The sequence below is a fragment of the Sulfuricurvum sp. genome, from assembly GCF_049587615.1.
GTDB lineage: Bacteria > Campylobacterota > Campylobacteria > Campylobacterales > Sulfurimonadaceae > Sulfuricurvum.
Window position 1 is genome coordinate 113272 of the sequence record NZ_JBAVEF010000016.1, and the last position, 56858, is coordinate 170129.

Annotated in this window: 61 protein-coding genes (2 of these 61 only partly in view); 39 read left to right on the top strand and 22 right to left on the bottom strand. The window is 46.3% G+C overall.

The features are described from left to right. The 6 genes from WB308_RS03110 to WB308_RS03135 form a co-directional block, all read right to left on the bottom strand. On the bottom strand, positions 1-57 hold the start of the coding sequence (locus WB308_RS03110) for a hypothetical protein (protein ID WP_424188891.1). The gene continues 129 nt to the left of window position 1, outside the view; only the first 57 of its 186 coding nucleotides appear in the window; its start codon is at positions 55-57; its stop codon lies beyond the left edge, outside the window. 147 nt (positions 58-204) lie between these two features. Beyond that, positions 205-423 carry a cold-shock protein gene (locus WB308_RS03115; RefSeq protein WP_295051972.1) on the bottom strand — a complete coding sequence of 73 codons (219 nt, stop codon included), beginning with the start codon at positions 421-423 and terminating at the stop codon, positions 205-207. A gap of 200 nt (positions 424-623) precedes the next feature. After that, the gene (locus WB308_RS03120) at positions 624-2267 is read right to left on the bottom strand and encodes a DNA polymerase III subunit gamma/tau (protein WP_424188893.1); all 1644 of its coding nucleotides are present in this window, start codon (positions 2265-2267) and stop codon (positions 624-626) included. Between the two features lie 111 nt (positions 2268-2378). After that, the gene (gene murI, locus WB308_RS03125) at positions 2379-3125 is read right to left on the bottom strand and encodes a glutamate racemase (protein ID WP_424188895.1); all 747 of its coding nucleotides are present in this window, start codon (positions 3123-3125) and stop codon (positions 2379-2381) included. 1 nt (position 3126) lies between these two features. Then, positions 3127-4452 carry a transcription termination factor Rho gene (gene rho, locus WB308_RS03130; protein ID WP_424188897.1) on the bottom strand — a complete coding sequence of 442 codons (1326 nt, stop codon included), beginning with the start codon at positions 4450-4452 and terminating at the stop codon, positions 3127-3129. Positions 4453-4593: 141 nt separating this feature from the next. After that, a complete protein-coding gene (locus WB308_RS03135; protein WP_424188899.1) occupies positions 4594-5052 on the bottom strand; it encodes a hypothetical protein in 459 nt (152 codons plus the stop codon). A 112-nt stretch (positions 5053-5164) separates the two neighbouring features. Between WB308_RS03135 and WB308_RS03140 the strand changes: the two genes are divergently transcribed. Next, complete coding sequence (locus WB308_RS03140; protein ID WP_424188901.1) at positions 5165-5971, top strand: formylglycine-generating enzyme family protein; 807 nt, start codon at positions 5165-5167, stop codon at positions 5969-5971. On the opposite strand, the gene WB308_RS03145 is transcribed toward WB308_RS03140, so the two are convergent. Beyond that, positions 5949-6362 carry a YchJ family protein gene (locus WB308_RS03145; protein ID WP_424188903.1) on the bottom strand — a complete coding sequence of 138 codons (414 nt, stop codon included), beginning with the start codon at positions 6360-6362 and terminating at the stop codon, positions 5949-5951. The genes WB308_RS03140 and WB308_RS03145 overlap by 23 nt on opposite strands. A gap of 61 nt (positions 6363-6423) precedes the next feature. Here WB308_RS03145 and WB308_RS03150 point away from each other — a divergent pair, with 61 nt between their 5' ends. Then, positions 6424-7731 carry a DNA recombination protein RmuC gene (locus WB308_RS03150; protein WP_424188905.1) on the top strand — a complete coding sequence of 436 codons (1308 nt, stop codon included), beginning with the start codon at positions 6424-6426 and terminating at the stop codon, positions 7729-7731. Here WB308_RS03150 and WB308_RS03155 read toward each other — a convergent pair. After that, entirely contained in the window at positions 7712-8260 is a 549-nt protein-coding gene (locus WB308_RS03155; RefSeq protein ID WP_424188907.1) for a CDP-alcohol phosphatidyltransferase family protein, read from the bottom strand. The two genes, WB308_RS03150 and WB308_RS03155, sit on opposite strands and share 20 nt — an antisense overlap. A 186-nt stretch (positions 8261-8446) precedes the next feature. Between WB308_RS03155 and WB308_RS03160 the strand changes: the two genes are divergently transcribed. The 14 genes from WB308_RS03160 (at position 8447) to WB308_RS03225 (ending at position 23285) form a co-directional block, all read left to right on the top strand. Beyond that, positions 8447-9646 carry an OprD family outer membrane porin gene (locus WB308_RS03160; RefSeq protein ID WP_424188909.1) on the top strand — a complete coding sequence of 400 codons (1200 nt, stop codon included), beginning with the start codon at positions 8447-8449 and terminating at the stop codon, positions 9644-9646. 14 nt (positions 9647-9660) lie between these two features. Further along, positions 9661-9906 carry a FeoA family protein gene (locus WB308_RS03165; RefSeq protein WP_424188911.1) on the top strand — a complete coding sequence of 82 codons (246 nt, stop codon included), beginning with the start codon at positions 9661-9663 and terminating at the stop codon, positions 9904-9906. After that, complete coding sequence (gene feoB, locus WB308_RS03170; protein WP_424188913.1) at positions 9896-12007, top strand: ferrous iron transport protein B; 2112 nt, start codon at positions 9896-9898, stop codon at positions 12005-12007. Before WB308_RS03165 ends, feoB begins: the two co-directional genes overlap by 11 nt. 34 nt (positions 12008-12041) lie before the next feature. Continuing rightward, a complete protein-coding gene (locus WB308_RS03175) occupies positions 12042-12704 on the top strand; it encodes a response regulator transcription factor (RefSeq protein WP_424188915.1) in 663 nt (220 codons plus the stop codon). 139 nt (positions 12705-12843) lie between these two features. After that, positions 12844-14151, top strand: coding sequence for an ArsS family sensor histidine kinase (locus WB308_RS03180; RefSeq protein WP_424188917.1), 1308 nt, complete (start codon positions 12844-12846; stop codon positions 14149-14151). Next, on the top strand, positions 14148-14915 hold the full coding sequence (gene surE / locus WB308_RS03185) for a 5'/3'-nucleotidase SurE (RefSeq protein WP_424188919.1): 768 nt from the start codon (positions 14148-14150) through the stop codon (positions 14913-14915). Before WB308_RS03180 ends, surE begins: the two co-directional genes overlap by 4 nt. Beyond that, a complete protein-coding gene (locus WB308_RS03190; RefSeq protein WP_424188921.1) occupies positions 14912-15553 on the top strand; it encodes a tRNA threonylcarbamoyladenosine dehydratase in 642 nt (213 codons plus the stop codon). Before surE ends, WB308_RS03190 begins: the two co-directional genes overlap by 4 nt. Positions 15554-15748: 195 nt before the next feature. After that, entirely contained in the window at positions 15749-16246 is a 498-nt protein-coding gene (gene greA / locus WB308_RS03195; protein ID WP_424188923.1) for a transcription elongation factor GreA, read from the top strand. Further along, positions 16233-17246: an N-acetyl-gamma-glutamyl-phosphate reductase gene (gene argC / locus WB308_RS03200; RefSeq protein ID WP_424188925.1), complete on the top strand. Its 1014-nt coding sequence runs from the start codon at positions 16233-16235 to the stop codon at positions 17244-17246. Before greA ends, argC begins: the two co-directional genes overlap by 14 nt. Then, complete coding sequence (locus WB308_RS03205) at positions 17236-17991, top strand: UDP-2,3-diacylglucosamine diphosphatase (protein ID WP_424188927.1); 756 nt, start codon at positions 17236-17238, stop codon at positions 17989-17991. Before argC ends, WB308_RS03205 begins: the two co-directional genes overlap by 11 nt. Then, positions 17975-18919, top strand: coding sequence for a chemotaxis protein (locus tag WB308_RS03210; protein ID WP_424188929.1), 945 nt, complete (start codon positions 17975-17977; stop codon positions 18917-18919). The genes WB308_RS03205 and WB308_RS03210 overlap by 17 nt, the downstream gene beginning before the upstream one ends. A 10-nt stretch (positions 18920-18929) precedes the next feature. After that, a complete protein-coding gene (locus WB308_RS03215; protein ID WP_424188931.1) occupies positions 18930-21455 on the top strand; it encodes a chemotaxis protein CheW in 2526 nt (841 codons plus the stop codon). A gap of 1 nt (position 21456) precedes the next feature. Further along, a complete protein-coding gene (locus tag WB308_RS03220) occupies positions 21457-21951 on the top strand; it encodes a chemotaxis protein CheW (RefSeq protein ID WP_424188933.1) in 495 nt (164 codons plus the stop codon). A 29-nt stretch (positions 21952-21980) separates the two neighbouring features. Next, a complete protein-coding gene (locus WB308_RS03225; protein WP_424188935.1) occupies positions 21981-23285 on the top strand; it encodes an aminopeptidase P N-terminal domain-containing protein in 1305 nt (434 codons plus the stop codon). Positions 23286-23374: 89 nt separating this feature from the next. On the opposite strand, the gene WB308_RS03230 is transcribed toward WB308_RS03225, so the two are convergent. Further along, positions 23375-23800, bottom strand: coding sequence for a hypothetical protein (locus WB308_RS03230; protein WP_424188937.1), 426 nt, complete (start codon positions 23798-23800; stop codon positions 23375-23377). A 2-nt stretch (positions 23801-23802) separates the two neighbouring features. Further along, positions 23803-24288, bottom strand: a complete 486-nt coding sequence (locus tag WB308_RS03235; protein ID WP_424188939.1) for a hypothetical protein — start codon at positions 24286-24288, stop codon at positions 23803-23805. 73 nt (positions 24289-24361) lie between these two features. Between WB308_RS03235 and WB308_RS03240 the strand changes: the two genes are divergently transcribed. The 5 genes from WB308_RS03240 to WB308_RS03260 all read left to right on the top strand — a co-directional run bounded on the left by WB308_RS03240 (position 24362) and on the right by WB308_RS03260 (position 31708). Continuing rightward, on the top strand, positions 24362-25060 hold the full coding sequence (locus WB308_RS03240; RefSeq protein ID WP_424188941.1) for a DUF445 domain-containing protein: 699 nt from the start codon (positions 24362-24364) through the stop codon (positions 25058-25060). Between the two features lie 148 nt (positions 25061-25208). After that, on the top strand, positions 25209-27788 hold the full coding sequence (locus tag WB308_RS03245) for an ATP-dependent Clp protease ATP-binding subunit (RefSeq protein ID WP_424188943.1): 2580 nt from the start codon (positions 25209-25211) through the stop codon (positions 27786-27788). A 29-nt stretch (positions 27789-27817) separates the two neighbouring features. After that, the gene (locus WB308_RS03250) at positions 27818-28729 is read left to right on the top strand and encodes a phosphate/phosphite/phosphonate ABC transporter substrate-binding protein (protein ID WP_424188945.1); all 912 of its coding nucleotides are present in this window, start codon (positions 27818-27820) and stop codon (positions 28727-28729) included. Then, the gene (locus WB308_RS03255; RefSeq protein WP_424188947.1) at positions 28726-31347 is read left to right on the top strand and encodes an EAL domain-containing protein; all 2622 of its coding nucleotides are present in this window, start codon (positions 28726-28728) and stop codon (positions 31345-31347) included. Before WB308_RS03250 ends, WB308_RS03255 begins: the two co-directional genes overlap by 4 nt. A gap of 7 nt (positions 31348-31354) precedes the next feature. Then, the gene (locus tag WB308_RS03260) at positions 31355-31708 is read left to right on the top strand and encodes a hypothetical protein (RefSeq protein ID WP_424188949.1); all 354 of its coding nucleotides are present in this window, start codon (positions 31355-31357) and stop codon (positions 31706-31708) included. Here the strand turns inward: WB308_RS03260 and WB308_RS03265 are convergent. Continuing rightward, positions 31705-32229, bottom strand: a complete 525-nt coding sequence (locus WB308_RS03265) for a hypothetical protein (RefSeq protein ID WP_424188951.1) — start codon at positions 32227-32229, stop codon at positions 31705-31707. The two genes, WB308_RS03260 and WB308_RS03265, sit on opposite strands and share 4 nt — an antisense overlap. A 140-nt stretch (positions 32230-32369) precedes the next feature. Between WB308_RS03265 and rpmH the strand changes: the two genes are divergently transcribed. The 7 genes from rpmH to ruvX are packed head-to-tail and all read left to right on the top strand — an operon-like array spanning position 32370 to position 37287. Next, on the top strand, positions 32370-32504 hold the full coding sequence (gene rpmH / locus WB308_RS03270; protein WP_013459438.1) for a 50S ribosomal protein L34: 135 nt from the start codon (positions 32370-32372) through the stop codon (positions 32502-32504). A gap of 11 nt (positions 32505-32515) precedes the next feature. Next, positions 32516-32860, top strand: a complete 345-nt coding sequence (gene rnpA / locus WB308_RS03275; RefSeq protein ID WP_424188953.1) for a ribonuclease P protein component — start codon at positions 32516-32518, stop codon at positions 32858-32860. Continuing rightward, a complete protein-coding gene (gene yidD, locus WB308_RS03280; protein ID WP_424188955.1) occupies positions 32838-33170 on the top strand; it encodes a membrane protein insertion efficiency factor YidD in 333 nt (110 codons plus the stop codon). Before rnpA ends, yidD begins: the two co-directional genes overlap by 23 nt. Then, positions 33164-34759 carry a membrane protein insertase YidC gene (gene yidC, locus WB308_RS03285; RefSeq protein ID WP_424188957.1) on the top strand — a complete coding sequence of 532 codons (1596 nt, stop codon included), beginning with the start codon at positions 33164-33166 and terminating at the stop codon, positions 34757-34759. The genes yidD and yidC overlap by 7 nt, the downstream gene beginning before the upstream one ends. Beyond that, complete coding sequence (locus tag WB308_RS03290; protein ID WP_424188959.1) at positions 34746-35549, top strand: Jag N-terminal domain-containing protein; 804 nt, start codon at positions 34746-34748, stop codon at positions 35547-35549. Before yidC ends, WB308_RS03290 begins: the two co-directional genes overlap by 14 nt. Further along, positions 35543-36892, top strand: coding sequence for a tRNA uridine-5-carboxymethylaminomethyl(34) synthesis GTPase MnmE (mnmE, locus tag WB308_RS03295; RefSeq protein ID WP_424189033.1), 1350 nt, complete (start codon positions 35543-35545; stop codon positions 36890-36892). The genes WB308_RS03290 and mnmE overlap by 7 nt, the downstream gene beginning before the upstream one ends. Then, entirely contained in the window at positions 36892-37287 is a 396-nt protein-coding gene (gene ruvX / locus WB308_RS03300; RefSeq protein ID WP_424188961.1) for a Holliday junction resolvase RuvX, read from the top strand. The genes mnmE and ruvX overlap by 1 nt, the downstream gene beginning before the upstream one ends. Here ruvX and WB308_RS03305 read toward each other — a convergent pair. Continuing rightward, complete coding sequence (locus WB308_RS03305; RefSeq protein ID WP_424188963.1) at positions 37274-37957, bottom strand: hypothetical protein; 684 nt, start codon at positions 37955-37957, stop codon at positions 37274-37276. The genes ruvX and WB308_RS03305 overlap by 14 nt on opposite strands. Positions 37958-38087: 130 nt before the next feature. Here WB308_RS03305 and ilvC point away from each other — a divergent pair, with 130 nt between their 5' ends. From ilvC to WB308_RS03320, 3 genes are all read left to right on the top strand, one after another. Next, on the top strand, positions 38088-39110 hold the full coding sequence (gene ilvC, locus WB308_RS03310) for a ketol-acid reductoisomerase (protein ID WP_424188965.1): 1023 nt from the start codon (positions 38088-38090) through the stop codon (positions 39108-39110). A gap of 57 nt (positions 39111-39167) precedes the next feature. Next, on the top strand, positions 39168-40193 hold the full coding sequence (locus tag WB308_RS03315) for a divergent polysaccharide deacetylase family protein (protein ID WP_424188967.1): 1026 nt from the start codon (positions 39168-39170) through the stop codon (positions 40191-40193). Positions 40194-40264: 71 nt separating this feature from the next. Beyond that, positions 40265-41041 (top strand): DNA-processing protein DprA, encoded by a 777-nt coding sequence (locus WB308_RS03320; RefSeq protein ID WP_424188969.1) that lies wholly within the window; start codon positions 40265-40267, stop codon positions 41039-41041. Positions 41042-41050: 9 nt separating this feature from the next. On the opposite strand, the gene WB308_RS03325 is transcribed toward WB308_RS03320, so the two are convergent. From WB308_RS03325 to hemW, 6 genes are read right to left on the bottom strand one after another with little or no spacing between them, the layout of a single operon-like run. Further along, positions 41051-41365 (bottom strand): sulfite:cytochrome C oxidoreductase subunit B, encoded by a 315-nt coding sequence (locus WB308_RS03325; RefSeq protein WP_424188971.1) that lies wholly within the window; start codon positions 41363-41365, stop codon positions 41051-41053. 10 nt (positions 41366-41375) lie between these two features. Continuing rightward, complete coding sequence (locus WB308_RS03330) at positions 41376-42596, bottom strand: molybdopterin-dependent oxidoreductase (protein WP_424188973.1); 1221 nt, start codon at positions 42594-42596, stop codon at positions 41376-41378. A gap of 50 nt (positions 42597-42646) precedes the next feature. After that, complete coding sequence (gene queA / locus WB308_RS03335) at positions 42647-43669, bottom strand: tRNA preQ1(34) S-adenosylmethionine ribosyltransferase-isomerase QueA (protein WP_424188975.1); 1023 nt, start codon at positions 43667-43669, stop codon at positions 42647-42649. Continuing rightward, entirely contained in the window at positions 43670-44452 is a 783-nt protein-coding gene (gene tatC / locus WB308_RS03340) for a twin-arginine translocase subunit TatC (protein ID WP_424188977.1), read from the bottom strand. Further along, a complete protein-coding gene (gene tatB, locus WB308_RS03345) occupies positions 44452-44850 on the bottom strand; it encodes a Sec-independent protein translocase protein TatB (protein WP_424188979.1) in 399 nt (132 codons plus the stop codon). The genes tatC and tatB overlap by 1 nt, the downstream gene beginning before the upstream one ends. A gap of 54 nt (positions 44851-44904) precedes the next feature. Beyond that, positions 44905-45966 carry a radical SAM family heme chaperone HemW gene (hemW, locus tag WB308_RS03350; RefSeq protein ID WP_424188981.1) on the bottom strand — a complete coding sequence of 354 codons (1062 nt, stop codon included), beginning with the start codon at positions 45964-45966 and terminating at the stop codon, positions 44905-44907. A 176-nt stretch (positions 45967-46142) separates the two neighbouring features. Between hemW and WB308_RS03355 the strand changes: the two genes are divergently transcribed. From WB308_RS03355 to motB, 8 genes are all read left to right on the top strand, one after another. Beyond that, the gene (locus WB308_RS03355) at positions 46143-46613 is read left to right on the top strand and encodes an RNA pyrophosphohydrolase (protein ID WP_424188983.1); all 471 of its coding nucleotides are present in this window, start codon (positions 46143-46145) and stop codon (positions 46611-46613) included. Next, positions 46613-47824, top strand: coding sequence for an aspartate kinase (locus WB308_RS03360; protein ID WP_424188985.1), 1212 nt, complete (start codon positions 46613-46615; stop codon positions 47822-47824). The genes WB308_RS03355 and WB308_RS03360 overlap by 1 nt, the downstream gene beginning before the upstream one ends. Continuing rightward, a complete protein-coding gene (locus tag WB308_RS03365) occupies positions 47825-48373 on the top strand; it encodes a HobA family DNA replication regulator (protein WP_424188987.1) in 549 nt (182 codons plus the stop codon). Further along, the gene (locus tag WB308_RS03370) at positions 48360-48983 is read left to right on the top strand and encodes a DNA polymerase III subunit delta' (protein WP_424188989.1); all 624 of its coding nucleotides are present in this window, start codon (positions 48360-48362) and stop codon (positions 48981-48983) included. The genes WB308_RS03365 and WB308_RS03370 overlap by 14 nt, the downstream gene beginning before the upstream one ends. Next, on the top strand, positions 48973-50112 hold the full coding sequence (gene folP / locus WB308_RS03375; RefSeq protein ID WP_424188991.1) for a dihydropteroate synthase: 1140 nt from the start codon (positions 48973-48975) through the stop codon (positions 50110-50112). The genes WB308_RS03370 and folP overlap by 11 nt, the downstream gene beginning before the upstream one ends. A 2-nt stretch (positions 50113-50114) precedes the next feature. After that, complete coding sequence (locus WB308_RS03380) at positions 50115-51266, top strand: cation:proton antiporter (protein ID WP_424188993.1); 1152 nt, start codon at positions 50115-50117, stop codon at positions 51264-51266. Between the two features lie 103 nt (positions 51267-51369). Continuing rightward, positions 51370-52143 (top strand): flagellar motor stator protein MotA, encoded by a 774-nt coding sequence (gene motA, locus WB308_RS03385; RefSeq protein WP_424188995.1) that lies wholly within the window; start codon positions 51370-51372, stop codon positions 52141-52143. An 11-nt stretch (positions 52144-52154) separates the two neighbouring features. Next, positions 52155-53006 carry a flagellar motor protein MotB gene (gene motB / locus WB308_RS03390; protein WP_424188997.1) on the top strand — a complete coding sequence of 284 codons (852 nt, stop codon included), beginning with the start codon at positions 52155-52157 and terminating at the stop codon, positions 53004-53006. Positions 53007-53284: 278 nt separating this feature from the next. Here the strand turns inward: motB and WB308_RS03395 are convergent, their stop codons facing one another. The 4 genes from WB308_RS03395 to WB308_RS03410 form a co-directional block, all read right to left on the bottom strand. Continuing rightward, positions 53285-54766 (bottom strand): inorganic phosphate transporter, encoded by a 1482-nt coding sequence (locus WB308_RS03395; RefSeq protein WP_424188999.1) that lies wholly within the window; start codon positions 54764-54766, stop codon positions 53285-53287. Positions 54767-54902: 136 nt separating this feature from the next. Then, positions 54903-55436 carry a peptidylprolyl isomerase gene (locus WB308_RS03400; protein ID WP_424189001.1) on the bottom strand — a complete coding sequence of 178 codons (534 nt, stop codon included), beginning with the start codon at positions 55434-55436 and terminating at the stop codon, positions 54903-54905. After that, positions 55436-55840 carry a peptide-methionine (R)-S-oxide reductase MsrB gene (gene msrB / locus WB308_RS03405; RefSeq protein WP_424189003.1) on the bottom strand — a complete coding sequence of 135 codons (405 nt, stop codon included), beginning with the start codon at positions 55838-55840 and terminating at the stop codon, positions 55436-55438. The genes WB308_RS03400 and msrB overlap by 1 nt, the downstream gene beginning before the upstream one ends. A gap of 17 nt (positions 55841-55857) precedes the next feature. Next, on the bottom strand, positions 55858-56858 hold the 3' portion of the coding sequence (locus WB308_RS03410) for a hypothetical protein (RefSeq protein WP_424189005.1). Its footprint extends 436 nt past the window's final position; only the last 1001 of its 1437 coding nucleotides appear in the window; the start codon falls outside the window, past its right edge — the gene reads right to left on this strand; its stop codon occupies positions 55858-55860.

The window sequence follows — 56858 nt, forward strand, 5'->3', positions numbered from 1 at the left end:
ACTGGTAAGTTTTTTACCCTCTTTTAATGCGCTTAGAACGGCTTCTTTGCTTTCCATAGAGTATTCCTTTTAAATCGGCTCGGAAAAACACCTGCTAGTGTCTTAGTAAAATGATTTTGGAAGAATCTTCCGCATAAATTCGGAAAGCTTTAGAGGATGTAATATCCATTAGAATTGGGCAGAAGAATCTGCCCGGGGAGAGAGTTACAGTGCTGTAACGTTTTCTGCTTGTGGACCTTTGTCACCTTGACCTACTGTGTAAGTCACTTTTTGACCTTCGTCAAGAGAAACACGGCCATAACCAGTGCTGTTGATTTGACGAAAGTGTACGAATACATCTTTTCCGCCGTTATCTTGTTGGATAAATCCAAAACCTTTTTCGCTGTTGAACCATTTAACAGTTCCGTTTAGTACTTCTGCCATAATAAACCCTTTGTGTTGTATATACACTCCGTTTCCGAAGTGGTCGAAAATATAAAGTGGAGTATTCTTATGGTAGATCGTACTGTTAACTAAAGGTCTTCAATAAAAAGCAAACCAAAGATGAAACTCTAAATCATCTTTCAATAGAGAAATTATAGCTGAAAAAAAACTTAATAGCAAGCTTTTATCTAAAGTTTCTCTTAAACCTTAGATTGTACGGTAATTTTGGTCGCTTCGAAAAGTTCAGCGGCTTTTTGGATCATCGGCTCTTTCAGCACATCACTGCCGTCAAACTCTTTGACACTGCTCTCATCGCATTGGCTGACGCAGCTTCCGACGCCGATTTCGGCATCTTCGACCATTGAAGCGGGTTCAGGGAAATTCTCCTCCGGCTGTTGCTGGACCCTCGGAGTTTCTGCTTCGGGAGCTGGAGGAGGGAGGGGCGGTTCTTCGGCAGATTTGGTACACCCTTGCGATTTTATTTGAGTTTCAATCCCGTAAATTTCCCGGACAAACTGCCGGATGATTCCGAAACTGTTTTTGAGGAGTTCTTTATCCTCCCCTTCGGCACAGCTCTCCCAGGTAAGGGTACCGTTCTCAAAAGAGAGAAACGTTACGTTGTTTTTAAAACACCCCCCCAACTCACCATTTCGGTCGCTGATCCGTTCACACAACTGCTCGAACGGGGATTTCTGTGCCGGAGGAGTCGGGGTGACATGGATCGTTGGGCTCTCGCTTACCGTTACCGCGGCAGCGGCCTTAGCCGGAGTAGGGGAGATACGTGATTCAAGCGATTCGATCATTTCATCGATCTCTTTGATTTTGAGCGCTTCGATCATTTTAAAGAGGACGAGGCTTACAACAAATCCGCCGTCGGCGTTGATCGCAAAAAGGGTTTTGGCATCGCTGAGAATTCGGAAAAACCGTTCGATGATCAGCGGGCTGAACCGGTGATCCCCCTCATACAGCCGCTCTTTGAGATAGGCAATCAGTTCATCCACGACCATCTCGGACTCATAGGCCTCGAGTTCTTGGAGCATGTGGGTCAGAGACGCTCGGTCTTTCGCAAAAATCGCGTCAAAAAGACGGCTGATATAATCAGGATCAAGCAGTCCCAGCATATCGGCGACGGTTTTGACATCCAGAAACCCTTTGGAATAGATGATTGCCTGATCCATAAGGGTCAGAGTGTCACGAAGGCTTCCTGAACCGCTGCGAGCTAAAATATCGAGTGCTTCGGCTTGGTACTCGATATTCTCCAGATGAAGGATGTGGCTCAGATGGTGGACAATATTGGGGTGGCTGATCCGTTTAAACCGAAAATGCTGGGTACGGCTTAAAATGGTCGGCGGAAGTTTCAGCGGATCGGTCGTCGCGAGGATGAATTTGACGTATTCGGGCGGCTCTTCGAGGGTTTTAAGGAGGGCATTGTGCGCCTCTTTGGTGAGCATGTGCACTTCGTCGATGATGAAGATTTTAACTTTCGCACTGGCGGGGCGGTATTTGGTGTGTTCGATCAAATCGCGGATATCGTCGATCTTGCGGCTGGAAGCGGCGTCCATTTCGATGATGTCGATATGACGTCCTTCATTCGCCATGACACAATGGCTGCACACATCACACGGGGCAGAGGTGGGACCGTTTTCACAAATCAGCGATTTGGCAAAAATTCGTGCGGTAGAGGTTTTACCCGAACCGCGGAGTCCGGAAAAGAGGTAGGCATGAGAGAGCCGTTTGGAATCCAGAGCGAGGGAAAGAGTCTGGGAGATACTCTCCTGTCCGATGAGCTCTTCAAAACGTCGGGGACGGTATTTTAACGCTAAGACTTCGGAATTATGAGCCATGCTGTCTCCTTTTTTCGGGGATGGATCCCCGGGTCAAGCCCGAGGATGACGATGCCGTCATTCCCACGAAGGCGGGCATTGTGCCCCCTGCGGGTAAATCCAGCTTTAAATTTATAATGATAACCAATCTTTGGCGACACGGCGGAGCCCTTCGGGATTTTCGGAGGCAAAAAATTTGAGACTGGTGTTTTCAAAACGTTTCGTAAAATCGTAGTGACTTTCCAGATATTCGACAATCGCTTCACCCGAGTGGATGAGAGAACTTTTTCCTTCGAAATAGGTATCAATCGCTCGTGCGACGAGGGGGAAGTGGGTACATCCGAGGATAATCGCATCGGGCGTTTTCTCTAAGTTGCCGAAATAGTAGCGAAGGGCGCTTTGGAGTACTTCCCCTTCATACAGCCCCTCTTCGACGATAGGGACGAGAAGGGAGGTCGCGATAGCACTGAGATGGTTATATCCCAGTTCGTGAAGTCCTTTTTCATAGGCTCCCGATTTGACGGTTGCTTTGGTTCCCAGAATGAGGATGTTCGCATCCGTATCGGGAATCGCATTTTTAAGTGCCAGTACTCCCGGATCGACGACGCCGATAACGTCGCAATCGCTCTGTTCTCGCATCTCATCGAGAGCATAAGCACTGACGGTATTGCACGCGGTGATGAGGAGATCGATTTCAAAGTTTTTGAAAAATTCGAGGGCTTCAAGGGAGTAGCGGATGATGGTATTTTGATCTTTGACCCCGTAAGGGACACGGGCGGTATCGCCGAAGTAGATGATCTCTTCGAAGAGTTTGTGCTCCAATAGCGACTTGACGACGCTTAAGCCTCCGACACCGCTATCAAAGACGCCGACTCTCATCTTATTTGCTTGACTCGTTCATGCTGTCAAGAAATTCGATATTGGACTTGCTTTTGAGCATCGTGTTGTAGAGGAAGCGGAGCGCTTCGACTTCGTCTTCTTGCTTATGCAGCATCGAGCGAAGGACAAATACTTTTTGCAATACTTCCGGTCCGAGGAGAAGTTCCTCTTTTCGGGTTCCCGATTTGAGGATATCGATGGCCGGGAAGATACGGCGATCGGAGATTTTACGGCTGAGGACAATCTCGGAGTTACCGGTCCCTTTGAACTCTTCGAAAATGACTTCATCCATACGGCTTCCCGTTTCGACGAGGGCGGTGGCGATGATCGTCAAACTCCCGCCGTTTTCGATGTTACGTGCCGCACCGAAGAACCGTTTCGGTTTGTGCAAGGCATTCGCATCCACCCCACCCGAGAGAACTTTTCCCGAACTCGGTGTTACGGTATTGTACGCACGAGCAAGTCGGGTGATTGAGTCGAGGAGGATCACGACGTCTTTGCCCAGCTCGACGCGGCGTTTTGCCCGCTCGATGACCATTTCGGCCACTTTGACGTGGTTTTTTGCCGGTTCGTCGAAGGTTGAACTGTAGACTTCCCCTTTGACGGAGCGCTCCATATCGGTTACCTCTTCAGGGCGTTCGTCAACCAAAAGAACCATCAACTCGATTTCAGGATGGTTGTTGGTGATACCGTGGGCGATCTCTTTCATCAGCTCCGTTTTACCCGATCTTGGCGGTGCAACGATGAGTCCGCGCTGTCCTTTACCGATAGGGGCGAAAAGATCCATCATCCGGCCGGTGAGTTTGGTCGGCTGGTATTCGAGTTTGATTTGCTCTAACGCGTAAAGGGGCGTGAGGTTTTCAAAGAGGGGACGTTTTTTGGACTCTTCGGGTGGGAGGTAGTTGATCGCTTCGACTTTGAGAAGGGCGTAGTAGCGCTCCTGATCTTTCGGTGCTCGTACTTGACCCGTAACGATATCCCCGTTACGAAGGGCGAAGCGGCGGATCTGGGTGCTGGAGACGTAGGCGTCGTGCATGGAATCGCTGAAGCTTTGGTCGACGGCACGTAGAAAGCCGTAGCCGTCTTGCATGATCTCCAAAATACCGGTAAAGAGGATGAATCCCCCCTGCTGAACCTGTGTTTTCAGGATTTCAAAAATCAAATCCTGGCGTTTGAGTTCGTTCGGATCTTCAATGTTTAATGACGCGGCAATCTCGAGGAGATCTTCGAGTTTTTTGGTACGGAGTGCTTCGATTGTAAAGCCGTCAACCGGGATGTGGGTACGGTTTTTCGAGTTGTTTCGAGGAGTTTTTGCGGTATCGCTCATGCGTAGAATGCCTTAAAGTGTGTGGATTTAATCGGCGAGTTTTAGGTGAGATGTCATTGACAGGTCATTGTTTTGTTCCGACATTATAAACTATAGCGAAGCAGGTTGTCAAGAAAAGCGATTTTTATCGGCGGGGGTGCATTAATAAAATTTGAGATTGAGTTTGAGGGCGACCATACTCCCTTGCGTCATCAAGTCGAGTATGAAATAGGGATGGCGGTAATAAAGCATCGGCAAAAATGCAATCCCGCTGTTCTCTTTGCCCTCGGTACATTCGACGGATTGCAAACCCTCGAAACAATATCCCTTCTGATATCCGACGACTCCATAAATACCGAAAGGCCCGACAACATCATACCGGTACCCCAAAGCAACAATGTCGGTCGTTTTGTAACGTGAGTTGATAAAGTGCAGATATGCGAGGGTATAGCGTTGATCGAGAACCGCTTCCGCGCCGAAGGCATCATGGTTTTCGTTATAACGCTCACCCTCTTCATACGTACCGAAATGATGCGATACCATCCCTAGGGTTGCGTACAAATCAATCTCTTTCCCTTCAATCGAGGAAAGGAGCAAGAGGAAAACGAGAAAGAATTTCATGCGGTAGATTTTATCTGAAAAATTGGAAAAAATTCGGTATTTTTGAAGATGTGAACACTTTTTGCTATGTAGTGTGCAATTGTATCCATAAACATATTTCAAAAGGTTCAGCTTGCTCGATTTTTTTAAAAAGAAAACCGAAGAAACTCCTGTAGCCAAGGTGGCGGTAGAAACTCCCAGAGATTTTACCAATTCGATTGGCATGGAGTTTCTTTATATCGACGGCGGAGAGTTTACGATGGGTCGTAATCCGCAGTATAATGAAGGGGGAGACGTCGAATCACCCGCGCATACCGTTAAAATCGGAGGATTTTGGATCGCTAAATACCCTGTAACACAAGAGCAATATTTCAAACTGACTCGTGTCAATCCTTCGTATTTTAAAAACGATAAGGTAGAAGAGGAGAGTTCACGCCGCCATCCGGTTGAACAGGTAAGCTGGTTTGATGCCAAAGCCTATGTCGAACTCCACAACCGCTATGAGGGAAAAACGCGCTTTTATGCTCTCCCGACCGAAGCACAATGGGAATATGTTACCAAAGCAGGGGGGAATACCCGATTCACCTTCGGGGATTCCGAAGCAATGCTCGATGATTACGCCATTTATGAGTACAGTTCCAACGGACGGACGGCAGTTGTGGAGAGTAAAGCCCCCAACCGGTTGGGTATTTATGGATTGCTGGGGAATGTATGGGAGTGGTGTGAGGACGATTTTTTTGCCAACTACAGCCATGCCCCCACCGACGGAAGTCCTCGCATCGGCGGAGCCGAGGGGGAATCGTTTAAAGTCCGGCGGGGGGGAAGCTATAAAACGGGTTATCTTTGTTTGCGCAGTGCGTTCCGAGGATATTCACGCCCTGATTTTGCTTCGAACGATATCGGATTTCGCCTCGTCATTAACGGGGATCCGCTGAAGTAAAGTCTCCACTTTCATAAAGCCATTTCCCGTTTACTTTTAAAAAGCGGCTTTTTTCACATAACAGGCCGCTGTCCAAAGTCGCTTCAAACGTGACAAACGCTTCCTCTTCTCCGTCGTTAAACGCACGAATTTTTAATCCTAAAAACTGAGTATTTTGAGAGAAATTCAAAATACTTTTTCTCCAACTCTCTTTATCCTTTGTGGAATCGGAATTGTCCGGATGGGTACTCTCCATAATGTACTCTGCCAAGGCAAGGGCAAAAGCGCTGTAGCGCGAACGCATAAGTTTGAGGGCATTGGAGGGGAGGATCCCTTTATGGTATGGCTGGCAGCATTTTTTGTATTTTTCGCCGCTGTGACAGGGGCAGGGGGCATTGGGTGATATTTTCATGCCGTATCTTACAAAATGACATCTTTTTAACCTCTTAGCCGAGCTAAGCTATAATGACATTATGATCTATGAACTTATTACTTTAATCAGCATTAGCGCTGCCGGCGCATTGGCATGGCAATACGGCCGTATACGTCAGGAAAGTGCCTTATGGCAATCCCAAGCCGTTCAGTTTCAAGAAGCACTGAACCAAGAACACGCGTTGCGCGTCGAACTGCAAACGAAAAGCGAGGCACTTCGGAGCGAGTATCATACGTTGGAACGTGATTACGCAGTGCTTCATACGCGACACGAAGAGGCGGCGCGTGCTTATGAGGAGAAGCTTAGACTCCTCGATGAGGCCAAAGAGCAGATGAAAGTCCAGTTTGAACAGCTTGCGGCTCAGATTTTTGAACAAAAAAGCAAAACCTTTGATGAAGCGCATACGAAAGGGCTTGATCTCCTTCTCAAACCGTTTCGCGAACAAATTTCCCAGTTTGCAATGCAGAGCAAGGAACAGTTTATCCACGATGCGAAAGAGCGGCAAAGTATCAAAGATGAGATACTCCGCCTCAAAACCCTCAATGAGCGGCTCAGCCAGGATGCCATCAACCTCACCCAAGCGCTAAAAGGGGAGAATAAAACCCAAGGAAACTGGGGAGAGATTGTGTTGGAACGGATTTTGGAAGAATCCGGTTTGCGTGGGGGGCATGAGTACGACATCCAAAGTACCCTCAGCGACGAAGAGGGAAAAAAATTCCGTCCCGACGTCATCGTCCATCTGCCGCAGAACAAAGACATCATAATCGATTCGAAAGTTTCTCTCGTCGCGTACGATGCCTTTATCCGTGCCGAAAATGACGAAGAACGCTCCCATGCCCTCAAGCAGCATCTCCTCTCCATCCATGCCCATATCAAAGGGTTGAGCAGTAAACGCTACGAACAGCTCAGCGGAGTGCGGACTCTCGATTTCGTGCTGCTGTTTATGCCGATCGAGGGGGCGTTTCTTCTCGCTCTGGAGCAGGACAATACCTTTTTCAAAACGGCGTACGAGCAAAACATCGTCGTCGTATCGCCTTCGACGCTCCTCGTGACCCTTCGCACCATTGAGCACATCTGGCGAAGCGAGTATCAAGAACGCAATGCAAAAGCGATCGCCGAATCGGCCGAAGCACTTTATGAAAAACTTGTGGCGTTTGTCGAGGATATGGAGAAAATCGGCGATCAGCTGAGTAAAACCCAAAAAAGTTATGAGGGGGCGATGAACAAACTCTCTACCGGAAGAGGAAACCTGATCCGCCGTGCGGAGGGGATGCGAAAACTGGGATTAAAGCCGAAAAAAGGGCTGCCTCCGTCGTTGACCGAGGGGATTATGGATGAGGAATTTTAACTTTTGAGTTAAGCAAGGCACCGATCAGAAGCATCAGCGCCAAAACACCTATCCAGCTGATAAAAGGGGCGGATAGATAGGTAAGCCAGAGTAAAATAGCGCCTAAGGGTGTAGGAACACCTGTAAAATATTTTGCCACCTCTCCCGCATCGGCGTTGATGTTAAATTGGATCAGCCGACGAAGCCCGCTAATGACGTAATAAATCGATCCCACAGCCGCCGCAATCAGCGAGGCTCCTTCCAACTGCGAATAGATCGCCTGAAAAATTAAAAATGTCGGTACCAATACAAACGAAAGAAAATCGGCAAAGGAGTCGAGTTGAATTCCAAATTCATTCGAGAGGGCGTATTTGCGGGCAATTTTTCCATCAAAGATATCAAAGGCTCCGCCGATCCATGCCAAGACAATCGCATAAACGAAATTATGCTGGGTAATGAAATAGGTAGCGAGTAAACCGGCGGTAATATTAACCATCGTAAAAAGATTCGCGAGATTGAAATGACTCGTAGATCGCCATAAAAATTGCATGTATGCTCCATCTGTCTAAGAACTAGTATAGTTTTGACATTATAACGAAATTAAAAATAGGGTATCTAATAATGAAAAGAATTATCAATATTAAGCTTTATCTAAGAGAGCTCACATTAAGATTCCTATTAAATAATAATCGATATCAAAATAAAAATCATCTCCGGGTTTTTAAAAGAGGAATACATGAAAAAAAGTGTTGCACTGAGTTTGTCCGTTTACGCTGTGTTGAGTGCAAATGAAATGGATGTAGCCTTTGCGGCAGGAAAAACGGGCGGGAATATCCGTACGGTGTACGTGAATCAAAACAATGCATCGGCAATCGATACCGATACGACAGCCATCGGCGGAATTTTGAAATATGAAACGGCGGCAGGGAAGGATCTTAAACTGGGGATCGGTGCGTATGTCTCACAAAAAATTGGTTTTGCGAGCGGCAGAGGCGATCACCTCAATTACGATCTTCTCAGTGTTGAGAACGGCTCATTCGCCTATATCGGAGAAGCCTATATGGATTACACGGCCTCTGACGTTACTCTGCGTGTAGGGCGTCAGTCAATAGACACACCGTTTGCCGATACGGATGATATCCGTATGGTTCCAAACAGCTTTGAAGCAGGGATGGCAATATACAGCGGTATCGAGAAGACAACGCTGGTCGGGGGATATATAAAACGGTGGGCAGGGTACGATTCGGGGGATGACATCTCTGCCTTCAAAAAACTGGATGCCGATTATGAGACGGGTGCCACAGGGGAAAGTAAGGGGGCTTTTGTTTTGGGTATGATGAATGAGAGTATCGAAAATTTGGCGTTGCAAGGGTGGTTTTATAGCGTCGATCAGGTAGCGGATCTGTATTATGCCGATGGAACCTATGTCATCCCTTTTTCTGAAAGGGCGGAGCTGGAAGTGAGCGCGCAATACGCCCGGTTCGATGAGAAAGCCGACAGCGGAATCGATGGAAACGTCTATGGCGTGAGTGCGCGCTTCAATGCCGGAGCGGTGAGCGTCGGGGCTGCGTACAATCGCGGAAACAATGGTGAGGGGAAAGCGACGACGAACGGATTCGGCGGCGGACCCTATATGACCTCGATGGAAGAGATGACGATAGAGGGGATGAATGATACGAAAGCCTATCAATTGAATGCGCAGATGGATATGGGGGCTGCTGGGATTGAAGGGGGAACCATAAGTGTATTGTTCGGTGATTTTAAAAGTACCCCTTCGGAGTTGAGAGTCAAAGAGGTTGATGTGATCGCAACCTATGCACTGGGTGAAGCGACCCGTGCGGATATCAGTTACGCCATGATCGATGATAGAAACAACAATGGCAGTGCGGATACCGGATACAATCGTTTCTTAGCACGTCTGAGTTATAATTTTTAAATAGGAAGATGAGAATGGAAAGGATTACAATGACGCTTCTCAGCGCCTGCAGCCGCGGGGGGATTGCTACTGTGGTAAAAATTAACGCTACCGGACCGCTTAAACAGCGTCTGATTTCATTTGGATTGATGAAAGGGGCAGAGGTGAAAATGCTCGAATGTTCACCCGCCAAAAGCACCTTTGAGATTAAAATCGGCAACGTCAGTATCGCTCTGCGCCGTGAAGAGGCCGAACTGATCGAGGTATCTGATGTCCGCTAAACCCATCACTGTAGCTCTCGTAGGGCAGCCCAACGTCGGTAAAAGTATGCTGATCAATGCGATCGGCAATGCGCGGCTCCATGTCGGGAATTTCACGGGTGTGACGGTTGAAAAAACGATCGTCACATTCGAACATAAAGGATATGAGTTCAGCGTCGTGGATCTTCCCGGTACGTATGCGTTCACCGACTACTCGATTGAAGAGCGGGTCACGCACGACTTTCTTTGCAATGAATCGTATGATCTTATCATCAACGTTCTCGATTCCACCAATATGGAGAAAAATCTTCAGCTCACCGCCGAACTGATGACCATGAGTAAAAAAATGGTCATTGCCCTCAATATGTCGGATGAGGCGGATCGTGAGGGGATTGAGATTAACGCTCCGTATTTAACCCAATTGATGGGTATCCCGTGTGTTCGCGTTTCAGCGGCGGCTAAAACGGGTTTGGAAGAGCTGATGGAATCGGTGATCAAAGTCCATGAAGCTCCCTATCAGGAACAAAAGCTGATTTTTAGCGAATCGGTCGAAGAGGAAATCGAGGCGATCACCGAGTATCTCAACCGTCATAAATTCAAAGCGTTGATCTCCAACCGCAATATTGCGATCAACTTGCTGCAAAAAGAGAAAAAGACCTATCGCGTCTTGCATGACAACCCGATCTGGACGGAATTGCAGCCGATGCTGATTGAAGCGGATCGGCATATTCTCCTCCATCATGATACCGACGACATGAAAGAGGCGTTTGCCGAAGAGTACCTCTCCTACAACCGGGGAATCATCGCCGAGGCGGTGAAGGTTAAACCAAAAGCGCCTGAGAAAAAAACGACAACGGAGAAGATTGACAGCGTGCTGATCCACCCCGTGTTCGGAATACCGATTTTCCTCTTTTTTATGTGGGGATTGTTTCAGCTCACTTTTGAGATCGGTTCCATTCCGATGGATTGGATTGATGCGTTTTTTATCTGGTTCGGCGAGGTGGTCGGATCAACGATCGGGAATGATGAAATCCGTTCTCTTATTGTGGATGGTGTGATTGCGGGGGTGGGAGCCGTTGTCCTCTTTGTCCCCAATATCGTTATTTTGTTTGTGGGGATTGCGCTCCTTGAAGCGACGGGGTATATGTCGCGGGTCGCGTTTTTGCTGGATGGTTTTTTCCACAAGTTCGGTCTTCACGGACAGTCGTTTATTCCCCTTGTAACGGGATTCGGGTGTTCCATTCCGGCGTATATGTCCGCACGCATCCTTAAAAATGACCGTGACCGGCTGCTCACTCTTTTCGTCATCGGTTTTATGAGCTGCGGGGCGAGATTGCCGGTTTATGTCCTTTTTACGGGAGCTTTTTTCGGTCCCGAAATGGCGGGGAACGTTTTGTTCGGAATTTATATCCTGGGGGCGATGATCGGTTTGGTGGCGGCAAAGGTACTGAAAATGACCGCCTTTAAAGGCTCCGATGAGCCGTTTGTCATGGAAATGCCCAAATACCGGCTCCCTTCGGTGAAGCTTATTTGGCATACGGTGCTGACCAAAACAATGATGTATTTGAAAAAAGCGGGGACATTCATCGCCGCCGCGTCGATGCTCGTATGGTTTTTGAGCGCGTATCCCAAAGACGCTTCACTAAATGCCGTGTATGCGGCGAAAATTGAGGTTGCCGCATCCAAAGAAGAGAGGGTAGTCCTGGAAAACAGACTCGCTGAAGAGCAGCTTTCTCAAAGTTTTCTCGGGCGCATCGGTCATGTTATTGAGCCGGTATTCGAACCGCTGGGATTTGACTGGAAAATGGCGGTGGCGTTGCAGACGGGTCTGGCTGCTAAAGAGGTTGTTGTTTCGACGCTAGGGGTATTGTATTCACTGGGAAGCGATGCAACCGCAGAGGACAAGACGCTGATGGAGGCCATCAGTTCCCAAATTCCGTTGGCTTCGGCGATGGCCTTTATCGTGGTGATTATGACTTATCTGCCGTGTTTGGCGGCTTCGGTTGTCTTTACCCGTGAAGCGGGGGGGATCAAATATTTCGGGTATCTATTCCTCTTTACGACGATAGTCGCCTATACGCTGGCATTTGTCGCGTATCATTTGACATTGTGGCTGAGTTAGGGATTGTTTACCCACACTTCGTTACAATACTACTATGAGTAAAATATTAATGATAGAAGACGATCTCGAGCTTGCCGAGATCCTCACCGAATTTTTAGAACAGTACGATTTCCAGGTCACGACGGAAGATGATCCGTTCAAAGCGCTGAGCATTCTCAAACTTGAAAAATTTGATGCGGTAATTTTGGATTTGACATTGCCGGGAATGGATGGATTGGAGGTGTGCGAGGCGATCCGTGCACGTCAAAACATCCCCATCATTATCTCCTCGGCCCGCTCCGACGTCACCGATAAGATCAATGCTCTGGAATTGGGTGCCGATGATTATCTTCCAAAACCGTATGATCCCAGAGAACTTGAAGCCCGTATCCATTCGGTATTGCGCCGGTATGATGCGGCTTCCGAACTCGCTTCCGAGAGTGCGTGCGATTTTAAACTCAATGAATCCGCAATGCAGATCAGTTATAAAAATCGCCCCTTAGAACTCACGAATGCCGAGTATGGGATTTTGGCGCATATGATTAAAAAACAGGGGATGGTCGTATCGCGTGAGGATTTGATTCACAATGTAAGCGCGATCAACGAAGATTCCTCCAATAAAAGTATTGATGTCATGATGGGCCGCATCCGTAACAAACTCGGTGATAAAGCCCTTATCGAATCGATTCGCGGTATCGGCTACAAGCTGTTAAAATGAGAGTTGTTTTCTGCCCGATTAGGGCTAGCCGTTTTACTTGTTTTGTCCTCGCTGATGCTGCGGAATTCCGCTTCGCTTCATGTGCCATAGCGGCTAGCGTAGAGCAAGGGATTTTATTCCTTGCGCGTTCAAAATAAATATGATCAAAAATAATGCCGTTTTAGCCACCGTTGCCTTCGCCCTCGTCGTTACGGTAACGAGTGTGAGCTATACCTTTTACCAGCTTTATGAAACCAATCGTGCGAAACATATCGACAATATTTTTTCCAAGCACTCTTTGATCAGTCAAATCTACCATACGTATTTAATCAAACAGATATCGCCGCCAATGTTTGAGGCAAATCTGGCTTTGTACGATCTCAACGAAATTATGGAAGAGGAAGCGTACGAAACCATCATTCGTGAGGGGAAAATTCTTAAAACCGACGGTACGACGGACCCGTATAGCTCTCCTTCCGATTTTTCTGAGTTTCCCCGTATCCCTTTGGACTCGCATCCGATCATCACATCGATGATCGAATATCGGGGAAAAATTTTCTTTTGGGTCGAGTCTTCCCGTCACAGCGTATTGCTGGAAGATCAAAGCAGCCAAGCCTATAGCGGTGTCAACCTCCTTTCAGCCTATGGGACGATTATGACAATCTTGATCGTATCGTTTGCGTTGATCATTTATCGTTTACGCCCTTTGCGCCGTTTGAGAAAACAAATTGCCCGTTTCGGAGAAGGGGACATGGGGGTCCGTTTTCGCATTGCAGGATCGGATGAAATTGCGTTGATCGCGAATGAACTGGATACGACCCAAAATAAAATCCGCTCCCTTATCGAATCGCGGACCCTCTTTTTACGCAATATTATGCATGAGCTTAAAACCCCGATTGCCAAAGGGCGTATTGCGGCGACAATGCTCAGTGATGAAAAACAGCAGGTCCGATTTGAGGGGATTTTTGAACGCCTGGAATCGCTGATCGGTGAATTCGCCCTTATCGAAGAGATTACGTCGGGAAACCAGCATCTGGAGAAAAAAGAGTATCGTCTTGTGGATATCATCGACGGTGCCGTTGATTCGGCGATGGTTGATTATGACTCGGTGGTCTGTGATGTCGATACCTCCATCAAAATGGAGGTCGATTACCGCCTCTTTGTGACGGCGGTAAAAAACTTGATCGATAACGCGATTAAATACTCCCCCGACAAAAAAATGGAGATAACGGTAAAAGGAAAGGAAATTTTCTTTATCAACTCCGGTGAACCGCTCAAAAAACCGCTTAGCTACTACATCGAACCCTTTACCAAAGATCATCCGACGAAAGACAGCTTCGGATTAGGGCTCTACATTGTCGATGCAATTTTAAAAGAGCATAATTATGTGTTGGCGTATGAACGCCGAGGGAACCGCAACTGCTTTATCCTTGTCCCCGTAAAACCCTCCAAAAGGAACCATAAATGAAAAAAATCCTCATCAGTAACGACGACGGATACGAATCGCCGGGGCTTTTGGCTCTGATCGAGGCGCTGGAAGGGCTTGCTCAGATTACCGTAGTCGCCCCATCGACCGAGAAATCGGCATGCGGCCATTCGCTGACGCTGACACGGCCGCTTAGTTTTATCAGTGTCGGAGACGATTTTTATAAATTGGACGATGGTACCCCGAGCGATTGTATCTATCTCGCCTTGCATTCGCTTTTCGAAGATTCCAAACCCGATCTCGTCATCAGCGGCATTAACAAAGGGTCGAATATGGGGGAGGATATCACCTACTCCGGTACCGCGGCGGCGGCAATGGAAGGGGTGCTGCAGGGGGTCCCTTCCATCGCGATCTCCCAAGTCATGGATTTTACCGAACCGATGGGCGATTTTGCTCTGGCTAAAAGTGCGATCCGGGCACTGGTTACCAAAATTTTCGACGGAGAATTTCCTTTGAATCATCGTGAGTTTTTAAACGTTAATATTCCGTACGGGGTGGAGGAGTTGCAATGGTGCGTTACGTATGCCGGATACCGTTATTATGCCAATGATGCCCATTTGCATCGCAATCCGCGAGGGATGGAATATTATTGGCTCGGGCTTCACCCTTTGGAGTTTAAGGCGAGAGAACATGGGGCGGGGCTATGTGATTTTGAAGCAATTGCGCAGGGGATGGTCTCGATTACCCCGGTACATCTGGATATGAGTGCCTACCACTCGATGAAAAAACTGCAGGAGTGGCTGTGAGACATACCCGCACCCGACTGGTATTCGGAGAAGCTGCTCATGAAAAACTCCAAAATGCAAAATTGTTGCTCCTTGGTGTCGGCGGAGTCGGGAGTTTCTGTCTCGATTGCCTTTACCGTTCCGGGGTACGTGATATTACGATCGTCGATTTTGACCGCTATGACCTGACCAACCAAAACCGCCAAATGCATTCGGAGATGCACGAAGGGGAGTTGAAAGTCGAAGCACTCAAAATGCATTATCCTGAAGTGATCGCCATTGCGGAGAAAATCACCCCCGAATGGGTCGAAGCATTTGATTTCGAGCCGTATGATCTGATCCTCGATGCGATTGACGATATGCGTGCCAAACTCGCCTTGATCCAAAAATGCTATCCCAAACTTATCTCCTCCGTCGGTTCTGCCAAACGGCTTGACCCGACGAAAATCGAAGTACGCTCCATTTGGAAGACCGAAGGTGACCCTTTTGCCTCCAAAATCCGCAATGAACTGCGTAAACGAAAGTTCAAAGGCGATTTTAGCTGTATCTGCAGTTCCGAACTCCCCCGCATCAAAGAAAAAGGGAGTTTTGTCGCCGTAACGGGAGGCTTTGGACTCGCAATGTGCTCGTTAGCATTGCGGAGAATAAGTTCTCAATAATTGACTTCTTCAAACTTAATTTTCTCCCGTATCTGAAAGACACGGGTAGCGTTTCAGGAAACATCCCTATGGGAGCGCTTTGCTTGTTTTGGGGGTTGCAAGGGACATTTGTCCCTGCCACTTTGCGGGCTTTGCCCGAAAAGTGCGTAATATAAAGTGGTATAATGTCTTACTATTATTTTTTCGGAGCACACTGTGGAACAAAAAGAACCGATGACCAAATACGGGTTTCAGCGATTATCCGATGAGCTGAATACCCTTAAAAATGTTGATTTACCGGCGGTAAATGTCGAGATTGACCGTGCCAAAGAGTACGGTGATCTAAAAGAGAACTCCGAATATCATGCCGCGCGTGAAAAACAAGCCTTTATCGGTACCCGTATCGCAGAACTTGGAGATGTGATCTCACGTGCGCAGATCGTTGATCCTAGCGAGCTTGAACACGCCCGCGTCAGTTTTGGTTCGACGGTAGTGTTGTGTGATCTTGCTACCGATGAGGAAGTGACGTATACGATCGTCGGCGGATGTGAGAGTAATCCCGAGCAAGGGTTGATCTCTTTTAACTCGCCTCTGGCCAAACAGCTTCTGGGACGTGAAGAGGGGGACGAGCTCAACGCCAAGCTCCCTGGAGGAACAAAAAACTTCGAAGTATTGGAAGTCAAATATCAGGAGATTGTGTTTGAATCGCATTAATGTCGGTATCATCGGAGTCAGCGGTTATACGGGTGCTGAACTCGTTAAGATGCTTATTTCCCATCCGATTTTCAATCTCGTCTATTGCGCCAACACCGAAGGTTCGACTACCGTTGCAGAGCTTCACCCTGCGCTCATGGGCGTATGCTCTTTAGCGGTTGAGAAAGTCGATATGGAGCGTGCAGCCCAATCGTGCGAATTGGTCTTTTTGGCACTTCCGCACAAAACGGCGATGCAGACGGCAAAAGGGCTGTTGGATAGAGGAATCAGAGTCGTCGATCTCTCCGCCGACTACCGTTTGAATCAGGAAAATTACGAAGCATTTTATTGTGAGCATGAGGATTTGGATAATCTCTCGCATGCGGTTTATTCGATTCCGGAACTCCATGGTAGTGTGGCACACGGGGCAAAACTCATCGCCAATCCCGGGTGTCATGTCACCGCATCGTTGATGGCATTGGCTCCGTTTCTGGATCAGATCGATTTAACCCATCCGATTTTTATCGATTCGAAAACGGGTGTTTCGGGTGCGGGGAAATCGCCTTCATCTACCGTTCATTATGTCAATGTCAATGATAACATCAACTGCTATAGCATTATCAAGCATCGTCATGCTACCGAGATCGAACAGCACGCATCGGTTTTATGCGGGAATAAGGTAGAGGTAACTTTCGTCCCCTCCCTCGTTCCGATGACACGGGGAATGCTGGCCTGTGTCTATGCAACGTTGAAAACGGATTGCGATCCCCTCTCGTCGATGGAAACGTTTTATCAAAACAAACCGTTTGTCCGTGTCCGTAACGCACCCCCTCATACTAAAATGACCTCGGGGACCAATTTTGCCGATGTGTATGCTGCCCGTCACGGGAATGCTTTGGTGGCGATGTGTGCGATCGACAATCTGATGCGCGGCGCGAGTTCGCAGGCATTGGCCAATGCCAATATCATGATGGGGCTGGACGAAACCCTCGGTATTCCCAAAATAGCCTATGTCCCCTAAAAGACTTCAAACGGGTGCGATTTTAATCGCGGACGCCCATTGCGCCCCGTGGCGTACCCCCTTTATCGACTTTCTTCATGCGATTGAATCGGGTGAAATTAAAACGCCTCAACTCATATTGATGGGGGATGTGTTTGATATGCTTTATGGCCCCATACCCAGTACATATGGCTATAACACCGAAGGGCTTGACCTTCTAAACCGTCTTTCTGCACATCTGGAAATTATCTATTTAGAGGGAAATCACGATTTTTTGATCGCTGAACTGTTGCCTCGTGTTGACGTTATCCGACGTGAGCATCAGCCTTTTCTGATGACGCATGAGGGGAAAAATATTGCCCTTTCGCATGGCGACAGTGCTATGGGATGGGGATATGAATGGTATACGGCACTGATTCGTAACCGAAGTGTATTGGCCTTTCTTCGCACTATCGATACTCTTGGAGGCGGTTTTATCGTCTCATGGCTGGAAGGGCAGATGAAGCAAAAAAATCATTGCCGCCCTATCCACCATTTTGAAAAGCTGATCGAAGAGAGGTTGTGTGCGCTCAAACTGGATTTTGCCGATGTTGTGATTGAGGGGCATTTTCACCAAAATCGGGCGTTTATGCTGAACGGTTTGCAGTACATCAATCTCGGCGCTTTTGCTTGCAATGAAAGATACTTTACTGTACAATCAACCCAAAATCAGCCGTTATTGCACGATGCAGTTTTTCGTAAGGAGCCCCATGAAGGGACAAGGTAACGTTTTAAAAATCGGCACAAACGAGATGGAACTGGTCGATTTCCGTATTTTCAAACGCGAAGGCGATGAGATCTATGAAGGGATATATGGAGTCAATGTCGCAAAAGTTCGCGAGATTATCCAGTTTCCTAAATTAACGGAATTGCCGGGAACCCCTCCGTTTATCGAGGGGATTTTCGATTTGCGCGGTGTCGTCATCCCGGTGGTGAATCTGGCCAAATGGATGGGGATAGATGCTCCCGAGGAGATGGCGAGAGAGTCGCGGGTGATCATTACCGAATTTAACAATATTGTCATCGGCTTTGTCGTTCATGAAGCCAAACGGATCCGCCGCATTAACTGGAAAGACATTGAACCGGCCTCTTTTGTATCTTCCCAAGGGGGATTAGACGGTTCTAAAATAACCGGAGTAACCCGTATCGAAGATGAGGCGGTTCTTTTGATCCTGGATTTGGAAGGGGTTGTCCAAGAGCTTGGTCTCTATCAACCTTCAAGAGGTAAGCTGGAAGAGGGCAAATATCGTTTTAGCGGACATGTTTTACTGCTTGATGATAGTGCTACGGCCCGACGTATTATCAAAGAAGCGTTGGAACAGATGGGCTTTAATGTGATTGAAGCAACGGACGGACAGCAAGGGCTTCGCATTTTGGAAGATCTCTATAATGCATACGGCGCTCAGCTATCGTCTGAACTTCGTCTGATTGTATCCGATATCGAGATGCCGTTGATGGACGGATTCCATTTTGCGGCGAACGTCAAATCGGATGAACGCTTTAAGATGATTCCGATTGTCTTTAACTCTTCCATCAGTGATCATTTCAGTGAAATACGTGGAAAAGATGCGGGCGGAGAGGCCTATTTGGTCAAATTTGATTCGAATTTATTTTACGATGAAGTAGCGCGTGTCGTACGCGCTCATATTCAATAGGGGTTAGGCAATGGATGAATTTCAAGAGATATTACAGGATTTTTTGATTGAGTCGTTTGAACTGATCGAACAGCTTGACCAGGATCTTGTCGAACTCGAATCGCGACCCGATGATTTGGATTTGCTAAATCGTATTTTTAGGGTTGCTCACACGATTAAGGGTGCCAGCTCATTTTTAAACTTCGATGTCTTAACCCATTTAACGCATCATATGGAAAATCTACTCAATATGGCACGTCACGGAGATTTGGTTATCGATGCGGATGTGATGGACGTTATTCTAGAATCGATCGATTTGATGAAAGCGTTGTTGGTACGGATACGGGACAGCGGTGCCGATGCCGGATTGGAAGTAGGCCAATGCGTCGAGCGTTTGGACGCCGTTGCCAATGGTACGCCTCTTAGCAGCGCGGCTGAAACAGTAGCCGTATCTGAACCGGTTGTTGCAGTAGAACCGCAAACCGATGAGGAAGAAGAGGATTACTCGGGAATGAGCGAAGCCGAAGTGGAAGCGGAGATTGAACGCTTGATTGCACAGCGGCAGGCCGAAGATGCCGCCAAACGAGCGAGCAAAGCAAAAGAAAGCGCTCCGCTTGAAGAAGAACCCGATTATGAAGGGATGGATGATGCGGAGGTTGAAGCCGAGATTGAACGCCTTCTTGCCAAACGGCAGGCGGAAGATGCCGCAAAACGGGCACAAAAAGCGGCTGAAGCTTCAACTCCCGCTGCAGCTGCACCGGTTGCTGTTCAGACAACGCCTCAGAGTGAACCAATTTCCGCTCCGGTTTCCGTAGCCCCGGCTGCTCCTGCGGTGCAGCCTAAAGTGGAGGCAAAACCTGCGACTCCCGTTGCACGACGCGCCGAACCGAAAGAAGAGGGTGAAAATCGCGGCGGCGGGGCAGTAGAGCAAACGATTCGTGTCGATGTCAAACGATTGGATCATTTAATGAATTTGATCGGAGAACTGGTTTTAGGGAAAAACCGTCTGATTAAAATCAATGATGACGTTGAAGAGCGTTATGAAGGAGAAGCGTTCCTCGAAGAACTGAACCAAGTGGTATCGATTGTCTCATTGGTTACGACCGATTTGCAGATTGCCGTTATGAAAACGCGGATGTTGCCGATCGGAAAAGTATTTAATAAATTCCCCCGTATGATTCGGGATCTCTCCCGTGAGCTGAACAAGAAAATTGAGCTGGAAATTACCGGGGAAGAGACAGAGCTGGATAAATCGATCGTAGAAGAGATCGGCGATCCGCTTGTTCACATTATCCGTAATTCATGTGACCACGGGATTGAAACCCCGGATGTACGTCTTTCTAGCGGAAAAGAGGAAACAGGAACGATCCATCTTAAGGCATATCATGAGGGGAACCATATCGTCATTCAAATTATCGATGACGGTAAAGGGCTTGATGCGGATATGCTCAAACAAAAATCGATCGAGAAGGGGATTATTACCGAAAAAGAGGCTGAAGGGATGTCTGAGAAAGAGGCATTCGGTCTCATTTTCCGCCCGGGCTTCTCGACTGCCGCACAAGTCACCAGCGTCTCAGGCCGCGGGGTAGGGATGGATGTCGTCAAAACGAATATCGAAAAGCTTAACGGCATGATCGACATCGACTCTGAAGTGGGCAAGGGTACGTCGATGAAACTCAAAATCCCGCTCACCTTAGCGATTATTCAAGCCTTGCTTGTGGGAGTACAGGAGGAGTATTATGCGATTCCTCTCGCATCGGTGTTGGAAACGGTTCGCATCAGCAAAGATGAGATCTATACCGTTGAGAGCCGCTCCGTCATGCGGTTGCGGGATGAAGTTCTCTCTCTGGTCCATATCGGGGATATTTTCGAAGTTGAACGGGTATTTGACAACAGCGAACATGCCTATGTCGTTGTTTTGGGGCTAGCAGAGAGTAAAATCGGTCTTATCGTCGATTCGTTGGTCGGCCAAGAAGAGATCGTTATTAAATCTCTCGGGGAATATCTCAAAGGGATCGAGGGAATTGCCGGGGCAACCATCCGTGGGGATGGCGGTGTAACTTTGATTGTTGACGTGGCGGCATTGATGCAGATGGCCAAATCGGTCAAATCGACGGTAGGTCAAGAAAGTGCCGAAGCCAAAGGGCGTTCAGGGGTTAAAAATAATCCGAGTGATTATAAAGTCATGATTGTGGATGATTCGAAAACCGACCGAACCATTATGCGCAAATCATTGGAACCGATGGGGATAACTCTGGTCGAAGCGACAGATGGGGTTGAAGCCCTTAATATCCTTAAGCAGGCGGATCATACGTTTGATGCGATGCTGATCGACATTGAGATGCCGAGGATGGATGGATACAGCTTAGCGGCGGAGATTAAAAAATACAATAAGTATAAAAATCTCCCGCTGATCGCTGTCACCTCACGTACCGGAAAAGCAGATCGGATGCGTGGTGTCGAATCGGGAATGGTCGAATACATAACGAAGCCGTATTCATCGGAATATTTGATGAATGTCGTCAAACGCAATATCAAATTTAACGAGGGGCTATAACATGAGCGAAAAACTCCAGCAAATTATTAACAAACAGCACAAGTCCCTCTCCGGAGACGATATTAAAATCGATGAAGTGATTCAGCTGGTCGGATTCATTGTCGGAGACGAAGAATTTTCGGTACCCATTTTGAGTATCCAAGAGATCATTAAGCCGATCTCATGGACGCGTGTTCCGCAGACTCCTCCCTATATTTTAGGGGTATTTAATCTTCGCGGTTCCGTTATCCCGTTGATCGATTTGCGTTCTCGTTTTGGTTTGGAGATGATTAAACATAGCGAAGAGACCCGTTTTATCGTGATGAAAAACGGGGATGATGTGGCCGGATTTGTGATCGACCGCCTCACCGAAGCAATCCGCTTGCCGAAACGGGATGTCGGTCCTGCCCCTGAGACGATTTCTGAAGGGGAGAGTATGATTGACGGTGTCGGAAAACAAGCCGATCGTATCATCACGATTCTTAAAGTCGGTAAACTGTTAGAGAGAAATTTCTGATTTAGTTCCATTTATGGCACAATAACGCCATGAATGAAAATCACTTTTTAAACCGCCGAAACAAACTTCTTGATTGCATGGAAGAGGGAGTAGCGATTATCGCCTCTGCCCCCCATCTTATACGCTCTAACGATAGCGAATACCCTTACCGTCAAAGCAGTGATTTTTATTATCTTACCGGTTTTGAAGAGCACAATTCTATTTTAATACTCTCAAAATCTTTTACAGAAATAAAAACCATCCTTTATGTTGAAGCCTACAATGCCGAATATGCACTGTGGAACGGGGCTAAGTTAGGGATTGAAAAGGCGCGGGAGCGTTTTCATGTTGATGAGGTACGCGATAGTGCCGAATACGCTAAAGAGATTAAAGAACTTTTGCGTGAACACATAAACCTTTACATCGATTTGTTTGATGAATCAGAAATCCTGATCCAAGCAAAAGCCGCCGCAAAAGCATTGCGTGAAACGCGGGGTGTTAAACGTCATATTCACTCCATCCGTGACGTCACTTATCTCATACGCTCATTGCGTCTGATCAAAGCAGCCGAAGAGATCGAAACGATTAAAACAGCGATAGCAATCACCGCCGAAGCACACCATGATGCGATGCGTCAGTGCTGTGCCGGGATGAAAGAATTCCAGCTCCAAGCCGCTATGAGTTACGTATTCTTGCACCGTGGTGCCATGAACGAAGCCTACGGAGCGATTGTTGCGGGGGGGAACAATGCCAATACCCTCCATTACATTGATAACCGCGATACGTTGCGGGATGGGGATTTGGTTTTGATCGATGCGGCGTGCGAATGGGAACTCTATGCCAGCGATATTACCCGTACCTTCCCTGTGAACGGAACATTCAGTGATGTCCAGAAAGAGGTGTACGAAAAAGTCCTCGACGTTCAGCTTCGTGTTATCGAAGCGATCCGCCCCGGCGTAAAGAGGGATTGGCTCCAAACCTACAGTGAAGAACTTCTGTGCGATGCATTGATTGAACTGGGAATTTTGAGCGGTGAACGAAGTGCATTGATAGAAGCCAAAGAGCATAAAAAATACGCTCCTCACGGGATAGGGCACTGGATGGGATTGGATGTCCATGATCCCTGTCCGTATGTGGATGAATCGGGAGAATCGCTAGCCTTTGAAGCGGGGATGGTGATGACCATCGAACCGGGGCTTTATTTCCGTGCCGATGATGAGAACATTCCTGAACGATTTCGCGGGATCGGCATCCGTATCGAGGATAATATTCTCGTTACCGAAGAGGGGTATGAGAACCTATCGGCGATGATTGCGAAGAGTATGGAGGAGATAGAGGAAATGTGCAAAGGTTAGATCGATAAAACCTTAGAACTCTTTTCATGCATCCTCCTCGGCCAGTCGGCCACACCGACTTGTATCCGAAAGGTTGAGAGAATATGATTTTAATTGTAGCTGTAACTCCATCCGCTAAGGCCGTCTTTTGCCTCTTTAAAACCGTCTGAATCTCCTAAAAAATCGATGATATGGAGCAGTTTCCACGGGATAGTTCTTGCTTCAGCGTCATCGATTAGATGACGAGGCATCGGGGTCTCTTGAGGGGTCATCGCAAACGCGATACGTTCCAGATTGCTGAGTATATGGCTGGTAGCAGTAATGCGGTGTTCTTGAGAGAATTTTTCCAAAATCAGCGGTTTGATCTCTTCGGGGATGGGGTCTGAGGTATTGAGGATGATCGTAAAATGGATCGGATGGGCATCTTTGATCATTGAGGGGGCGGCCATCATAATATACTCTACCCCCTCCAGCAATTTCTCAATTTCATTATAAGGGAGATAGCTGTGAATGTTGAGCGGTTTCATCTCTTGCATGATTATTTTCCTTCCAAAATTTTGGTAATCAGTGTGGTCATTCCGATATGGAGATTGTAGTTGGTAATCGGGAAATCGACCATCTCGTTTTCGAGATTCACACTGTAGCCGCTCAGGTATCTCCCCAATATCTCTAGATCGATCGGCTCATAGACGGCGCAAAGTGTTGTGTCGAGTTTAGTACGTACCAATTTGCCCTCTTTGTTGCTGTTTGCCAGGGTAAAAGCGAGTGTTTTAAGACTAAGCAGATCACACCAACGGATAAAAAGTTCCGAGGTCAGTTTAGAGTGATGATTCCCCTCCGGATCAAACAGGAGTTTTTGTTCCCGCAGAGGAATCAGGACGCTTAAGATCGCTTCACAAAACGGGAGACTTTTCTGTCTCCAAAACGGGGCTTCATCGCTTCGTTCCAGTGCAGAGGAAAAGGCTCCTAAAATTGCGGACGAATCACTATCACGAAGCAGTGCTTCCATGGTATGCAGGATCATTTACCTCTCCTTTTTTGGGTGTAACTTTAACCTTTTTTGTATAATACCTGTATTAACACGAGGAGATGCATAAATGGATAAAGGATGGATGACGAATGGGATCTCTCTGGGATTAGTCGGGTTGTCGTATATGTTTGAGGGAATAGTGGCAAATGTGATTCGAACGGCAGGATTATTTGCATTATCTGGAGCCATAACCAATCAGTTGGCTATCCATATGCTTTTTGAAAAAGTACCACTTTTATACGGGTCGGGCATTATAATCGATCGCTTTGAATCGATACGGGAAGCATTAAAAACTTTGATTATGGAACAGTTTTTTACCCCTGAAAAAATTGAATCATTTGTCCAATCACAAGAACGTACTATCGATTTAGCCCCAATTATCGAACAAACCGATTTCACCCCCGCATACAATGCACTGGTACGGAGTGTCATGGATTCACCTTTGGGCAGTATGTTGGGGATGTTTGGCGGAGAAGCGATTATCGGCAAACTCAAAGAACCCTTTTTGGAAAAAATTAAAGCCTCTACTATTGAAATTTCTCAAAGCGAATCGTTTATGAATGCCCTTAATACCCATTTGCATCAAGGGGGATCACATCTGAGTGAATCGATTGAAAGGATCGTTGAAACGCGTTTAGCGGAACTCACCCCCCTAATGGTTAAGGAGATGCTGCATACACTGATGAAAGAGCATTTGGGATGGCTCGTTGTATGGGGCGGCGTGTTTGGAGGAGCGATTGGCATTGTATCGGCATTTTTAATTTAACTCCCGATAGGGCACGTGAGCCCGAGGAGCTCGAAGAGGTTCTTCTCCCCTTTGGGTATGATGAACTATCTAAATAAAATAACTTAAAAGACTTGACAACAATCGACTCAAAGTATTATAATTCTTGTAACTCAACTAGGAGAATTTTATGTCAGCTAATATTTTTGAAAAACTAACCCATCAAATGACCGAGATGATCGAGTCATCGATCTCATTGGCATTGCACAATAAAAACAGTGAAGTTGAATCGATCCATTTTTTATGGGCATTGCTTACGAATAGCAATTCGCCCCTCAATCAAGCACTGACCAAAATGGGCGTCGATAAAACGGCGATCGAATTGGATGTTAAAAGTGCCGCAAAAAAACTTTCGAGTGTCTCCAGCGTAACGAAAGAGAGTATTCGCCTTTCACGCGATTTTGTCCACGCCCTTGAACGCGGTTCAGCTGAAATGGCCGTCAATGGGGATCAGTTTATCGCCATTGATACGTTTTTAATGGGGAATTTGAATCATAACCCTTTCAAAGAGATACTTGAAAGATACGTGAATGTATTTGAATTGCGGAAAACGTTTGAAGCAATGCGCGCAGGGCAAAAAATCGAGTCGCAAACGGCCGATGAAACTCTCGAATCGCTCTCCAAATACGGAATCGATCTGACCCGTGAAGCGATCGAGGGGAAACTCTCTCCGGTCATCGGAAGGGATGAAGAGATCGGCCGAATGATGCAGATTTTGATCCGTAAAACCAAAAACAATCCGATTCTCCTCGGTGAACCGGGGGTCGGTAAGACGGCATTGGTCGAAGGGTTGGCACAGCGTATCGTTAACAAAGAGGTGCCGCTCAGTTTGCAAAACAAACGGGTCGTCGCTTTGGATATGAGTGCGTTGATCGCGGGGGCAAAATATCGCGGAGAGTTCGAAGACCGTCTCAAAGCGGTCATAGACGAGGTGAAAAAGTCGGCGAATGTGATTTTGTTTATCGATGAAATTCATACCATCGTCGGAGCCGGTGCATCGGAGGGGTCTATGGATGCGGCGAATATCCTAAAACCCGCTCTTGCACGCGGAGAATTGCACACCATCGGGGCGACAACGCTTAAAGAGTATCGCAAATATTTCGAAAAAGATGCCGCGTTGCAGCGCCGTTTTCAGCCGGTTAACGTGGATGAACCGAGTGTAAACCAATCATTACAGATTCTTCGCGGACTGAAAGAACGTTTGGAAGCACACCATAACGTCACGATCACCGATGCGGCATTGGTAGCGGCAGCGAAACTCTCCGATCGTTATATTAATGACCGCTTTCTCCCCGACAAAGCGATCGATTTGATCGATGAGGCAGCGGCAGAACTCAAAATGCAGATTGAATCCGAGCCCAATGCACTTGCGGCCATCAAACGGAAATTGACACAGTTGCAGGTGGAGAAAGAGGCACTTAAAATGGAAGAGTCGGTTGCCAATACCAAACGCCTCGAAGAGATTGAGCGGGAATTGGCCGATGCGGGAGAAGAACGCCGTAGTTTGGAATCGCAGTTCGCCCATGAAAAAGAGGTGTTTGAACGGGTAGCGAAGATCAAAGCTGAAATCGAGTCTAAACGCCGTGAAGCCGAAAGTGCGAAACAATCGGCTGATTTTAACAAAGCCGCTGAGATCGAATACGGTCAAATTCCTAAACTTTTCGAGGAAGAAAAAGCGCTTCAAGAGCGTTGGAAAGTGATGGTTGCCGAGGGGACATTGCTCAAAAACAGTGTCGATGAAGCCTCTATCGCGGGGATTGTAAGCCGTTGGACAAAAATTCCGGTGAACAAAATGCTCCAAAGTGAAAAAGAGAAGATACTCCACATCGAAGATGAACTGAACCGTGATGTCGTAGGGCAGGAGCGTGCGACTCATGCGGTAGCCCGTGCGATCAAACGGAACAAAGCGGGGCTTTCGGATAAGAGCCGTCCGATCGGATCGTTCTTGTTCCTCGGACCTACGGGGGTCGGGAAAACGCAAACGGCGAAAACATTAGCGAAATTCCTCTTTGACAGTGCTGAGTCGATGATCCGTATCGATATGTCCGAATACATGGAGAAACATGCGGTGTCTCGTCTCGTCGGAGCACCTCCGGGATATGTCGGATTTGAGGAGGGGGGACAGCTCACCGAAGCGGTACGCCGTAAACCCTATAGCGTTATCTTGTTCGATGAGGTCGAAAAAGCGCATCCCGATGTCTTTAATGTCTTGTTACAAGTGCTTGATGACGGACGTTTGACTGATAACAAAGGGGTGGTAGTCGATTTTACCAACACGATCATTATCTTGACCTCGAATATCGCGAGTGACAAGATCATGGCCCATCACGGCGACCCTCAGCTCGAAGAGATGGTACTGGGTGAGCTGAAACAACATTTTAAACCGGAATTTTTGAACCGACTCGATGATGTCGTCGTCTTTAACCCGTTGGGAGAAGCGCAAATTCTCAGCATCGTCGATCTTTTCTTTAGAGATATTGCGGCCAAAGTGGAAGAACGGGACATTACCCTTACTCTCAGTGAGAGTGCTGCGCGCTATATCGCGAGTGCGGGGTTCGATCCGGTGTACGGTGCACGACCGCTTAAGCGGGCACTCTATGAGATTGTTGAAGACCGCCTAGCCGATTTGATCCTCGGCGGAGAAGTGGAAGAAGGATCTCACGTTGCTTTTGACACGGAAGGGGATGAAATTACCGTTAAGGTAAACTAAGGCGAATCGAAATAGGTTATAATTTTGGAATGAACAAAAAAGTCTATAATTATAAATTTATATTATTTTTCTTGCTTCCTTTCTTTTTTTCGGGCTGTTTGTCCGAAGAGGAGAAACGCGAACACTATAAGCCTTCTTTCTCCGTTATTCATGAAAAACAGCTCATTGTAGGGGTTCACCCGTATCTTAATGCCGAAAAAACTTTTTTGGCGTATCAGCCTATTTTGACTTATTTGGAATCCGAAATAAAAGGAGTTCATTTTACACTTGAAACATCGGTTGATTATGCCGACTATGAACGTAAGCTTTATGAAGGTCATTTTGACCTCTCCCTTCCTAATCCGTACCAAACCCTTCAATCGATACAGCACGGCTATCGTATTGTGGCTAAAGTGAAACCTGACAGTGAGTTTCGAGGCATTATCGTTGCTAGAAAAGATCGTTATATCAAAACGGTAGAACAGCTGCAGGGTAAGGCTATCAGTTTCCCGGCACCGACAGCGTTGGCTGCCACGATGATGCCCAAATGGTTTTTGTATGAACGGGGGCTGAATGCCGATACACAGGCAAAGCCTAAATATGTCGGTTCGCAATATTCATCCATTATGAATGCCTATAGTGGTGATACGGTTGCGGCGGCTACGTGGCCCAGCCCTTGGCAAACATGGAGTAGTGAAAACCCCGAAAAAGCCAAAGAGATGGAACTGCTATGGGAAACACCCCATTTGGTAAACAACGGATTTGTTGTCCGAGGTGATCTTGACAAAGGGATTGTTGAACAGATTGTTGAGCATCTGTGTAAACTTGATGTAAATGCAAAGACGCAAATACTCCTTGCCGCGACGGGATTTGAAGGGTTTGAAAAAGCAACGAATGATACCTATATACCTGTGAAAGAATTTTTGATCCGTTACGATCAGACGATCGGATTGCCCAAGTGAACACTCTAAAGCTTTTTTTTACCACGATCAAAGGGCAGCTTGTCATCGGTATCGTTCTGTTACATAGCGCTCTCATGGGGATGTTTGTTTATGATTTGATTCAGCGTGAAAGCCGGTTTTTGAGAGAGCAATCTCTCTCAAAAGCGGAGGAGTTAACACGGCTGATTGGCTCGAGTGCGTCATTGTCCCTATTGAATAACGATATTGTCGGATTGCACGAACTGGTTGCGCAGGTGGAACATCTACCCGATGTAGAAACCGTTTTTATCCTCGATAAAAATCATCGTGTCCGTGCATCGAATGATGCTGCCTCTTTTAATCGGACGATAACCGATGCGTGGAGTATTCATCTTCACAAAGAACTCGAAAACGTACACATGAACTTCATCCAAAAGCGTCACGAAGGAATCGTTGATACCCTTATCCCGATCAAAGTGGGTGAAAATACGATCGGGTATGCCCGCATGTTGACCACCACCGCGACGATCGATCGGGAAATTGAGAGGCTCCTTTCAAAAGGGATAATGTACATCTTCATTGCGATGATCGTCGGAGGAATTCTCTCGTGGCTGATTGTACGGCGTCTAACAGCTCACTTAACCCTTCTTTCCGCTGCGGCTGCGCGGATTGCCCAAAATAATTATGATATAGCGCTTCCCTCTTTTCTCGGCAATGATGAAATTTCAAAGATGGGACGGGCGTTTTCTTTGATGATCGATTCGATCAACCGTCACATTAGAGAACTTGAGTCGATGCTTTTCAAAGTTAAAGCGGCTGAAGCTATGGAAAGAGAACGCTCACAAGAGAGTGAACGGTATCAAAAAGCTCTTTCGGATTGGTCTAAAAACAGATATGAAACATCGGAAATAGCGATTCGAAAGGCTACCGAGATATCGGCGCATACGTTAGGGATTGAACGTGTCAGTGTATGGCTTTTAACACCGGATCAATCCACTATTGTATGTCAGGATATGTACTCTGCAGGAGATGATCTTCATTATGCGGGGACGGTTCTGGAAAAAAAAGATTTTCCGCACTATTTTCATGCCTTGGTACAGGGGGAAATGATGGCGGTGAATGACGCCCAAATCGATTCCCGTACGAGTGAATTTACCGAGAGTTATCTTAAACCTTCCGATATACGTTCAATGCTTGATATGCCGATCTCTCAGGATGGAAAAGTGATTGGGGTTGTGTGTTATGAACATGTCGGTTCATTGCGGACATGGAAACCTGAAATCCAAGAGTTTGTTATTACGATTGCAAATGCCATTGCACTGTCGATCGAAATCGATCGGCGCAAAAAAATGGAACAAACAATGGCATATAAGGCACATCACGATGAACTGACCCATTTGTACAATCGCTCTCTTTTTGTGGACCGCTTGGAACACGCCATTCATAAAGCCAAACGAAGCGGGGATCAACTCGCGGTTTTGTTTATCGATTTGGATCGCTTTAAAGAGATTAATGATTCACTGGGGCACGCGATGGGGGATAAGGTTCTCATCACGATTGCCAAACGGTTGAGTGATCATTTACGGGATATTGACACCATAGCCCGATTAGGGGGAGATGAATTCACCCTTATTATCGAGGATGTAGACGATATTCAAAAAGTCAATCAAATTGCCGGCAAACTTGTGTCAGTGCTTCAAGAACCCATTTTTATCGATGAACATCAGCTTTATGTAACGAGTAGCATCGGTATAAGTATTTATCCACTGGATGGTGAGAGTGCTCAGAATCTTTTGAGCAATGCCGATGCTGCAATGTACAAAGCCAAAGAGGAAGGGCGAAACAGTTATCAGTACTATACCCAAGAATTGACATTGAGGGCATTCGAACGGGTTGCTATGGAAACAAGTCTGCGCCATGCACTCGAAAACAATGAATTTCTCCTCTATTACCAACCTAAAACAGATGGCGAGAGTGAAAGGCTGATCGGGATGGAAGCGTTGATACGTTGGAATCACCCTGAAATGGGGATGGTTTCCCCTTCTAAATTCATCCCGATTGCGGAAGAGACGGGGCTGATTGTCCTGATCGATCACTTTGTTATGAAAAAAGTAATGGAGCAAGTCGTTCAATGGAGAAATAATGGATTTAATCCCGGTGTCGTTTCGCTGAATGTGGCACGAAAAGAGTTGCTCCAAGAAAAGTTTGCAGATAAAGTCAAAAGCATGTTGGTTCAAAGCGGGTGCAAGGCAGAGTGGATAGAACTGGAAGTGACCGAAGGGGATATTATGAAAAAACCGGAGCAATCCATTGGTGTGTTGAAAGAGCTAAAAAAGCTTGGTTTTGCATTGGCGATTGACGATTTTGGAACCGGATATTCGTCTCTGTCGTATCTGAAGCGGCTTCCTCTGGATATTTTAAAAATTGACCAATCTTTTGTTCGGGGACTGCCGGAAGATACCGAAGATGCGGCTATCGTACGATCGATTATTGCATTGGCGGAGAGTATGGGGATGAATGTTATCGCCGAAGGGGTGGAAACATTAGAGCAGAAAAATTTTCTGGTAGAAAACGGATGCCGATTGATTCAGGGGTATTTTTATGGTCGCCCGATGAGTGTAACACAGATGCGTGATTTATTATCCGATTCGAGAGTATAATTGTATTATGAAATGGATGTTAATTGTATTTTTAGGGACACTGTCAGCCTTCGGATGTACGGGGGATTGTATGACCTGCCATCCTGCACTGCTCAAAAATATTGATTCCGATAAGCGGCATAAACCGATGATAACCTGTATCCAATGTCACAGTGCCAATCCCGCAAAAATGGCAGATTGCGGAAGTGATTGCTTCGCCTGTCATCCGGTGGCGAAGATCGAAGGGGTAAGGGTGGCAGAACATGCCGTTATACGTGAATGCCGTGACTGTCACATGAAACTTAAAACTACTTTGAATTTAAACAATGGCCCTACCGGGCAATCGGTAGCACCGACTTTGCGGGATTTTTTACAGCCTTAAGCGTAAATCGGCTCGAACAATTTATCAAATCCGTCGATGATTTTTTGCATCAGTTTCTGGGCTTCATCAACCATTTTTTCATGCGATTTTATATTTTTAACGGCATTATCGAAGAGATCAACGACCCCTTTTTTGGCATGATTTTTGACGTTTTCATCACTGTTTTTCAGATTTCCGATCAGTTTGGTAACATCCGAAGCGATTTTATTGATCGGTGAGGTTTGATTTTGATCTTCCACCTCTTTCATAAACTTATCGATGTACGGCTGTGCTTTTTTCATAAATGCGTTAATCTCTTTTTGATCCTGTTCATTAATACCGTTGCTATCTATATTGAAAGAAAAAGCCTGCATTGAAGCAAAAGAGAATGATTGCTCTTTAGAATCGGAGGTTGTTTTTTCATTAAGTGAAAGGGATTGTTCATTGGTAAAGTTAAGAGAGAGGGTATCGCCGCTACTGGTTTTCATAGAGAGTGCGAGCTCGTGAGAGCGGTAAGCGTCATATGAGGTTGCAGTGATCATGGTACACCCTTTTAGGTTAATCTTAGTGACTATATCGGACTTTTTCACAATAGTTGTAATAAGCTTTTACGAAACTTAATCGACCTTTAAGTAAGAATTGTCTATTATTGCGTGCTAAAAATTTCTAAAGGGAATGGCTTATGAAAAGAACATACCAACCGCATAATACGCCACGTAAACGTACTCACGGTTTCCGTGCACGTATGGCGACAAAAAATGGCCGTCGAGTATTGAACGCTCGTCGTGCTAAAGGTCGAAAACGATTGGCTGTCTAAATAGCTTTTCGATGTTGAAGCTTCACAGCGAGTTTCAGCGTGTTTATCAACGCGGAAAAAATGCGCACAGCACTTCCATCGCGTTGTTTTATCTCCCTCTCAAGGGAGAAAAAAAAGTTGGATATACGGCCAGTAAAAAAGTCGGTAATGCAGTGGTGAGAAATCGGTGTAAAAGACGTCTTCGGGCACTTTTTGACGAGTTATCACCCAATGCACAAGACGGATGGTACGTTTTTGTCGCCAAGAAAGGGTTGTTTGACAACCCATTCGATACGGTACGACGCGACTGCAAATATGTTTTAAAACGGACGGGTGCCATGGCTGGAGTGAGTGATGATAAGAATCTTCTTTCTTAAGCTCCTGTGGCTCTATCGGCACTCTTTCTCTTTGGTGACGCGCGGTTCATGTCGTCATTACCCCTCATGTTCCGAATATGCTTTATGGCAGTTTGAACGCAACACCCTCCCACGCGCATTCTACTCCACTTTTTTACGAATCTTGCGGTGCAATCAGCTTTTTTCAGGCGGTATCGATTATCCGATTATTGACAAACCGACGTTAAAACCCTCCGAACTCTCCATAAATACGATAAAATACTGGTTTGTTCCACATCAACAGAATTATTTTCTGATCAAAAATTTTAAGTTTAAAGGGTCACAGTGTTAGAAAAGTTTACTCCCAATCAGCGACTCCTCGTTGCCGTCGCTTTATCATTTGCCTTTTTTATAGGTTACACCACTCTATTTCCTCCTCAATCGCCCAACAGTGAAAGCAATGCAACAAAAGGTTCTGCTGTCCAAGCAGCAGCTGCAGTGACACCGGCAGAGTCTAACACTTCGGCAGTTTCTAATATTAAAACCGTTACGACAGATACCTTGACAACCGTATCGGCAAAAGAGTTTACCCTCAAAATTGATACACTGGGACGGATTTCTTCGGTTGTTTTAAGCGATGAAAAACATAACGGAAGTGATGGTAAGCTCTCGGAACTGATTGCTTCCAGCGGTGCTAAACCGCTTCAAATCCGTTTTGCGGATGAAGCTCTTAATGAAGTGGCGGCAAAAACGCCGTATACGGCCAATATGACCAACATCGCTTTGGGTGAGAATGGCAAATCGACCGTCGTACTGAGCCAAAACCTTCCTGAATTAACCGTAACCAAAACATTGACGTTTTACGCGGATGGCCATTACGATGCGAAAGTTTCGCTTTCGAATGAAAAACGCTATTCTCTTTATTTAGGGCAACATCCGGAAATTATCGAACAGATGATGACGGTTGTCGGTGGTATGATTTATTCGGGCGATAATCTTACAACAATTTTCGAAGACGGTGATGTTGAGGGACGGTCACTTTTTACCGATGTTCATCTCGTGTCGGCATTCGATCAATATTATGCGACCATTTTTTACGGGTTTGACAAGACGACACAAGTAGCGGTTGAACGCGATACAAATAGTAATCCTGTTATGTATCTGGAGGGAGCTAATAACTTTACTTTTAACGGATACATTGGACCAAAAGAGTATAAAACACTTGAATCCATCGATCCCGTACTTGTCAATGCAATTGAATTCGGATGGTTTACGTTTGTAGCTGCCCCGATTTTCAAAATCTTGATGTGGCTGCACAGCCTTTTGGGTAACTGGGGCTGGGCAATTATCGGTCTTACGGTCCTTATCCGCATTTTCCTTTACCCTTTGACCCACAAAGGGATGGTATCGATGCAAAAAATTAAAGATATCGCTCCCCGTATCAAAGAGGTACAAGAAAAATACAAAGGGGATCCTGCCCGTATGAATGCGGCAGTGATGGAGATGTACAAAAAACACGGTGCTAACCCGCTGGGCGGATGTTTACCGCTGTTGTTGCAAATCCCTGTATTCTTTGCGATTTATCGCGTCCTTCTGAATGCGGTAGAGCTTCAAGGGGCACCGTGGATTATGTGGGTACATGACTTGTCACGAATGGACCCTTATTACATCCTCCCTATTTTGATGGGTGCGACGATGTATTATCAGCAAAAGATTACGCCGAGCAACTTTACCGATCCGCTGCAGGAAAAAATCTTTAAATTTTTACCGGTAATTTTCACATTTTTCTTCTTTACATTCCCGGCAGGACTTGTATTGTATTGGTTTGTGAATAACCTTTTCTCTATTGCACAGCAGTATTTGGTAAATAAACAATTTGAAGCGGCACGTGCGACCCGCCATGAAGCTCATCTTGCGGAAAAGCATCATGAAAAAGATTGAAGCTCCGACGCTGGAACAAGCCTATGCGAAAGCGGCTGCAGAGTTCGGATGCTCTGTTACCGCACTTCAAGTCGAGATTGTCCAATTTCCTTCAAAAGGGGTATTGGGACTTTTTAAAAAATCGGCGATTATTGTTGCCAATCTTCCTCATACGGTTGCAGCGGTTGCAAAAGATGTGGATGAACCTTTTATCGTTGAAGAAGATGAGACTGAGACCGCTTCATCGGCTATCGAGCCTGAAGAATTGGTTTTAGGTGATGAATTTTATGAGCAGGCGGATGATTTTGAGGAAGTCGGAGAGGCAGAGGGTGACTTTTATGAGATCTCTGCACAAGAGTGTGCCGACGAAGTGAAAGAGCAGATCAATATCCTCTTCAAAGATATTTGCTTTGATATCAATCCTATCGAAGTCAGTGTATACGATGAAAATACCTTGCTGGTTGAGTTTACCGGCCCCGATGCCGCACTCATGATCGGTAAAGAGGGATATCGTTATAAAGCTCTTTCGTATATGTTGTTCAACTGGATTAACGCAGTGTACGGAATGCAGCTCCGTTTGGAAATTGCCGAGTTTTTAAAAAACCAAGAAGAGTCCATTTCCCGTTATCTGATCAATGTCTGCGATATCATTGATCAAGAGGGCCGAGCCCAGACGAAGGTATTGGACGGGGTATTGGTGCAAATTGCCCTAAAACAGCTTCGTGAGCGCTATCCCGATCGTTATGTGGCGATCCGCTCTACCCGTGATGGCGGTAAGTTTATCATCATCAACAGTTATCACGAATATTGATGAATGAGACTATCGCCGCCATCGCCACGGCTAATGGCGTTGGTTCTATTTCGATTCTCCGCCTGAGCGGAGACCGTTCTCTTAGCATCGCGTTAAAACTTTCCCGAAAAACAGAACTTCAGCCGCGTTACGCAACCCTTACCTCTTTACATCACAATGACGGCACTCTCATCGACGAAGCAATTCTCATCTATTTTCAAGCTCCACGCAGTTTTACCGGTGAAGAGGTCGTAGAGTTTCAATGTCATGGCGGTTATGTCGTGGCTGAGTCACTGCTACGTGCTGTATTATCGGAGGGGGCGCGTTTAGCGGAGCCGGGAGAGTTTAGCAAGCGGGCTTTTTTAAACGGTCGTCTTGATCTGACCCAGGCTGAAGCAACTGCCGCACTGATCGAAGCCAAAAGCGATGATGCCGCACGCATTCTGGCGCGTCAGATGAAGGGAGAATTGCGCGGATACATCGAGGGGATCCGCGATTCATTGTTGGAGATTTTGGCGTATTCGGAAGTTGTCATTGATTATGCCGAAGAGGATTTGCCCCAAGACGTAGTCGAACAGATTGAAGTAAAGCTGGAGAAGATAAAACAGACCCTCTCCCGCACCCTCGAATCGAGCCGCCGGCGTTCAGGTTTAATGCAGGGATTTCGAATTGCCATTATCGGCAAGCCCAATGTCGGGAAAAGCTCTCTTCTAAATGCACTCCTCGATTATGAACGTGCCATTGTTAGCGACATTGCAGGGACGACTCGTGACACGATCGAAGAGCAGGTGCGTATCGGTACCCATTTGATCCGTCTGGTCGATACGGCGGGGATACGTAACGCTCACGATGAGATTGAGCGGATCGGGATCGAACGCTCTATCGCGGCTATCGAAAATGCCGATGTAGTGATTGCTTTGTTTGATGCTTCACGTGAGATTGATAGTGAAGATCGTGCGATTATCGAGCTGATTGAACGTTATTCCCGTGAAAAACCTTTTATCTGCGTGTTGAACAAATCGGATTTACCGGAGTGTTTTGATGCAACTGTGATAGAGAGTTACCGTCCGATTCGGCTTAGTTGCAAACACGAGATGGAGCATTTGATCGATACGCTGAGTTCTCTTATGGATCATGAGAATGACGGTGAGGAGATGATGCTTATTTCGCAACGGCAAATCAGTGCTACCGAGAAAGCTGTTAGATCGATTGATGAAGCGTATGAGCCGCTCCATGACGGTGAATTGGAGTTCTTCTCGTTTCATATCAATGCAGCGATCCGCTCTGTCGCGTCGATTAGTCGACCATATGAACTCGATGAGATGTTTGATAAAATGTTCGGTCAGTTTTGTCTGGGGAAATGATGGGGGCTATTATCGCGATTGATTTGGGGTTAAAACGGATTGGACTCGCCCTGAGTGCGGGTGCGGGAATTGTGACCCCTCTTCCGGCCATTGAGCGGAAAAACCGCAATCAAGCGGCGAATGATGTCAAAAAAGTGTTGAATGAATATGAAGCGACGACGGTGGTAATCGGTATCCCGATGGGAAGTACGACCGAAGACGAGATGCGCCGACGTGTGGCCCATTTTATGAACCTCGTCGAGTTTAGCGGGGAGATCGTCTACCAAGACGAATCCCACAGCTCCCAGGAAGCCGAAGCGTTGATGAAGGGGGAAATCCGCTACAAGCGCGACGGCCGGATCGATTCCCTCTCGGCAAAAATTATTTTGGAGCGGTATCTGTCTAGATCGCTTTAAAGAACTCCGCCGCTTCTTCCTCGTCATCGGTGAGAGTTGCATAATCAGGGTCATTAGCGATTTTCTCCCGAATTACTGACGTGCAATACGCAGAGACCATCGCGCGCGTACTTTCTATATCCGAAACGAATCCCAGTCCGCTGAACTGATACGGCTCTTCTTGCTCAATACACAGGATAATCCCCTCGGAGTTACTTTCAAACTGATCGACAATCTCACGATAGGTAATATTAAATTCAGTTGCATGCCATCCGATCTGTTCTAATTCTTTATCGGCAAATTTATCGATCCCATCTGCAGTGGTATCATCGTATAGGGAGCGTTTTTGATTGTAGCCGATGATGCTTTGCCATGCCCCGGCAGCTTTGATGAGTATCCGGTCATCGTCTTCGACAATGCGGTAATCTTTACCGAGCATCTCTGAAATCGGACGGGAAAGGGTGGTGCTTAGTGGAGAGAGAGGCGGAATCTGTCCTTCGAAAATGGAGATGGTGTCGGACGGAAAAGGGGCGTATCGGATCTCTCCGGTAACGGTAATCGCGAAGGGCTTGGCCGAATTAATCGCATTCATAAAATCAGTACGAGCGACGACAATAATCTCTTTAAAAAGGTTGAATTTTTTCATTTTTGTGTATCCGATCTTTTGGTTTTTAACGGTGAATTGTAGCATGCTTAGACGCATACGGGCTAAAAGGAAAAGTTACCACGTTAATCTAAGTGTCTACTAATATTTTTTTATGCAAAAGTGGGGTATAATTCGCCAAATTTTAAGCCTATGAGCTTACTCTAAGGATACCTTTATGGCATTGAGCGTCTACTACGATAAAGATTGTAATATCGAATTAATCAAAAGCAAAAAAGTGGCAATGATCGGTTTTGGATCACAAGGTCATGCACACGCGGAAAACCTTCGCGACAGCGGTGTCGAAGTTGTTATCGGTCTTCGTAAAGAGGGTAGCTCATGGGGCAAAGCGGAAGCAAAAGGGTTCAAAGTTATGACCGTTGCAGAAGCATCTGCATACGCTGATGTGGTAATGATCCTTCTTCCGGATGAAAACCAAGCAGAAATCTATAAAAATGAAATCGCTCCTAATCTTAAATCAGGTGCAACTATCGCATTCGGTCACGGGTTCAGCATTCACTACGGACGCATTCAACCGGCTGCAGATATCAATGTTACGATGATCGCTCCTAAAGCACCGGGTCACACTGTACGTTCTGAGTTCGTTCGCGGCGGCGGGATCCCTGATCTTATCGCAGTAGGACAAAATCCAAGCGGGACAACAAAAGAGCTTGCTCTATCCTATGCATCGGCTATCGGTGGCGGACGTACAGCAATCATCGAAACCACATTCAAAGACGAAACCGAAACAGACCTTTTCGGAGAGCAAGCGGTTCTTTGCGGCGGTGCGGCATCTCTCGTACAAGCGGGATTTGAAACATTGACGGAAGCGGGATACGCACCAGAGCTTGCTTACTTCGAGTGTCTTCACGAGTTGAAACTGATCGTTGATTTGATGTTCGAGGGCGGAATCGCCGATATGCGTTACTCTATCTCTAACACTGCAGAATACGGTGACTACGTTTCTGGTAAACGTGTTATCAACGCGGAATCAAAAGCGGCAATGAAAGAGATCCTCAAAGAGATCCAAGACGGCCGTTTCGCAAAAGATTTCATCCTTGAAGGGCAAGCGGGTTATCCTCGTATGAATGCAGAGCGTGCAAATGCGCGTGCGTCATTGATCGAGCAAACGGGTGTTAAATTGCGCTCTATGATGCCGTGGATTTCTAAAAACAAAATCGTTAACCAAGCTACAAACTAATTTCCCATTTTTCAGAGCATAAGGCTCTGAAAACTTCTCTGAGAGGTTCCTTCATTTATGAGTAAACAGCCTCGATCTTCTAAATCTCATGTATTATACTGGCTCGGGTGGGGAATCGCCGGAGTTACTCTTTTCCTTTCTGCAGCATTAATAGGCTATTTTTTAGGGTTTAATCAGGCGGAAGAAGAACTTTTCGAAGAACGGCTTAAAACACAGCAGTTACGGGAAGAACTCTCCTCTCTCCAAAAGAGCCCGATATCCGTAGTAACGCCAAAAGGGGAGATGCAAGAGAAGGAAATCCGTCGTCTGAAAAAAGAGCTTCAGTCTATTTTGGAACGAGAAGAGAGGCACGAACCGGTAAAACCGGAGCATGAGTACGCTCCAAAAGACAAAAAAGCTCTTCCGCCTCCTTCTACCGAACGACGTTATTTCCCCTCGGTGTCAGGAGCAAAGCTCGTTATCATTATTGATGACGTATCGTATGCTCGTGATGTCAAAGCAATCCAATCAACAGGACTTCCGCTGGTGATGTCGTTTCTCCCTCCGAGTTCTCGACATCCCGAATCTGGAAAACTGGCGCAACAGCAAACCCGTTTTATGGTTCACTTACCGCTTGAAGCGGTAGATTTTAATGATGAAGAATCTTCGACATTGCGAAGTAATGATACTGATGAGACGATTAGCAAGCGTATTGCTGCACTCAAGCAGGTTTATCCGGGTGTACGGTATATGAATAATCATACAGGCTCCAAGTTTACTGCGGATGCGGATGCGATGGAGAAATTGATGCGTGTCTTGAAAAGCGAGGGGATTGTTTTTGTCGACAGCCGAACGACAGGTAAGACCAAAGTTCCGGAAATATCCAAAAAACTGGGTGTACGCTATCTTGGACGGGATGTCTTTTTGGATCATCAAGACGGTGTGGCGAATGTCAAAAAGCAAATCCGAGAAGCGGTAGAGAAAGCAAAGCGGCATGGGACTGCTATCGCGATAGGACATCCCCGTCCCGATACCATTCGAGCACTCAAAGAATCCAAAGGGGTACTGGGAGAAGTTCAACTGGTAGGAATCGATCAAATTTGACAATTTGACATAGTTTATCTCTCTTCAGGAATTGTTTGCTATTGTTGTCCATATCAAGTGAAAGAATTTGTATGCACAACAGCGTCCCTTTTACCATCCCGGAACTCTCTTCAATGAAACGCACGCCGGAAAAACTCTATTATCGTGGAAATTTAGGGCTGTTAAATCGTCCAAAGATATCCATCGTCGGAACACGCCGTCCAAATCCCTATACCCGTGCCATAACATTGGAACTCTCTAAAAAACTCTCCTTATCCGGCATGGTCGTTATCAGCGGTGCTGCCGCTGGAGTCGACGCAATAGCCCATCAGGGTGCGGGAGCTGAAAACACGATAGCGATTTTACCGTGCGGTATCGATCTACGTTACCCCGCCGCAAATAGTGAACTTATTGAAGCGATTGAGAGTCATGGACTTACGATGACCCCTTTTGAACCTGGATTTGCTGCACGTGAGTGGAGTTTCGTCGTCCGTAATGAGATTGTAGTGGCACTGGGAGATGTATTGATCGTAACGGAAGCCGATATCGGAAGCGGAAGTATGCGGAGTGTCGAATACGCATTAGCAATGGGAAAACAAATATACGTCCTTCCCCACCGTTTGCGGGAGAGTGCCGCAACGCGTCAGCTTTTACGGGAGGGGAAGGCTGAAGCGATTGACGATATTGATATTTTTGTTGCACTTATGAGTCAAAGAGGACGAAACAGTATTGACGATACCCCATTTGTATCTTTTTGCAGAAATGCCCCGACGTATGAAGAGGTGATGGTAAAATTTCCGAATGAGATTTTTGAAGCGGAGCTTTCAGGATTGATAGAGGTACGAAACGGAAGAGTGGTTGTGGTGTAATTACGGCTCTTAGTGTTGAGCCGTACTTTCATATCCGTAATGTTTGACAAGATAGTTGATAATGGTTTGCTGATCTTCTTTCCCGATAGGGGCTTTGAATTCATTCACCATCTTTTGAACGGTTCCGGTCCAGTAAGGACGGCTTTTTGTACCTTGGTTCAGGATATATCCCCATGAGTGGCAGATCAGACAATATTGCTGGGCCACTTCATCATGATCCCCTTTTGCCATCGGGTAATCGACGTAAGGCATCTCAATCGGTTTAGAGACTTGAGCGCATGCAACTGTGGCCAAAAGGGCACTGAGTACTAGTAATTTTTTCATCTTGGAACCCTTATACAATTTTCACATTGACGCTATCGACGGCGTTATATTGGTATCCGCCGGCATTCCAGCCAATTTCATTCACTTGAGGCTGAATATTTCCGATACGGTTGATCGCACGCACCATAATAGTGTATTCCCCTTTGGCTTTGGGCTCCCATTGAAAGGTCCACGGTCTGTAGGCATATTTTCCGTGATCTTTTTGCAGTTGGGTGGCACTCCAGCTTTTACCTCCGTCGGTAGAGATCATAACCTCTTTAATCCCTTTACCTTGGTCGAAGGCGACCCCCGTTACTTTGACGCGGGAACCTTTTTTTATCACGGTATTTGGTGTCGGATACCCGATGACCGATTTGACTTTCATGATGGCAATCGGTTTGCGTTTGTACTCGAAATCGCTCCCGGAAACGACGCATTCACAGTCGTTATCGGGGACGGTATAGGCGACATCCATAAAAAAGCTTTGTCGATATTCGTCCATGACGGTAATTTCTGAGAGCATTTTGACCCAGCTGTCGGAAAAATGCCCCGGAATGACGAGACGGAGTGGGAAGCCGTTGAGATACGGGAGGTCTTCCCCGTTCATTGCGTAGGCGACGATCAAGTCACCGCTAAGCGCTTCATCGATGTTCATTTCTCGGAAAAATTTTGGTGTCTCTTCCATCGCCGGCTTTTCCAAACCGTTAACACCTACCCACTTCGCGCTCCCTTTGACACCGGCACGATGAAGGATGTCTTTGAGACGTACCCCTTTCCACACAGCACACCCCATCGCACCGTGTCCCCATTGGACACCATGCGTTGCTGGACCGGTACCTGCATAATATTTACGGCTGTTACCGCCGCACTGAAGGACTGAGGTGATCTCAACCGGCTCGAATTTGCTTTTTAAATCATCGACACTCAGAGAGAGAGGATTTTCAACGCTCCCTTTTACTTCGAGTCGAAATTCGTTCAAATCGATATAGGTCGGAATATCGGGCATATGCCAGCGGACGAAAAACTGATCATTCGGGGTGATGGCTTGGGTGAAAATATCACGCGGCGATTCGAGCAACGGAGGACGGTCAGAGATCACTTTGAGCGGTTTTTTCTCTGGGAATGCAATCACAGGAGGGACAAAATTTTTCGCCTCGGTGATGATTTGTTTCGGGGCCTCTTTCCCTAAAAGGGTAGAAGCACCTAAGATAAGGCCGGCGCCTAAAAAATTTCTGCGGTTAATGTTACTCATACTAATGCCTTGAGAAGGAATATCACCATTTTATCATAATTGGGAGTAATTTAGAGTATAAGCATCGCATCACCGTAGGAAAAAAAGCGGTATTTTTGGTCGATTGCCTCTTGATAAATACGGTGAGTCTCTTCCAATCCGACGAAGGAAGCGACCAGCATCAAGAGGGTTGATTGGGGGAGATGGAAATTGGTGAGGAGATGGTTGACCCGCTGTGGGGGATTGCTCGGGTGTAAAAAAAGATTTGCCTCTCCTCTTAATTCTTGAGTACGGATATGGTATTCGACCGTGCGGGTCGAGGTCGTTCCGATAGAGAGAAGCGGCATATCGCTATGGATAAGTTCTTGTGCCGATGCGCTGATGTCAAAATATTCCGAGTGCATCGGATGGTCGGTAATGATCTCTGCTTCGACAGGCTTGAACGTTCCCGAACCGACATGAAGGGTTACAAAAGCATGAGGATGAGAAGAACAAACGGCTTCAAAGAGTTCATCACTAAAGTGGAGTGATGCGGTGGGTGCTGCTACCGCCCCCTCATAGTGGGCGAAAACGCTTTGGTATTCACGCTCATCTTCGGAGTTATCTTCACGTCCCAGATAGGGGGGGAGGGGAATGTGTCCGACTTTTTCTAAAAGGGGGAGAAGCTCTTCAAAGCGAATCCGACACTCTCGAAGATAAAAATTAACTTCCCTCGAACCGTCTTCATGCAAAGCGGTTACACGAGCTGTGAGATCGGCATCAAAAAGCAAAAGAGTGTTGATTTTGACGCGCCCTTTGATATAGACATTAATCGCATAGGCATCAAGGGGGCGGTTGATGAGCAGCTCTATCGCTCCGCCGCTCTCTTTTTTCCCGTAAAGGCGAGCTTTAATCACCTTGGTATCATTGAAAATGATCCCGCAGTTTTGAGGGAGAAACGATTCCAGTGCATCAAAACGGGCGTGAGTGATGGTTTTATCGGCGCGGTTGTAGACGAGGAGCCTGGCATGATCTCTAGGATGAATCGGATGGGTCGCAATCAGCTCTTCTGGAAGAGTGTAATCGTAACTCGACGTTAGGAGAGGATCGAGCATTTAGTCAATCGTCTCCTCTTCATCTTCTTCGATGTAGGGTTCCTCTTTCGGTGCCGGATTGACCGCACGGACGATCAGGATGGAGACGCCGTAAAGGAGAATTAACGGCATCGCCATTAAAATCTGCGTGATGACATCCGGCGGTGTCAAAATGGCGGCGATGATAAAGATCAAAACGATAGCGTAGCGGAAAAAGCCGATCATTGCTTTGTCATCTATTAACCCTAATAAGGCAAGGAAATAACAAATAACCGGGAGCTCAAACGACAAACCGAATCCAAACATCACTTTGGTGAAAAATTCGACGTAGTCTTCGATGTTGATCATCGGTACGAACGAGGCACTTCCGAACGCAATGAGATAGCTGAATCCGAAGGGGGTAACGACGTAATAAGCGAATGCCGCCCCCATAGCGAACATAACGGTTCCGCCGACGACGAAAGGGATGAGCATTTTTTTCTCATTGGCGTAAAGTCCCGGAGCGATAAAAAGCCAAAACTGCATGAGAATAACAGGGAGTGCGGCAAGCAGCCCGGCAAAAAAGGAAACTTTCATGGCGACGAAAAAAGTTCCCCCCAGCTGTGTGGTGGTAATCATCCCCTCGGCGGCTTTTGTGGATACTTTAGCGACAGAGGCGATAGCTTCGGCGAGGGGTGCGGTAACCCAGGCCAGCAATGCTTCGTGAAAGTTGAACATGACGAAAAACATGATAATAACAGCGGCGACACTGATACCGAGTCGTTTACGTAATTCGGCTAAGTGCGGTTTTAAATCTTCAAACATCAGACATTCTCTTCTTTTTTGGTTTCGACAGGTTTAGGCTTGGGGGTAAAAGTGATGACTTCAGCCTCTTTGGGAGCGGCGGGAGCAGGAGGGGGGATGTCGAGATTAATATCATTTTTAAGGACGTTGAGTTCTGTACCGATTTCGGTCACGTTGGTAAGACGTTCTAATTCCGAACTGGCATCAATAAGCTCTTTTTTGTAATTAAGTGCGCTCTCTTTCATCTCGGAGAATTTCATCTCTTCTTCGAGCGTAGCTTTGGCGCTGCTAACCGTTCCTTTGACTTGTCGGAAAAATTTAGCGATATCAACCATTGTTGATGGGAGTTTATCGGGACCCAAAAATAAAATAGCGATAATAATAATAAGAAAAATTTCCCCTATACCCATTCCAAACATTGCTATAGCCTTACTCAAAAAATTTAGTTGTTGTGGATTTTATCCAAAGAAAGTTTAAAACCCTTCTACCCTCAGAGCGATTTCATCGGCTAAGAGAAAATCCGGATTAAAATAGCGCCCGTCACGGTAGATGAGCAGCCCTTCTTGGCAGAGCATTTCCGCTTGATTGTTTTGTTTGACGGTTAAAAATACTTTATCCACGCCGACACAGCTGCGAAATCCTAAAAAGAGTTTTTCGCTGAGGAGGGCATTTTCTGTGATCTCTTCGGTCGTCATTTCGCAGGGATGTTGGACATAGTGATCGACACTGGTGCTCGGATAATAGCGGCGATTTTCTAAAAATCCGACAGCGCCTGAACCCAGACCGATGTAGGGTTTGTGTTCCCAATATCCGAGGTTGTGGCGGGAACGGTATTTTCCGAAATTGGAGATTTCGTACTGTTCAAACCCTTTAGAGGTGATCTCACGAAAGAGCCATTGGGTTAATTCCAGCTCTTCCTGGGCCATTTCAGGGGTTTTTTCAAAGGCTGTTTCTTCTTCGATGGTCAGAGCATAGAGACTGATATGGTCTATGGGGAGGGCGAGTGCTTGGGCCATGTCTGCTTTTAAAAGGGCTTTGGTGTCTCCCCGAACGCCGTAAATCAAATCGATACTGAGGTGTTTATAGCCGATGGCTGCTGCAGTGCGGATCGCTTGGAGGGCATGTTGCGTATTATGGGCGCGTCCGAGTATTTTCAATTTTTCATTATTAAAACTCTGTACGCCGAAGCTGAGACGATTGACCCCCAGCTCAAACATCCCCTCCAGCCAGCTTCGCGTAGCACTGTTAGGATTGGCTTCCGAGGTAATTTCGCACCCTTGAGCTAAGTAAGGGTCTATCATTTCAAAAATTGGTCGATAGAGGGAGGGTTCTACGGTAGAGGGGGTCCCTCCTCCGATGAATACGGTTTCGATCGGGTTGTCCGTAGTTACCTTGAAGCGGAGGAGCTCCATTTTGAGTTGGATAATAAGGGCATTCATATACGCTTTGCGTAACGAGAATTTATCGACATACGAGTTAAACGCACAGTAGGAGCATTTGCTATCGCAAAAAGGGATGTGAATGTATAAAAGCATATCAGGATTATAGTATTTTTAATGGCGAATAGTTTACAATACCTCTCCAAAATAAAGAATTCTTTCGCATTTAGTGCGAAAAGCTTTAGGGGGGTGCAGGGGACAAGCCTGTCCCTGCCGTCTAAACGGGCTTCGCCAGGTTAGACGTATAACATTTAAATTTAAAAAGATGGTGAATGACCGAAAAAAAGTTCTACCGACCGAATGTGGCGGCGATTATTGTCTCTCATGAATATCCTGAGATTAAAGATATTTTTATCGCCGAACGGAGTGATTTGGAAGGGGTATGGCAGTTTCCTCAAGGGGGAATTGATGAGGGTGAATCGAGTGAAGAGGCTCTTTTCCGAGAACTGGGTGAAGAGATCGGTACCAAAAAAGTAGAGATCATTGCCGAGTATCCCGATTGGATCGCGTACGATTTTCCCTCCCATGTCGCTGCCAAAATGGCTCCGTACGCCGGACAAAAACAGCGCTATTATCTGGTACGCTTGAAAAAGGGGGCTAAAATCGATTTAGATACGAAGCACCCTGAATTCAAAGCGTATCGTTTTGTGAGCAGTGATGACGTATTGAGTCATGTCGCCCATTTCAAAAAACCGGTCTATGAACGTGTCATCTCCCATTTTAGAACCAAGGGGTACCTGTAATGCTAATTGTTCAAAAATTCGGCGGAACCAGTGTCGGTGATTTGGAGCGGATCCAAAACGTCGCCAACCGCGTCTCGCAAACACTAAAAGAGGGGCATCAAGTCGTCGTCGTCGTTTCGGCTATGAGCGGCGAAACCAACAAGCTGATCGCCTATGCGGAGCATTACACTTCTACACCGGAACGAAGTGAAGTGGATATGCTCCTGAGTTCCGGTGAGCGGGTAACGGCTGCGTTGCTCTCCATCGCACTCAATGCTATGGGACACAGTGCCACGTCTATGAGCGGTCGTCGTGCGGGGATTGTGACGGATAGTATTCATACGAAAGCGCGGATTGAGAGTATTGATCCTTCACACATGCATGCAGAACTCGCAGCGGGTAAAGTTGTCGTTGTTGCGGGATTCCAAGGGGTTAGCGAGAGCGGTCAGGTCACGACCCTCGGACGGGGAGGATCGGATCTCTCTGCCGTTGCTCTCGCAGGGGCACTCCAAGCGGATTTATGTGAAATTTATACCGATGTGGACGGTATCTATACCACCGATCCCCGCATCGAACCGCGTGCTAAAAAGATGGATAAAATCAGCTACGATGAGATGCTCGAGCTCGCATCCCTCGGAGCCAAAGTACTTCAAAACCGCTCAGTTGAGCTTGCAAAAAAATTAAATGTTAACCTCGTAACCCGATCCAGCTTTACCGATGCGGAAGGGACACTTATTACAAAGGAAGAGAATATTATGGAACAACCACTTGTCAGCGGTATCGCACTCGATAAAAACCAAGCACGCGTATCTTTGAGCGGTGTGATCGATCGTCCGGGAATTGCTTCGGATATTTTTACCCGTTTGGCCGATAACAGTGTGAACATTGATATGATTATTCAGACGCTGGGGCATGATGGTAAAACCAATCTCGATTTTACCGTTCCGAAAACGGAACTGATCGATGCAAAATCGGTTGTAGAGACCTTTATTGCGGAGGGTGAGATTACGGAAGCATCGTACGATGAGTGTATCTGTAAAGTTTCCATCGTCGGTGTCGGGATGAAATCCCATACGGGAGTAGCGGCAAAAGCGTTCCAAACGATGGCGCGTGAAAATATTAACATTATGATGATTTCTACTTCGGAGATCAAAGTCTCAATGGTTATTGATGAAAAATACGCGGAGCTTGCAGTGCGATCATTGCACAGTGCCTACGCATTGGATCAATAAGTGCGTCAATTTGATCAGTGGACATTAGAATCGATCCGCTCCGTAGGGGCATCGATGAGCTGGTTCGAAGAGCAGCGTTTCGAATGGACCCCTGCACTTGCTAATGCCATGGATCAGATGATGGGGGGAAAAAGTATTGTCCTCATCACCGATCATGATCGCAAATGGTTTGCCCATTACATTACCGCCTCTTTGAACAAACGTTCGCAGGACCGTCCGATGATCCCCATTGTTTGCATCGATGCCCTTTATCCCCATTATGAACATATCAGCGGCGGAGAGTCGATTGATATGCTGAGCGATATGCTCGATATCAGTTTCAAAGGGGAATATTTCTTTTGGTATATCGGTCGAGGGGATGACCGTCGTGCCGATATTGCGAAACGTAATGCCAACAGTTTGCTATGGATTATGGACGAGCGGTTTCAAAATGCTTTGGTATTGCGCTCACACGATGAACTAATCGATATCAAACTGCTGCAACTCTACCGTCTTTTTGACAAAACGCTTGGCGCCGTACTGTTCGGGGAGATTAATGTTCGAGAATGAACGGGGCGGAATTCTCATCACCGATGAGATCGAAGAGAGAGTCCGAGAAATTGAAGAGTCTGTGCGCCCCTTACGCTGTGTAACGTTTATGCGGGATGATTTTAAAATCGAAGATGCCAAAGAGGTCATTGCCGAAGCGTATAAAAGTGAAGAGCATACCAAAACATTAATTCTTGGCGCTAAAAGTTTTACCGTTCCCGCCCAAAATGCCCTTTTGAAAATTCTCGAAGAGCCTCCCCGAAATATTGTATTTATCCTTATGGCTCCGAATAAAAGTACCTTTCTCCCTACGGTACGTTCACGTCTTAGTCTCAGACAAGAACAGCACAAACGTACGCATGAAACTCTCCCGATACTTCTGAAAACTTTTGATCTTGCCGAATTATTTACCTTTGTAAAAGAGCATGATCGGCTTAAAAAACACGAAGCCAAAGGATTGATTGAGCAGTTAATGTTTCAGGCTATACATATTGAAAAAATCCCTCTCACGGCAACCCAGCTTGAAGGATTTGAGAAAGCGCTGCGCCTGATCGAACTTAACAGCCGTTTTCAGAGTGTGCTCGTCATGGTGCTGATCAATTTCCTCAAAGAGGTTAAGCGTGGTCGTTGAAAAACTTTCAGGGACGATGGACCTGCATCGTGAACTCTTAAAACTGGGAGTAGATGGTGGAGGTGTTCGTATTTTAGAGGATAAGGGTGAAGTTCATTTGATCCGCATCCGTGATCTCCACGTCGGGGCTGCCAATATTCTCAAACAAGATGCCCTCAGTATTGGAGCCGATTTAGCGGTTCCAAAAGGGACGGTTACCGCTTCGATTCCCCGTGTCACTGCACTGCTGATCGCCACGGAGCGGCAATTGCAACAATTGGTTCAAAAAGAGAAGGCACAGCCCTTTGGCCTCAAACAACTATCCGTTGAACTGGAGAGCTTTTGTCGCCGTAAACATGACGATACGATTTCCGTCATGGGAATTCTTAATGCCAATGAGGACAGTTTTTACCATGCAAGCCGCTTTCAAGGCTCCCAAGCGATCATGCGTATCGAGACGATGCTGCAGGAGGGTGCCGATATCATTGATCTGGGCGGTGTATCGAGCCGTCCCGGGTCTGTGGCGATAAGTGCAGAAGAAGAGCTCTCCCGTGTCCGTCCGATTATTGATGCATTGTATGATCAGCGCTTTTACGAGAAGACGCGCCTGAGTCTGGACAGTTATGAACCTATCGTTGTGAGTTATGCGTTAGAGAGAGGGTTCACGCTTATCAATGACATTACAGGTTTGGCTAATGATGAGGTTGCCCGACTGTGTGGCAGCTACGGTGCCACCGCAGTGATTATGCACATGCAGGGGATCCCTCAAACGATGCAGGAAAATCCCGTTTACACGTCTGTTCTTCATGATGTGGAGCTTTTTTTCCGGGAGCGTATCGAAAAAGCGGAGTCTTACGGGATCAAAGAGATAATTTTGGATTGCGGGATCGGTTTTGGGAAACGATTGGAAGAAAATTGTGCCTTAATCACCCATCAAAGCCACTTTTTGCGTTTAGGGAAAAAATTGTTAGTGGGGGCTAGTCGTAAATCGATAATCAATGCTATTTCCCCTTCACAGAGCGATGAGCGTTTGGGGGGTACTTTGGCCATTCATCTTAAAGCGATAGAAGAGGGTGCTTCCATTGTTCGAGTGCATGACGTGAAAGAACATATTCAAGCGATTAACGTTTGGAAAGCGTTGAGAGGATAAGAATGAGCAATACGGTTGTTATTATTACGTTATCGCTTTTGGTACTCCTCTCCCCGTTTTTGTCCCGCGTTACGAAAATCCCGGTGGTGGTCGTTGAGATTTTATTGGGAAGTCTCGCCGGATATTTCGGCTTTTTGGTTGAAAATGAACTCTTTAAAATCATTGCAAAAGTAGGCTTCTTGTACCTGATGTTTTTGGCGGGGATGGAAGTTAATCTCAAAGAGTTCGGTTTTGCAAAATCTTCCCTCCTCCGTCGAACCATCATCTATTTTGCTATGCTTTATGGGTGTTCGTTTGCTTTGTTTATCTATTTTGATCTTAGCTCCGTATATTTGGTAGCATTCCCCATTTTTTCGCTGGGAATGCTCATGGCATTGGTTAAAGAATATGGCAAAAATGAGCCTTGGCTTGCCCTTGCGCTCAATATCGGCATCATCGGTGAGTTGGTCAGCATTATGGCGTTAACGATTCTCAGCGGAGGGCTTGAATACGGCTATAACCGGGACTTTGCTTTTGTGTTGGGGGGATTGTTTTTATTCTTGATCGGATTTGTCCTCTTTTTCCGGGGGATCCGGATTCTATTCTGGTGGTATCCAGGGCTCAAAACACTGATTATGCCTCATGATGACGGTAAAGATCAGGATATCCGTTTTTCGATGGCACTGATGTTTATTATGATTGCCGTGATGCTTTATCTTAAAATCGATGTTGTTTTGGGAGCATTTTTGGCAGGGGTATTTATCGCCACCTATTTTAAACACAAAACGGAACTTCCCGAAAAACTCTCTTCGTTTGGATTTGGATTTTTGGTTCCTATTTTCTTTATTCACGTAGGTTCGACGCTTGCATTGGAAGCATTTACCGATGTAAAAATACTTGAACTTGCATTATTCATTGCCGGTGCGATTATTGGTATCCGCCTTATCAGTTCACTGGTTGCGTACAGCGGGTATTTGGGACTTAAAAATACGATTTTATTCTCTTTAAGTGATTCGATGCCGCTTACTTTTACGGTTGCGATTGCAACCTTAGGGTATCAGGCAAACGCGATTACCCACACTGAATATTATGCCTTTATTGTTGCAAGTATGGGAAGCGGCATTTTCTTAATGCTGCTGATTAAGATCTTATATACTTTCTTTAATAAAAAATAGAGACGTTAATCATTGATTTTCAGTGAAAACAAGGTACAATCAAACAACAAGGTATGGTAATTACAAGGATGTATCATAATTACCCTAGAGGAGAAGGAGTTACGTGGATTTAACGGTTATTTTAGGGATTCTGGGAGCTATCGCAGCTATTTCAACCGGGGATATTTTGGATGGAGGAAATCCACTCCATATTATCCATTTAGCTTCACTGATCGTTATTTTTCCAACGGCAATGTCAGCTGCAGCGGTTGCTACGGATGCAGAATTCGTAAAAGGTGCTTTTAAAAATCTCGGTCCGATCGTTTTTAAAAAAAGCTCTGTTGATTTGCACGCAAGGATCAAGGAGATTATCGAATTATCGACGTTGGCACGTCGTGACGGTTTGTTATCCTTGGAACAAAAAGTGGCTCAAATTGATAATGAATTTTTGAGACAAGGTCTGAGTATGGCCGTGGATGGAAATGAAGTCGATACGATTGTGGAAACGTTAGAACTGGTTATTGAAGAGACTGAACATTACTATCACGGTTGCGGCCATTATTGGCTTCTAGCAGGGGAAACATCTCCCGTTATGGGACTTATCGGAGCCGTTTTGGGGCTCATTCTTGCGCTTCAAAAGCTTGATAATCCGGCAGAAATGGCTAAAGGTATTGCCGGGGCATTTACGGCAACGGTTACGGGGATCTTTTCTTCCTACGTTCTTTTGGGGCCATGGGGAAGAAAAATGATTGCGAAATCACACCATATTGTTAAAGAACAAAAACTGATGCTTGAGGGCATTGTCGGTATTGTTCACGGGGATAACCCTCGTACACTTGAAGCAAAATTATTGAATTTTCTTTCGCCTGCGGAAGAAAAACACAGCCAATTTAACTAATGAGTAACTAAATGGGTAAAAAACACAAGTGTAAAAAGTGCCCAGAGTGTGAAGCGGGTGAAAAATGGGCGGTTCCGACCGCTGACTTTTTCAGTCTTTTGCTGGCACTTTTTATTGCTTTGTATGCGATTGCATCGGTCAATAAAGAAAAATTGCAAGCGGTTAAAGAAGAGTTTGTCAAAATTTATGATTATGCCCCGGTTGCCGAACAGATCAATCCTGTACAGGATATGGTTCCAGAGACCAAAAAACCTAATCCTGATGCGAGTGGAAATCCCAGCGGAAAAGCCTTGATTGAAGAGGGGGGATCGTTATTTATCGGAGAGGCGAAGAGCCAAGAAGAGCTTAAAGATTCCATCAGTAAAATCCAACAAGAGTTGGTGAATGCTTCGATGGGAGGGGACGGTCCATTGGATCAGACAATGGATGGTGTTTTGTTAAAATTGCCTGCTTCTGTCCCTTTCCGGGGTGCAAATGCTACCATTGACGATGAAGAGATGCATTTATTCATTCGACGTATTGCGTATATAATCAATGCTCTCCCTGCTAATGTAGACATATCGGTACGGGGATATACGGACAATCAGCCTCTTCCTCAGGGTTCTTCGTATCGAGATAATATCGAACTCTCCAGTCGCAGGGCAGATACCGTTATGCGTGAATTGATTCGCAACGGTGTCGCTCCTGAACGTCTTTCGACTGCCGGATTCGGTTCGGCTAAGCCCGTTGCAGAGAATACGTCAGAAGCAAATCGAGCCAAAAATAGACGGGTAGAATTTTATATGTTTGTTTCCAATGACACACCGCTCGATCAAGCGAAACAAAATAATATCCTCGATGCTCTGAGTAAACTTCAAAAATAATTCATTATAGAGACTTCTCGTCATTCCGTGCTACGACACGGAATCCAGCTTGTAAAAAATCACACGGCTTATTCATTCTTTAGTATTAATAATCCAAACCGTCATGCTGAACAAGGTTCAGTATCTAAATTTCTTAGATCCCGTATAAAGTACGGGATGATGAGAAAGAAATCTCGAATGAATCAGCCGTAGGATTATGGAAAAGTCTCTTGATTCCCTTCGAAGGGTAATGTATGTGGATGTATGCAGGAAGTGAAAAAAGTTAAGAAGTATTTGGCCTAGTAGCCAAATACTATTTTGAGGATAAAGAAGAAAATTGCTGCCATTGCAGCAGCGGCAGGGAGGGTGATAACCCAGGCAAGAGCGATCGGTTTCATTAATTTCCAGTTAGCATCCCGATTGAGCATCCCGATACCGATGACGGCTCCGACAAGGATATGGGTTGATGAAACGGGGATCCCTAAAACCGTTGCTAACAAAATGACCAACGTTGCACCAAGTTCCGCAGCGAAACCGGTTACCGGAAAAATTTCGGTAATGCGGCTGCCTACAGTGGCGATTACCTCTTTACCGATAAACCACAATCCAGCTACGAGTGCAATCCCAAAGGTTGCCATAGCGATAAAGGGGACCGGTGATTCTGCATTAATCTGACCTGTTGCCAATATATCGATGATTGCAGCGAACGGTCCGATTGCATTCGCGATGTCGTTTGCCCCGTGGCTAAATGCAAAAGAGGATGCGGTAAGGACTTGGAGCATACTAAAGACACGCATGGTGGCTTTGTGAGGGGTATCTTTATGCATCACTTTGATGATGGCATAAACAACTCCGTACATGAGAGTTGAGAGAACGGCCAGCAACATGTAGATTTGGGCATCATTGAGACCTAAATCGGCATTTTTAAGCCCTTTGAACAGTAACATCCCTGCAATCATTGCCGTACCGAATGCTGCTACGATCGGAGCATGGGTTCGAAGAGCATAAAATGCGTTTTGTTTTTTCTTCAAACGATTAAGCTCATGTACTTGTTCTTCATGGAGCGCTTTTTCTTCTGCGGTTGCAGTCGCTGCATTGTGTGAATCATTGAGGGCGGTAATTTGTCCTTTGATGTCATCAATGTGTGTTTGAACACGGTCATTGTAATCGAGGATGTATTTTTTCAAATACCAATAGATTCCATACGATGCCATACCTCCAAGAACCGGTGAAACGACCCAGCTGATAGCGATTTTGGTCACTTGATCCCAATGAACCAGACCAAAAACCGATTCTCCCACTTCCATCGTAGCGTATCCTAGAGCGATAGAACCCCCTAGAATCCCTCCAATAATGGCATGGGTCGTTGAGACGGGATACCCTTTGAAAGTTGCAAACAAAAGCCATGTTCCAGCAGAGAGGAGTGATCCCATCATTACAAATACGAGGAGCATCGGATCGAAATCCATTGCAGAGATGTCGACGATCCCTTTTCGGATCGTGTTGGTTACTTCAGCCCCTGCAAGCATCGCACCGCCGAGTTCGAAGATTGCGGCAATCATCAGCGCTTGTTTGACAGTGAGCGTTTTAGCCCCTACACTGGTACCAAAGGAATTGGCGACGTCGTTACCGCCGATGTTAAACGCCATAAAAATCCCAAAAAGAGTGGCGAGGACAAAGAGGGTATAGTTGTTTTCGAGATAGTTAAATCCCCACACCATAAAAATGGCGGTCATGAGGACGAATATACCGCCGAAGAAGAGGTTGTCACGAGAGAACATGAATGCTCCATAAATTAAGATTAGTAACAAGAGACGCAATACAATTACAAAACCGTTACATAATGGTTACGAAACGATTACAAAATTATGCCCGTTTGTCTCTTTGAGAAGACTTTGACGGGCAAAGAGAGGGGGATTAGGGAAGAAGGGTAGCTTTGATAATTTTTTGCGTTTGGAGCGGTTTGTCTCCCGAACGAGGTCCGTTGGTTTGGACATTATTGAGTTTGGCTAGGGTATCTGTTCCGGATACAACGCGTCCGAAAATAGTGTGGTAACCATTCAGCCACGGTGTCGGAGCCGTTGTGATAAAAAACTGGCTGCCATTGGTTCGAGGTCCGGCATTCGCCATCGCCAAAATACCGGCTTTATCAAACACAACGCCGGATTTAAATTCATCTTTAAACGGTTTTTTCCAAATGGACTCTCCCCCCGCTCCGGTTCCGGTCGGATCACCACCCTGAACCATAAAGTTTTTGATGATGCGGTGAAACGTCAATCCGTTGTAATAGCCGTTTTTGACATGTGTCGTAAAGTTTTCGACAGCCAGCGGTGCTACATCTTCATACAGTTCAAGGGTTAGATCCCCCTGGGTTGTTTGAAGAAGAACTTTCGGGTGAGAGGCGGCAAAAGAGAGAGTTGCAGCCAACAATAAAGTGAGTAAAAAGCGCATTAGGACTCCTGCGTGCGTGGTTTAAATGTAAGGCAGACGGAATTGATACAATAGCGTAATCCGGTTGTTTTAGGACCATCGGGAAAAACATGTCCCAAATGGGCATCGCACGAAGCGCAAAGCACCTCGACACGGATCATCCCATGGCTGATGTCCCGTTTCTCTTCGAGTGCATCCGGAGAAATCGGACGGTCATAGCTCGGCCAACCGCTCCCTGAATCATATTTTGCCGTTGAATCAAAGAGGGGGTTGCCGCAACAGACGCAGGTATAGATTCCATCCCCTTTAAACTCGGCATACTCTCCGCTAAAGGCTCTCTCGGTTCCATGCTCTCTGGCAACATAATAAGCTTCGGGAGAAAGGAGGCTCTGCCACTCTTGATCGGTTTTTGTAATTTTAGCCATTGTTTTTTATCCTCTTTTTAGATCTCTAAGAGTGTGATTATAGTTGCTGATTCTGATGCACGGCTTAGTTCAAAAGCGTAGTCATCCGAATCCTCAGGGACGATAAGAAAGAGGTGAGGAATCCTTAGACCGCTGACATAATCGCCGGTTACGAGGATAACGTCATCGAGATTTTGGTATTGCAGACTGAACCCCGGAATCAAGGTACGGCAGTCAAGATGCAAAGCGTTGTCTATCGACTCTTTAAACTGTGGCAACATCTGCTGTTCGGGGAGGATGATCATAATGTCCTGTTCGGGTACATCGATCAGCCGTTTGCGCAATTTCTCCAAGAGGGTAGAGAGAAGATCATTTTGGGTGCATTGAAGGGTTGAGACATGTTTGGCATCACGGTAATGGTTGTTAAGAAGGTAGAGATTTTCGTCCGAATCGGGTTTGAGGGCGGTACCGAATACAAGCCACCGTTTCCCGCGCCGTTGTCGGAGCATCTGCGTGAAAGTGTTCTCTAAACGGTAAGCATCATCGCAGAAAACAACAGAAGCCTCCTCGAATATAGGCAGTTCATCAAGTGGGAGAGATAAGTGAGGGGTATAAAATGAGATCGAGTCCAGCGGAATGTTCCAAGCCCCGTATTCCATAAGGGAAATAAGTTTGTTGCGCAATAGCTCTCCCGCCAAAAGAGTGGGGGTAATGATAAGTACCTTGCGCTTTGGATCGTTCAGCAGTATTTTAATCGCCTTGCGCAGTAGGAGAGTGCTTTTACCGCTTCCATAGGTTCCGTAGAGTGTTGTGACGGTGTCGGTACATTCAGTGTCTAAAAATTGAAGCTGTTCATCCGACAGAAACGCTCCAAAAGGGGTGTCAGGCGTCGGGAGCAATAAGGTGTGGGCATTTAATGAACCCATGACTTTGACGGTAGAAATAGGTTCGCTTTGATACGGTGTAAGCGCTTCGAATTTACGTTGTATGGCCGCTTTGGCATCATCGCTAAAGATGAGTCGTCCTTTAGGCATGAGCT

What these genes read in the sequence shown, in the direction of transcription:
- WB308_RS03115 (WP_295051972.1), bottom strand. Translation starts at nt 423, where the DNA reads ATGGCAGAAGTACTAAACGGAACTGTTAAATGGTTCAACAGCGAAAAA.
- WB308_RS03120 (WP_424188893.1), bottom strand. Translation starts at nt 2,267, where the DNA reads ATGGCTCATAATTCCGAAGTCTTAGCGTTAAAATACCGTCCCCGACGT.
- murI (WP_424188895.1), bottom strand. Translation starts at nt 3,125, where the DNA reads ATGAGAGTCGGCGTCTTTGATAGCGGTGTCGGAGGCTTAAGCGTCGTC.
- rho (WP_424188897.1), bottom strand. Translation starts at nt 4,452, where the DNA reads ATGAGCGATACCGCAAAAACTCCTCGAAACAACTCGAAAAACCGTACC.
- WB308_RS03135 (WP_424188899.1), bottom strand. Translation starts at nt 5,052, where the DNA reads ATGAAATTCTTTCTCGTTTTCCTCTTGCTCCTTTCCTCGATTGAAGGG.
- WB308_RS03145 (WP_424188903.1), bottom strand. Translation starts at nt 6,362, where the DNA reads ATGAAAATATCACCCAATGCCCCCTGCCCCTGTCACAGCGGCGAAAAA.
- WB308_RS03150 (WP_424188905.1), top strand. Translation starts at nt 6,424, where the DNA reads ATGATCTATGAACTTATTACTTTAATCAGCATTAGCGCTGCCGGCGCA.
- WB308_RS03155 (WP_424188907.1), bottom strand. Translation starts at nt 8,260, where the DNA reads ATGCAATTTTTATGGCGATCTACGAGTCATTTCAATCTCGCGAATCTT.
- WB308_RS03160 (WP_424188909.1), top strand. Translation starts at nt 8,447, where the DNA reads ATGAAAAAAAGTGTTGCACTGAGTTTGTCCGTTTACGCTGTGTTGAGT.
- WB308_RS03165 (WP_424188911.1), top strand. Translation starts at nt 9,661, where the DNA reads ATGGAAAGGATTACAATGACGCTTCTCAGCGCCTGCAGCCGCGGGGGG.
- feoB (WP_424188913.1), top strand. Translation starts at nt 9,896, where the DNA reads ATGTCCGCTAAACCCATCACTGTAGCTCTCGTAGGGCAGCCCAACGTC.
- WB308_RS03175 (WP_424188915.1), top strand. Translation starts at nt 12,042, where the DNA reads ATGAGTAAAATATTAATGATAGAAGACGATCTCGAGCTTGCCGAGATC.
- WB308_RS03180 (WP_424188917.1), top strand. Translation starts at nt 12,844, where the DNA reads ATGATCAAAAATAATGCCGTTTTAGCCACCGTTGCCTTCGCCCTCGTC.
- surE (WP_424188919.1), top strand. Translation starts at nt 14,148, where the DNA reads ATGAAAAAAATCCTCATCAGTAACGACGACGGATACGAATCGCCGGGG.
- WB308_RS03205 (WP_424188927.1), top strand. Translation starts at nt 17,236, where the DNA reads ATGTCCCCTAAAAGACTTCAAACGGGTGCGATTTTAATCGCGGACGCC.
- WB308_RS03210 (WP_424188929.1), top strand. Translation starts at nt 17,975, where the DNA reads ATGAAGGGACAAGGTAACGTTTTAAAAATCGGCACAAACGAGATGGAA.
- WB308_RS03215 (WP_424188931.1), top strand. Translation starts at nt 18,930, where the DNA reads ATGGATGAATTTCAAGAGATATTACAGGATTTTTTGATTGAGTCGTTT.
- WB308_RS03220 (WP_424188933.1), top strand. Translation starts at nt 21,457, where the DNA reads ATGAGCGAAAAACTCCAGCAAATTATTAACAAACAGCACAAGTCCCTC.
- WB308_RS03225 (WP_424188935.1), top strand. Translation starts at nt 21,981, where the DNA reads ATGAATGAAAATCACTTTTTAAACCGCCGAAACAAACTTCTTGATTGC.
- WB308_RS03230 (WP_424188937.1), bottom strand. Translation starts at nt 23,800, where the DNA reads ATGCAAGAGATGAAACCGCTCAACATTCACAGCTATCTCCCTTATAAT.
- WB308_RS03235 (WP_424188939.1), bottom strand. Translation starts at nt 24,288, where the DNA reads ATGATCCTGCATACCATGGAAGCACTGCTTCGTGATAGTGATTCGTCC.
- WB308_RS03240 (WP_424188941.1), top strand. Translation starts at nt 24,362, where the DNA reads ATGGATAAAGGATGGATGACGAATGGGATCTCTCTGGGATTAGTCGGG.
- WB308_RS03245 (WP_424188943.1), top strand. Translation starts at nt 25,209, where the DNA reads ATGTCAGCTAATATTTTTGAAAAACTAACCCATCAAATGACCGAGATG.
- WB308_RS03250 (WP_424188945.1), top strand. Translation starts at nt 27,818, where the DNA reads ATGAACAAAAAAGTCTATAATTATAAATTTATATTATTTTTCTTGCTT.
- WB308_RS03260 (WP_424188949.1), top strand. Translation starts at nt 31,355, where the DNA reads ATGAAATGGATGTTAATTGTATTTTTAGGGACACTGTCAGCCTTCGGA.
- WB308_RS03265 (WP_424188951.1), bottom strand. Translation starts at nt 32,229, where the DNA reads ATGATCACTGCAACCTCATATGACGCTTACCGCTCTCACGAGCTCGCA.
- rpmH (WP_013459438.1), top strand. Translation starts at nt 32,370, where the DNA reads ATGAAAAGAACATACCAACCGCATAATACGCCACGTAAACGTACTCAC.
- rnpA (WP_424188953.1), top strand. Translation starts at nt 32,516, where the DNA reads ATGTTGAAGCTTCACAGCGAGTTTCAGCGTGTTTATCAACGCGGAAAA.
- yidD (WP_424188955.1), top strand. Translation starts at nt 32,838, where the DNA reads ATGATAAGAATCTTCTTTCTTAAGCTCCTGTGGCTCTATCGGCACTCT.
- WB308_RS03290 (WP_424188959.1), top strand. Translation starts at nt 34,746, where the DNA reads ATGAAAAAGATTGAAGCTCCGACGCTGGAACAAGCCTATGCGAAAGCG.
- ruvX (WP_424188961.1), top strand. Translation starts at nt 36,892, where the DNA reads ATGGGGGCTATTATCGCGATTGATTTGGGGTTAAAACGGATTGGACTC.
- WB308_RS03305 (WP_424188963.1), bottom strand. Translation starts at nt 37,957, where the DNA reads ATGCTACAATTCACCGTTAAAAACCAAAAGATCGGATACACAAAAATG.
- ilvC (WP_424188965.1), top strand. Translation starts at nt 38,088, where the DNA reads ATGGCATTGAGCGTCTACTACGATAAAGATTGTAATATCGAATTAATC.
- WB308_RS03315 (WP_424188967.1), top strand. Translation starts at nt 39,168, where the DNA reads ATGAGTAAACAGCCTCGATCTTCTAAATCTCATGTATTATACTGGCTC.
- WB308_RS03320 (WP_424188969.1), top strand. Translation starts at nt 40,265, where the DNA reads ATGCACAACAGCGTCCCTTTTACCATCCCGGAACTCTCTTCAATGAAA.
- WB308_RS03325 (WP_424188971.1), bottom strand. Translation starts at nt 41,365, where the DNA reads ATGAAAAAATTACTAGTACTCAGTGCCCTTTTGGCCACAGTTGCATGC.
- WB308_RS03330 (WP_424188973.1), bottom strand. Translation starts at nt 42,596, where the DNA reads ATGAGTAACATTAACCGCAGAAATTTTTTAGGCGCCGGCCTTATCTTA.
- queA (WP_424188975.1), bottom strand. Translation starts at nt 43,669, where the DNA reads ATGCTCGATCCTCTCCTAACGTCGAGTTACGATTACACTCTTCCAGAA.
- tatC (WP_424188977.1), bottom strand. Translation starts at nt 44,452, where the DNA reads ATGTTTGAAGATTTAAAACCGCACTTAGCCGAATTACGTAAACGACTC.
- tatB (WP_424188979.1), bottom strand. Translation starts at nt 44,850, where the DNA reads ATGTTTGGAATGGGTATAGGGGAAATTTTTCTTATTATTATTATCGCT.
- hemW (WP_424188981.1), bottom strand. Translation starts at nt 45,966, where the DNA reads ATGCTTTTATACATTCACATCCCTTTTTGCGATAGCAAATGCTCCTAC.
- WB308_RS03355 (WP_424188983.1), top strand. Translation starts at nt 46,143, where the DNA reads ATGACCGAAAAAAAGTTCTACCGACCGAATGTGGCGGCGATTATTGTC.
- WB308_RS03360 (WP_424188985.1), top strand. Translation starts at nt 46,613, where the DNA reads ATGCTAATTGTTCAAAAATTCGGCGGAACCAGTGTCGGTGATTTGGAG.
- WB308_RS03370 (WP_424188989.1), top strand. Translation starts at nt 48,360, where the DNA reads ATGTTCGAGAATGAACGGGGCGGAATTCTCATCACCGATGAGATCGAA.
- WB308_RS03380 (WP_424188993.1), top strand. Translation starts at nt 50,115, where the DNA reads ATGAGCAATACGGTTGTTATTATTACGTTATCGCTTTTGGTACTCCTC.
- motB (WP_424188997.1), top strand. Translation starts at nt 52,155, where the DNA reads ATGGGTAAAAAACACAAGTGTAAAAAGTGCCCAGAGTGTGAAGCGGGT.
- WB308_RS03395 (WP_424188999.1), bottom strand. Translation starts at nt 54,766, where the DNA reads ATGTTCTCTCGTGACAACCTCTTCTTCGGCGGTATATTCGTCCTCATG.
- WB308_RS03400 (WP_424189001.1), bottom strand. Translation starts at nt 55,436, where the DNA reads ATGCGCTTTTTACTCACTTTATTGTTGGCTGCAACTCTCTCTTTTGCC.
- msrB (WP_424189003.1), bottom strand. Translation starts at nt 55,840, where the DNA reads ATGGCTAAAATTACAAAAACCGATCAAGAGTGGCAGAGCCTCCTTTCT.